The sequence below is a fragment of the Aquamicrobium sp. genome (assembly GCF_023954335.1).
Classification (GTDB): Bacteria; Pseudomonadota; Alphaproteobacteria; order Rhizobiales; family Rhizobiaceae; genus Aerobium.
Window position 1 is genome coordinate 612,134 of the sequence record NZ_JAMLIE010000001.1, and the last position, 54,756, is coordinate 666,889.

The following is a 54,756-nucleotide window of genomic DNA, read 5'->3' on the forward strand; positions in this document are numbered from 1 at the left end:
CGCCGGATGCGCGCCGGCGAGATCACCAGCGTCGTCGAGGACGGCGAGGGCGAGGATCGCGGCCGCCGCCGCCTAAGCGTCCGCTGCGGCGACACGGTCTGGCGCGCCGTGCTCGACGGGGCGAACACCATCCTCAGCGAGGAGACCTTCGACCTGCGCTTCCGGCGCTGGCGCGCGCCGAAGCCGCACGCGTCCTGACGAGCGGCGGGCTCAGCCCTCGCGTTCGTCGCGCAGCAGGATGCGCTCGCCCGCGCCGTCGAGATCGTCGTACTGGCCGGTGCGCAGCGACCACAGGAACGAGGTCAGCGCGACGACGCCGAACAGGAGGGCGATGGGGATGAGGAAGACGAGACTGTTCATCGGTTTGCCTTTCTGGTTGCCCTGCCGGATTTTCCCCTAGCCGCCCGCCTCGGCCCGGTCGCCCTGCCGGATGGCCCCCCGGATGGCCTTGTAGCTGTGCCATGTTCCGTGCCCGAGCACGGGGAAGGCGACGATCAGGCCGATGAGCCCGGTGGCGATGCTCAAGGCGACGAGCGCGGTGACGATCGCGCCCCAGGCGAGCATGACGGAGAGGTTGTTCCAGGTCAGCGAGATCGAGGTGCCCATGGCGGTGAAGGCGTCGGTGCGCTCCGCCAGCAGCATCGGCACCGCGAAGGTCGAGACCGCGAAGGAGAAGGCGGCGAACAGCCCGCCGATGGCGGTGCCGACGACGAGCATGCCCCAGCCCTCGGGCGTGGTCAGCAGCATCTGCGCCACATGGTCGAGGCCGGGGAACGGCCTCAAGCCGAAGAACAGCGCGTAGACGATGACCGCCGCGCGCATCCACAGCAGCATCAGCAGGCACAGGATCGCGCCGGTGAACAGCACCTGAGGCCCCGACGCCGCCTTGACGAAGACCATGCGCGCCAGCGACGGCGTCCTGCCCTCGGCGAGGTCGCGGCTCTTGCCGTAGAGGCCGATGGCGACCAGCGGCCCGACCACCATGAACCCGGCCAGCGCCGGGAACAGGATGTAGTCGAGGCCGAGCGTGAACAGCGTCCACACGACGGTGACCGAGAGGGCGAAGACGGCGAGGCCGTAGGCGAGGCTCGGCAGCGGCGCGGTGATGAAATCGCGCCAGCCGGCGGCGAGCCAGCCGAGCGCGGCGGAAGCCGGCAGGCCACGCCGGCGGCGATGGTTGAGCGGCACCGGCCTTGTGTCTGCCTGCTGCGAGGGCGTGGTGGTCATGTCCGGGTTCCCTCCCTCAACAGGACGAGCGGGCGGCGCGATAGGCGACGCCGTCCATTGTCCGCGCCTGTTCCGGCGCCTTGATGTGTGCCACGCAATCCGGCTGCGAGGCGACGGCGACATAGACGAGATGCGCGTTGGCGACGACGAGGAGGACGAGCACTGCCCCGGCGATGACCGCCGCTACAAGGCGCCAGTTCAGCCGCCGCGTGGGGCCGGAGGGGAGGGCCGCGCTCATTCCTCTCCTCCCGCGCCGCCGGCGGCGAGGCTGCCGACATAGAGCGCCAGCACCTTGAGGTCGAGCGGCTTCAGCCGCCCTTCCCAATGCGGCATGTGGCCCTGCCGGCCGCCATGGATCGATGCCTGGACCGACTGCGCGTCGCCGCCATAGATCCAGACGTCGTCGGCGAGGTTCGGCGCGCCGAGCTCGACCATGCCGGTGGCGTCCTCGCCATGGCAGGAGGCGCAGTTCTCGGCGAAGATCTCCTCGCCCGCGCCGCGCCGCGCCGCCTCGGTCGCCGACAGGTCCTGCCCCGACAGCGAGCGCACATAGGCGGCGACCGCGCGCACCTCATCGCGCTCCAGCACGCCGTCGCGGCCGAACGCCATCATCTGCGACATGCGGGTCTCGTCATGGCCGGAATTGATGCCGACGCGGATCGTCTCGTGGATGGTCCCGGCGTCGCCGCCCCACAGCCACGCGCCGGCGGCCAGGTCGGGGAAGCCCGGCCCGCCGGTGCCGGCCGTGCCGTGGCAGACGGCGCAGTTGTCGCCGAAGAGGGCGTGGCCCGCCTCGTTGACGATCTCCATCAGCGCCGCGTCGGCGCGGATCTCGGCATAGTCGAGCGCCATCACGCGCTCGACCCAGTTGGCGCGGGCGGCGGCCGCCTCGTCGACCTGCCGCGTCACCACCTCGCGCTGGTCGAAGCCGAGCAGGCCGCGCGTGTAGGTGACGCCGAGCGGCCATGCCGGCATCAATATCCAGTAGCCGAGCGCGAACAGCGCCGTGGTGACGAGGAAGAACAGCGCAACGCGCGGGATCGGCGTGTCGAGCTCCTCGATGCCGTTCCACTCGTGCCCCGTCGTCATCTGCCCGGTGACGGGATCGTGCCTCTCACGCGCCATGGTCTATTTCTCCCCCGATCCGCCGTTCTTCGGCCGGTCGTCGTCTTCGAGAATGCTTTTCTTGGCGCGGTCGAAGCGTTTCCGGTTGGACGGCCAGAACGTGTAGACCAGCACCGCGATCGAGAAGGCGATCAGGTAGAACAGCCCCCAGCTCTTGGCGAAGCCGACGAGCGTGTCGTGGTCGATCCCCATCGCGCTCACTCCGTTTCCGCCGGCGCGGCATCGAGCGCGCCGGTCTCGACGGCGTCGGTCGCGTGCGCGGCGTCGGTCAGCCGGCCGAGGATCTGGAGATAGGCGACGAGCGCGTCCATCTCGGTCAGCCGGCCCGGCTCGCCGTCGAAGACGCGGACGTTGGTGGCCTCGCCGTAGCGCTCGGCGACGCCGGCGGCGTAGCCGGAATCGGGCGCGGCCTGGCCCATCGCGTCGGCGGTGGCGTTCTCGATCATCTCGTCGGTATAGGGCACGCCGAGGCGCTGCATCGCCTTGAGATGCCGGCCGAGATCGTCGATGCGCAGATTGTCGCGCTGGAGCCAGCCATAGCGCGGCATCACCGATTCCGGCACCACGTCGCGCGGGTTGACGAGATGCGCCACATGCCAGGCGTCGGAATATTTGCCGCCGAGGCGGGCGAGGTCCGGCCCGGTGCGCTTCGAGCCCCACAGCATCGGCCGGTCGTAGCTCGATTCGACGGCCAGCGAATACGGCCCGTAGCGCTCGACCTCGTCGCGCAGGGTGCGGATCATCTGGCTGTGGCAGGCATAGCAGCCCTCGCGCACATAGATGTTGCGCCCGGCGAGCTCGAGCGGCGTGTAGACGCGCATGTCGGGCGCCTGCTCGACCGTCTCGTCGATGGTGAACAGCGGCGCGATCTCGACCATGCCGCCGATGGCCGAAACGCCGACGATGGCGAGCACGAAGCCGATGGCGCTACGCTCCAGCTTGCGGTGGAAGAATTCGGCCATTGGTTATTCTCCCGGCTGGACGGCGGCGGTTGCGGGGACATCGGCCGCGCTGCCCTGCACCGTCTCTTGCCGCGCCGCGCGGATGGTCATGGCGACGTTGAACGCGCCGACGCTCGCCCCGGCGAGGAAGAACAGCCCGCCCACGGTGCGCGCGATGTAGTAGGGGTGCATGGCGACGAGGCTGTCGATGAAGGAATAGGCCAGCGTGCCGCTCTCGGCATAGGTGCGCCACATCAGGCCCTGGATGATGCCCGAGTTCCACATCGCGAAGACGTAGACGATGGTCCCGGTCAGCGCGAGCCAGAAATGCGCCTCGACGAGGCGCGGCGAATACATGGTCTTGCGCTTCCACATCCACGGCACCAGCGCGTAGATCGAGCCGAAGGTGATCATCGCCACCCAGCCGAGCGCGCCGGCATGGACGTGGCCGACGGTCCAGTCGGTGTAGTGGCTGAGCGAGTTGACCGAGCGGATGGCCATGAACGAGCCCTCGAAGGTCGAGATGCCGTAGAACACGGCCGCGACCATCATGAAGCGCAGCGTCGCGTCGTCGCGCACTTTATGCCAGGCGCCGTTGAGTGTTGCGAGAGCGTTGCCGGCCGAGGACCACGACGGCACCAGCAGCATGATCGAGAAGGTCATGCCCAGCGTCTGCACCCATTGCGGCAGCGCCGTGTAGTGCAGGTGGTGCGAGCCGGCCCACATGTAGAAGAAGGTGATGCCCCAGAAGCTGATGATGGAGAGCCGGTAGGAGAAGATCGGCCGGTCGGCGCGCTTGGGCATGTAGTAGTACATCATGCCGAGGAAGCCGGCGGTGAGGAAGAAAGCGACCGCGTTGTGGCCGTACCACCACTGCACCATCGCGTCCTGGACGCCCGAATAGATCGGGTAGCTGCGCGCGGCCGAAAGCGAGATCGGCAGCGCCAGGTTGTTGACGATGTGCAGCACCGCCACGACCAGGATGAAGGCCATGTAGTACCAGTTGGCGACGTAGATATGCGGCTCCTGCCGCCGCTGCAGCGTGCGGATGTAGATCAGGAAATAAACGACCCAGACCACGACCAGCCAGATGTCGGCATACCATTCCGGCTCGGCATATTCCTTCGACTGGGTGACGCCCATGAAATAGCCGGTGACGGCGAGCACGCAGAACAGATTGTAGCCGATAAGCACGAACCATGGGGAAAGCTGGTCCGGCAGGCGCGCCCGCGAGGTGCGCTGAAGGACGTGGAGGGAGGTGGCGATCAACGCGTTGCCGCCGAAGCCGAAGATGACGCCGGTGGTGTGCACCGGGCGCATGCGGCCGAAGCTCGCCCATGCCTGGTCGACGAAGGTCAGCTCCGGCCAGGCCAGCAGCGCCGACACCCACACGCCGAAGAACATGCCGAACACGGCCCAGCCCATGGTCAGGACGATGCCGGCCTTGGTCGGGTCGTCGTAATAGCGCGCCAGCCGCTCCTCGCCCGGCTCGGGCGCGTAGAAGCCCGCCATCAGCACCCAGGCGACGGCGCCGGCGAAGACGAGCACGACGAAGCCGTGCGCGCCCATCAGGTCGCCGCGCCCGGCCGCCGCCATGGCGAGGCCGGCAAGGCCGAGGAGAGTGAGAATGACCAGCGCGAGCTGGCGTTCGGACCGTGTCAGTCCCGCTACCATGATGCGATCCCTCTGCCGCCGCCCGCCCGGAGGCGAAGCGACTGCCGGCTAAAACAGGTATTTTTAATACCTCTTTTAACAGCAAGGGGTTGCAATCCCAAGAGGAAAGTGCGCTTCGAAATCTACTTTTTGTCGCATCCCGGACGATCGGCCGATCGGGAAAGCGGGACGGTGCTTCGCAGGCGGGAAAGGCCGTGCTTTCCTGTCGCCGTTCGAGGAAGGAAGGTGCGCGATGGCGGTGGCGTGGAGCGATCTGGACGAGGAGGAGAGGACGGCGCTGAAGCGGATGAACCGCGGCCCTTATCCGGCGCTGCCGGAGGAGATCGGTGAAAGGCTGATCGCGCGCGGGCTCGCCGTGCGCCGTGACGGCGGCGTCGGCATCAGCCGGGAAGGACGCGAACTCGTCATCGCCGTCCTCCTCGAAGGCCGCGGCAGCGCCGGCTGACGCTGCCCGCCTTATCCGCTCCGGAGCGGCATGATGTCTGACCGTTGGCGCTGCCCCTCATCCGGCTGCCGCCACCTTCTCCCCGTGAACGGGGAGAAGAGGACTTCCCTCTCTAGCTTTCGCCAATCGCGAGCGTGGCAAAGGGGATGAGACGATGCGGCCGGCATCGCTTCTCCCCGTTCACGGGGAGAAGGTGCCCGAAGGGCGGATGAGGGGCGGCGCAGGCGGTTCGTGATCGCGCGCCCGCGGGGCGCATAGGACGCGGTCGTCGCTTCAGTGCCCCGCCGCCTCCCGCTTCTTCTCGACCAGCAGGCGGCCCGCCGTCTCGAAGGCATCGTTGACGGCCAGGTTGATGTCCGCGGCCGCCGTTCCCTTGCCGCTCTCGCGGGTGACGTTGATGTCGGGCCCGGGAATGCCGACCCGCAGATGCACCTTGAACGGCCGGCCCGACACCTGCCGCTTCTGCGGCGCCTCGATGGTGACGTCGCCGTCGACGATCCGGGGATGAAGCCGGCCGAGATCCTCGAAACGCCGCCGGACATGGGTCTCGATGGCCTGCGACGGTTCTATGTTGCGGAAGGTGACGGTGAGCGGCGTCTGCATGTCGATACTCCGTATAAGCGCAACGGTCCTGCCGTTGCATAAAGGGACGTAGGGATGGCGCTCCACCGTTTCCATAGCCGCGCGACCTTTTGCGCGCGCCGGCCACGCGGCCGGGACTTGAACCTGCCGGCCCCGGCAGGCACAACCATGCCGGCTGGCGCGGGGCGGGAGAGCGGATGATGACGGCGGAGCGGCGAAGAGGCACGGGGACGGCGGGTATCCGCCGTCGCGCCGCGGCCTTTGCGGGCGCGGGTCCCGCCTGCGCGGCCCTCGCCGGCGTGGCGCTGTTTCCGGCCCAGGCGCTGGCCCACGCATCCGACCGCGGCCACATCCTCCTCCTGCCGACCGGGCATTATCTCGCCGGCGGCGCGGCCGCGGTGGCGCTCACCTTCCTCGTGCTGGCGCTGGTGCCGCAGCGGGCGCTCGAGCGCCCGTTCGGCTGGCGGCTGGCGGCTGGCGCGGTGCCGGAGGGGCTGCGGCTCGTCTCGAGCGCTCTCTCCTTCGCCTTCCTCGTCTTCCTGGTCGCGGCCGGCTTCCTCGGCAGCCCCGACCCGTTGACCAACCCGCTGCCGCTGATGGTGTGGGCGATGTTCTGGGTCGGGATGACGCTGGCGCAGGGCGCCTTCGGCGACATCTGGCGCTGGCTCGATCCGTGGTACGCGCCGTGGCGGGCGCTGGCGGCGCTGACCAGGCGGGACATCCCGCGCGCGAACCTGCCCGGCCGGCTCGGCTACTGGCCGGCCCTCGTCCAGTTCTTCGCCTTCGCCTGGTTCGAGCTGGTCTATCCCGCGCCCGACGATCCGACGATCCTCGCCCGCGCCGTCGGCGTCTATTTCCTCGTCAACCTCGCCGCCGCATTTCTCTTCGGCCATGAGGCATGGTCACGGCAGGGCGAGTGCCTGTCCGCCTTCCTGCGCATGGTGGCGAAGCTCGGCATCGTCGAGGGCCGGCAGGAGGATGGCGGCGGGATGCGGCTTTTCCTGTGCCTGCCCGGCGCGAAGCTCGCCAGCGCACCGCCGCTGCCGGCGAGCGGCGCGCTGTTCCTGCTCCTGGCGCTGTCTTCCGTCTCCTTCGACGGGCTGATGCGCACCTTCTTCTGGCTCGGCCTGATCGGGGTCAATCCGCTGGAGTTTCCCGGCCGCAGCGCGGTGACGGCGAGTTCGACAATCGGGCTGGCGGGTGCCTTCGCGCTGCTGGCGGCGGCGTTCTTCCTCGCGGTCGCGCTCGGCGAAAGGCTGGCCGGCGGCAAGGAGGACGCGGGAGCGGACATCCGGACGGCTGCCGGCGCGCTGGTGTGGTCGATCGTGCCGATCGCCGCCGCCTATCACGCCGCGCACTACCTGCCGTCGCTGGTCGTCGACGCCCAGTACACGCTGGCGGCGCTCGCCGACCCTTCCGGTTCCAGCCATCTTCAGGTCCAGGCCGGAGCGCTGATGGGCGCGGAGCGGGTCTGGCTCTTATGGAACCTGCAAGCGGGCGCGATCGTCGCCGGGCACCTGCTCGCCATTCTCGTCGCCCATCTCGTCGCCTTCCGCCTGCACGGCACGGCGGCGCGCACCGTCCGCTCGCAGCTGCCGCTGGCGGCGCTGATGGTCGGCTATACCGTGCTCGGCCTGTGGCTGCTCGCCGCGCCGACCGCCGGGTAAGGCTGCCCTCAGTGGGCGAAGATGTCTTCCTCGTCCCAGCCCATCAGGTCGAGCTTCGCCCGGGTCGGCAGGAAGCGGAACGCGGCCTCGGCTTCCCTTGCCCGGCCGTCGCGTGCCAGCCGTCCAGCCAGCACGTCGCGCAGCCGGTGGAGGTAGAGGACGTCGGACGCGGCGTATTCGAGCTGCTCGGGGCTGAGCGTCCCGGCCGCCCAGTCCGACGATTGCTGCGCCTTGGAGAGGCTGACGCCGAGGAGCTCGTTGCAGATGTCCTTCAGCCCGTGCCGGTCGGTGTAGGTGCGCGTCAGCTTCGAGGCGATCTTGGTGCAGAACACCGGCTCCGGCATCACCCCGAAGGCGTGGTAGAGCACCGCGAGGTCGAAGCGGCCGTAATGGAACAGCTTCGTTACCTTCCGGTTCTTCAGGAGCGCGACGAGGTTCGGCGCGCGCCTCTGGCCGGCCGCGATCTGCACCACGTCGGCGGTGCCGTCGCCCGGCGAGAGCTGGACGACACACAGCCGGTCGCGATGCGGGTTCAGCCCCAGCGTCTCGGTGTCGATGGCGACGGAATCGACGTCGTAATGCGACAGGTCGGCGAGGTCGCCCTTGTGGAAGCGGATCGTCATGGCCGGTCCTTTCCTCACCCTTGGCTCAGCGCGGCGAGGATGCGCGCCCAGCTGCGCTGGCCCTTGTGGAACGAGGACAGGTCGTATTTCTCGTTCGGGGAGTGGATGCGGTCGTCGTCAAGGCCGAATCCGACCAGCAGCGATTCCATGCCGAGCAGCCGCTGGAAGTCGCCGACGATGGGGATCGAGCCGCCCATGGCGATGGTCAGCGCCGGCTTGTTCCATTCGTCCGACAGCGCGACCTTCGCCTTGGTGACGATGGGCGAATCGTAGGCAAGCTGGATCGCCGGCGAGCCGCCATGCTCCTTGAAGCTGGCGCGGCAGTCGGCCGGCAGCCGTTCCTCGACGAATGCGCGGAAGGCGGCGCGGATCTTCTGCGGATCCTGCTTGTGGACGAGGCGGAAGGACACCTTCGCCGAGGCCTGCGCGGCGATGACGGTCTTGAAGCCCTCGCCCTCGTAGCCACCTGAAATGCCGTTGAACTCGGCGGTGGGGCGCGCCCACGTCAATTCGAGCACCGAGCGGCCCTTCTCGCCCGAAGGCACGGAGAGCCCGACCTCGCCGAGGAATTTTTCCGCCGTCAGGCCGAGCGCGTCCCACGACGCCTTGACCTGGCTCGGCGTCTCCTCGACTCCGTCGTAGAAGCCGGGAATGGTGACGCGGCCGGTCTCGTCGTGCATGTCGGCGAGGATGCGGGCGAGGATGCGGAGCGGGTTGGCGGCCGCGCCGCCGAAATGGCCCGAATGGAGGTCCCGGTCGGCGGCGTGGATGGTCACCTCCTCGCCGACCAGCCCGCGCAGGCCGACGCTGATCGCCGGCGTGTCGCGGTCCCACATGCCGGTGTCGCACACCATGGCGAAATCGGCGGTGAGCTCTTCGGCATTGGCCTGCAGGAAGGGTTTCAGCGAGGGCGAGCCGGACTCCTCCTCGCCCTCGAACAGCAGCGTGATGCGGCATGGCAGGGAGCCGTGCACCGCCTTCCACGCCCGGCAGGCCTCGACGAACAGCATCAGCTGCCCCTTGTCGTCGGACGAGCCGCGCCCGGTGATCACCTTGCGCCCCGGCTCGATCTCGCGCACCGCCGGCTCGAACGGGTCGTGCTCCCATAGCGACAGCGGGTCGACCGGCTGCACGTCGTAATGGCCGTAGAACAGGACGTGCGGACTGCCCGCCGGCCCCTCGTGATGGGCGACGACCATCGGGTGGCCGGTCGTGTCGCGCACGGAGGCCTCGAAGCCGATGGTCGTAAGGTCCTCGACCAGCCATTCGGCGGCGCGGCGGCATTCGCCGGCATAGGCCGGATCGGTCGAGATCGACGGAATGCGCACGAGGGCGAACAGCCGCTCGAGGCTGTCGGGCAGGGCGGCGTCGATGCGATCCAAAACAGGGGTGAGGGCAGGCGAGGCGGACATGGGTAGACCTTTCGATTCTTCGGCCGCGACCCTATCGCTGCTCGGCGTGCGCGAAAAGCCCTTGGCACTTGTGCCAGCCATGCGGAGAAGGAAAGGGAAGGCCAAAAAAATGCCGCCGTGGCGGAGGGGGGAGCCACGGCGGCACTGCACAAACCATGCGGGAGCCCGGAGAGGGGGATGAGGCTCCCGCATTGTCCGGTTGAGGCGGGGGACGGGCCTGTTGCCGGACTCGGCAAAAACTGCCGATGCACACCATTTGGGTCACGGAAAGTGGCGATTCAAGGGCGTCAAGATTACACTTTCGTAACATGGGCGTGATGGGGGCCGTGATGGGAAAGCGCCCCGGTTCGCGGCCGTGGCGGTTTCGGCGGCGCGGGCGTGTTTGCCATGGACAGTGCCGCCCGCCCGCGCTACCCGTTGCCCCATGAAACAGGGCGATCACCTCTTCCTCGTCGATGGCTCCGGCTACATCTTCCGGGCCTATCACGCGCTTCCGCCGCTCACCCGCAAGTCGGACGGCTTGCCGACCAACGCGGTGCTGGGCTTCTGCAACATGGTGTGGAAGCTGATGCGCGACGCGCGCAACACCGATCTCGGGGTCACGCCCAGCCATTTCGCGGTGATCTTCGACTATTCGTCGAAGACGTTCCGCAACGCGCTCTATCCCGAATACAAGGCCAACCGCTCGGCCCCGCCGGAAGACCTCGTGCCCCAGTTCGGGCTGATCCGCAAGGCGACCGCCGCCTTCGGCCTGCCCTGCCTCGAAATGGACGGCTACGAGGCCGACGATCTGATCGCCACCTATGCGCGGCTGGCCAACGAGGCGGGCGGCTCCACCACCATCATCTCCTCCGACAAGGACCTGATGCAGCTCGTCGGCCCCACCGTCTCGCTCTACGACCCGATGAAGGACCGCGAGATCAACGTGCCGGAGGTGATCGAGAAGTGGGGCGTGCCGCCGGAGAAGATGGTCGACCTGCAGGCGCTGATGGGCGACTCGATCGACAACATCCCCGGCGTGCCCGGCATCGGCCAGAAGACGGCGGCGCAGCTTCTCGAGGAGTATGGCGACCTCGACACGCTGCTCGCCCGCGCCTCCGAGATCAAGCAGGTCAAGCGCCGCGAGACGCTGATCGAGAACCGCGACAAGGCGCTGATGTCGCGCGAGCTGGTGCGGCTGAAGACCGACGTGCCGGGCGTCGAGCCGCTGGAGTCGCTGACGCTCGATGCGCCGGACGCGCCGAAGCTGATCGCGTTCCTCAAGGCGATGGAGTTCACCACGCTGACGCGGCGCGTCGCCGAGGCGTCCGGCGCCGACGCCGCCGAGATCGAGCCGGCCCATGTCGAGGTCGAGCGCGGCGCGGAGGCGCACGGTCCCGACCTCGACGCGCCGACGGAGCCGGGCGCGGACGCGCCGGCCGAAGCCGGAACCGGGGAAATCGCGCAGGACGCGCCGGCCGCCAACACACCAGCGGCGCTCGTGGCCGCCCGCCTCGGCGAGGCCGCGGCGGAGACGATCGACACCACGGCCTATGCCTGCATCCGCGACCTCGCCGAGCTGAAGGCGTGGGTCGCCGAGGCGCGAGAGGCCGGCATCGTCGCCTTCGACACCGAGACCACCTCGCTCGACCCGATGCAGGCCGAGCTGTGCGGCTTCTCGATCGCCGTCCGGCCGGGCCGCGCCGCCTATGTGCCGCTCAGCCACAAGGCGGGCGCGGGCGATCTCCTCGGCGGCGGCCCGGTCGAGGGGCAGATTCCCGTCCGGGAGGTGCTGGCGGCGCTGAAGGCGCTGCTGGAGGACGCGGCCACCCTCAAGATCGGCCAGAACCTCAAATACGACCTCGTCGTGATGCGCCGCCACGGCATCGACATCGCGCCTTACGACGACACGATGCTGATCTCCTACGTGCTCGACGCCGGGCTGAACGGCGGCCACGGCATGGACGCGCTGTCGGAACGCTGGCTCGGCCACAAGCCGATCGCATTCAAGGATGTCTGCGGCTCGGGCAAAAGCCTGATCACCTTCGATTTCGTCGATCTCGAGAAAGCCACCTGCTACGCGGCGGAGGACGCCGACGTGACGCTGCGCCTGTGGCGGGTGCTGAAGCCCCGGCTGGCGGCGGAAGGGCTCGTCTCCGTCTACGAGCGGCTGGAGCGGCCGCTGGCGCCGGTGCTGGCGCGGATGGAGGAGCGCGGCATCTCGGTCGACCGCCAGATCCTGTCGCGGCTTTCCGGCGAGCTGGCGCAGGGCGCGGCGGCTCTGGAGGACGAGATATACCGGCTTGCCGGCGAGCGCTTCACCATCGGCTCGCCCAAGCAGCTCGGCGACATCCTGTTCGGCAAGATGGGCCTGCCGGGCGGCTCCAAGACCAAGACAGGCCAGTGGTCGACCTCCGCGCAGGTGCTGGAGGACCTCGCTGCCGAGGGCCACGAGCTGCCGCGCAAGATCGTCGACTGGCGCCAGCTCACCAAGCTGAAATCGACCTATACCGACGCGCTGCCCGGCTTCATCCATCCCGAGACGAAGCGGGTCCACACCTCCTACGCGCTGGCGGCGACGACGACGGGGCGGCTGTCCTCGTCCGATCCCAACCTCCAGAACATCCCGGTGCGCACCGCCGAGGGGCGCAAGATCAGGACCGCCTTCATCGCCGAGCCGGGAAACCTGCTGATCTCGGCCGACTATAGCCAGATCGAGCTGCGCGTGCTCGCCCACGTCGCCGACATCCCGCAGCTCCGGCAGGCCTTCGCCGACGGCATCGACATTCACGCCATGACCGCCTCCGAAATGTTCGGCGTGCCGGTCGAGGGCATGCCGGGCGAGGTGCGCCGCCGCGCCAAGGCGATCAATTTCGGCATCATCTACGGCATCTCGGCCTTCGGGCTGGCCAACCAGCTTTCCATTCCGCGCGAGGAGGCGGGAAGCTACATCAGGAAGTATTTCGAGCGCTTCCCCGGCATCCGCGACTATATGGAGGCGACCAAGGCCACTGCCCGCGACAAGGGCTATGTCGAGACCATCTTCGGCCGGCGCGCCCATTACCCGGAAATCCGCTCGCCCAACCCCTCGGTGCGCGCCTTCAACGAGCGCGCCGCGATCAACGCGCCGATCCAGGGGTCCGCCGCCGACATCATCCGCCGCGCCATGGTGCGAATGGAGGAGGCGCTGGTCGAGGCGGGGCTGAACGACACGAGGATGCTGCTTCAGGTGCATGACGAGCTGATCTTCGAGGCGCCGGAGGCCGAGGTCGCTGCCGCGATCCCGGTGATCCGCGCGACCATGGAGAACGCGACGATGCCCGCGCTGTCGATGAAGGTCCCGCTCGCCGTCGATGCCCGCGCCGCCCACAACTGGGACGAGGCGCATTAATTCACGGGGTTAACGTCAACGTAACGCGAAGTGACCAGAATCCGCCCGCGAATACTTGCGGGAGGGTAAGGTATGAGCCTGGCTCAGCTTGACGTTGCTGTCGCGGACGGCGGCGCGTTTCATCAGGACGCCGACATCGCGGCCATCGGCGAGCGGGCGAGCCGGCTCGGCGTCGAGATCGCCGACATCGTCGGCATCATCGACGACATGGGCAGGCTCGGCCATCGCCAGCTCGAGACGCTGATGGGCGTGGTGCGCGAGGCCGAGGCCACGGGCAGGACCAACGCCCGCCTCGCGGCGTCGATGGAGGAGACGCGCGCCTCGGCCGCCGGGACGCGCGCGACGCTCTCGGCCAGCGCCGACACCGTCGCCCGCACGCTCGACGGCGCGGTCGCGAATTTGCAGACGCTGAGCGAGGACGTCATCGGCTTCGGCGCGTCGCTGGAGAAGGTCACGGAGACGATCAAGCTGGTGCGCGAGGCCAGCGCCTCGATCAACGAGATCGCCCGCGAGACCCAGCTCGTCGCGCTGAACGCCTCGATCGAGGCCGCGCGCCTCGGCGACGCCGGCAAGGGCTTCGCCGTCATCGGCAAGGCGGTCAAGGCGCTGGCCGACCAGATCGGCAGCGCCGCCAAGCAGAACGAGGCGAGCCTCGCCGCGCTTCAGGGCACGCTGGCCGAATTGAACCAGACCTCGAAAGGAAGCGCCGCGACGGCGGAAGCGGCGATCGCAGCGTCGGGTGAGGCCAGCGAGGCGACCCGCACCATCCAGTCGCTGGTCGCCTCCGTCGAGGAGCTCGCCGACAGCATCGAGTCCATGGCCGACCCGGTGCAGCAGAACATCGCCGCCACCGACGAGGTGCGCGCGCAACTGAGCGAACTGGCGACGATGGCGCGCGACGGCGACGTCAAGCTGACCGCCGCCGGCCGCCGCTCGCAGGCCATCCTCGACATTTCCGAGGATTTCATCCTCTACATCGCCGGCACCGGCATCGAGACGCCCGACACGCCGCTGATCGAGATTTGCCGCCACAAGGCCGGCGAAATAGCGGCCCTGTTCGAGGAGGCCGTGGACCACGGCCGCATCAGCATGGCCGAGCTGTTCGACGAGGAGTATCGCCCGATCCCCGGCACCGACCCGGCGCAGGTCATGGCCCGCTTCACTGCCTTCACCGACCGGGTTCTGCCGCAGGTGCAGGAGCCGGTGCTTGGCATGGACCCGCGCATCGTCTTCTGCGCCGCGCTCGACCGCAACGGCTACCTGCCGACGCACAATCTGGTCTATTCCAGGCCGCAGGGCGACGACCCGGTGTGGAACGCCGCCAACTGCCGCAACCGGCGCATCTTCTCCGACCGCACCGGGCTGGGCGCCGGCCGCAACACGCGGCCGTTCCTGCTCCAGACCTATCGCCGCGACATGGGCGGCGGCAATTTCGCGCTGATGAAGGATCTCTCCGCGCCGATCGCCGTCAAGGGCCGCCACTGGGGCGGGTTGAGGATCGGCTACAAGGTCTGACGCTTCACGCTTCTGGAACGACCGTCCATCGCCTCTGGCAGGGCTGAAAGCCGGGGCGGCGATGTCTATACTGGCGTCAGCCGCCTTCCGTCGCGTTTCAGGATTCAACCCGCCATGCCCGTCAAGCTCACCGCCGCCACCGACCCCGCCCGCCCCGTCCACCTCGTCACCCGCGCCGGCCTTGCCGGGCTCGCGCTCGACGATGCCGCGCGCGGCTGGGTCGCGGGCAACGGCTTTTCCGGCGAGGAAGGCAAGCTCCTCCTTTTGCCCGGTGCGGGCGGCGACATTGCCGGGGCGCTGTTCGGCGTCGCGGAACAGCGCGGCGGCTTCTCGCCGCTCGGCCTCGGCGCGCTGGCGCGGCAGCTGCCCGAAGGCGCGTGGCGCTTCGCCGAGACGCCGGCCGAGCCGGAGTTGGCGCTGCTCGGCCTCGCGCTCGGCGGCTATGCCTTCTCCCGCTATCGCAAGCATCAGGGCCGCGACGTCGCCTTCGCCGTGCCGGAGGGGGTCGACGGCGAGCCGGTGCGGCGGCGCGCGGAAGCAATCTTCCTCGTGCGCGACCTCATCAACACGCCGGCCAGCGACATGGGGCCGGAGGCACTGGAGCGGGCGGCGCACGACCTCGCCGCCGCCCATGGCGCGGAGGTTGCGGTGATCGCCGGCGACGAACTCCTCGCCCAAAACTTCCCGATGATCCACGCGGTCGGCCGCGCCGCGGCGCAGGCGCCGCGGCTGATCGACCTGACATGGGGCCGTCCCGACGCGCCGAAGCTGGCGCTGGTCGGCAAGGGCGTGTGCTTCGATACCGGCGGCCTCGACATCAAGCCCGCCTCCGGCATGCTGCTGATGAAGAAGGACATGGGCGGCGCGGCCAATGTGCTCGGCCTCGCCGCCCTCGTCATGGGCGGCCGGCTCGATGTCAGGCTGCGCGTCCTCATCCCGGCGGTCGAGAACGCGATTTCCGGCAACGCCTTCCGCCCCGGCGATGTGCTGCGAAGCCGCAAAGGGCCGACGGTCGAGATCGGCAACACCGACGCGGAAGGCCGCCTCGTGCTGGCCGACGCGCTGGCGCTGGCCGACGAGGAGGAGCCGGACCTCCTGATCGACATGGCCACCCTGACCGGGGCAGCGCGCGTCGCGCTCGGGCCGGACCTGCCGCCCTTCTTCACCGACGACGAGGCGCTCGCCGCCGCGCTTGTCGCGGCCTCGGCGGCCGTCGCCGATCCCTTGTGGCGCATGCCGCTGTGGTCGCCTTACGATAAAAAGCTCGCCTCAAAGGTGGCGGACTTGAATAACGTCACCACCGACGGCTTCGCCGGTGCGGTGACGGCGGCGCTGTTCCTGCGCCGCTTCGTCGACAGGGCGAGGAGCTGGGCGCATCTCGACGTCTTCGGCTGGTGCCCGGTCGAGAAGCCGCATTGCCCGGTCGGCGGCGAGGCGCAGGGGATTCGCGCCATCGAGACCGTGCTGGCCGAGCGCTACCGCCGATAATCCCGGGAGAAAAGAAACGGAACCGAAACGGTTTTCGGCGATGCTGGCGCGATGGCGATTTCGATGCGTCCCAGCCAGTCGTTGCGGCTCTGGCAACAGGTCACCCTTGCCGAGGTGCGCGCCGCCTCGCATGATCTGACCATGCGCCAGATGGCGATCCTGCTCACCGTCTATCTCGACCCGCCGCCGCACACGGTGCGCGCGCTGGCCGCGAAGCTTGACGTGACCAAGCCGGTGATAACCCGCGCGCTCGACACGATGGGCGCGATGGGCCTCGTCTCGCGCCACCGCGACGAGAGGGACAGGCGCAACGTCCTGGTGCGGCGCACGGTGGAGGGCGCGCTGTTCGTCGAGCGGTTCGGCGACGTCGTCATCGAGAAGGCGGCGGAGCTTCCGCTGTGACCGACGCGCTGCTCGACCGCAGGCTGAACGCCTTCCGCCCCGACCTCGCCGACGCGCGGCTGCAAGGCCGTGTCGAAGCCGCGCGCTTCGTCACCGGCGCCGAGGCGCGCGTCGCCGCACCCGTCCTCGACCTCCGCAGCGCGCCGCGCGCCGACGCCGGCCTCGACACCCAGCTCATCCTCGGCGACGAGGTGCGCGTGTTCGAGGAAGCGGACGGCTTCGCCTGGGTGCAGGCCGGCCGCGATTCCTATGTCGGCTATGTCGAGGCCGCCGGCCTCGTCGTGCCGGCCGTGCATGCCCCCACCCATGTCGTCTCCGTGCCGCGCACCTTTCTCTATGCTGAGGCCGACATGAAGAGGCGTGCCACCGCTGCGCTCTCGCTCGGCAGCCGGCTCACCATCGTCGGCGCCGCGACGACGCGCGGCACGGACTACGCGCTGACCGACACGGGCGAGGCGGTCGTCGCTGCCCATCTCCGCCCGGCTGGCGACGTCATTGCCGATTACGTCGCGGTCGCCGGGATGCTGGAGCGCACGCCCTATCTCTGGGGCGGCACCAGCGCCTTCGGCATCGACTGCTCGGGCCTCGTCCAGCTTTCCCTGCGCATGGCCGGGCGGCCCGTCCCGCGCGACACCGACATGCAGGCCGCCGCGCTCGGCGCGCTGCTGGCGGGCCGCGACGAGCTGCGGCGCGGCGACCTCGTGTTCTGGAAGGGCCATGTCGCGATCGTCGCCGACGGCGAGACCATCATCCACGCCAGCGGCCACGCCATGATGGTGGTGCGCGAGCCTCTCGATGAGGCGATCGAGCGCATCGCCCGGCTCTACGACCGGCCGACGGGCTTCAGAAGACCTTAGGAATCAGGCCGCGCTCTCCCGCGCGAGATAGGCGGGCAGGTCGACGATCGAATCGAGCACCACGTCGGCCAGCGGGGCGAGGCTCTCCAGCGTGCCGGTGCCGGACAGGACGGCGACGGCCAGCCCCGCGCCGCCGGCGCGCGCCATCTCGAGGTCGTGGCGGTTGTCGCCGACCATGGCGAGCTGCGCCGGCTTCAGCCCGGTCAGGTCGCAGAAGGCGTGGATGGTGTCGGGCGCGGGCTTGGGGTTGGCGACCGCGTCGTAGCCATAGGCCGCCTCGAACATCTGCGCGACGCCGAGCGACAGGAGCGTGCGCTCGGCGCCGCCGGTCGAATCGTTGGTGGCGACGCCCAGCCGGTAGCCCGCGCTGTGCAGCGCCGCCAGCGCCACCTGGCAGCCGGGCAGCGCCACCGGCTCGGCAAGGCCGCCCGAGGCGGTCATCCGGTCGAATTCGTCGAGCAGCGCCCGGCGCTCGGCCTCGGCGTGGCGCGGATACCACAGGGCCATCAGGTCGGCATTGGTGCCGGCGGCCAGCACCGAATCGGGCCGGAAGCGGCGGACGGAGAAATCGTAGCCGGCGACATCGAGCAGCTCGTCGGCAAGCGCGCGCTCCCCCGCGGCTGCGACCAGCGCCATCGCGTCGGCGGCGGCGAACCACGTCGCGTTGAAGTCGATCAGCGTGCCGTCCTTGTCGAACAGGATGCCTCGGATGTCGGTCATGGCTGCGATTCCCGATCGTTCGCGCGAAGCTTGCGCATATGCCGCACGAGCCCGGTTGTCGAGGCGTCGCGATCGCCGGCATCCTCGCGGCCTTCGACGACAGGAAGAAGACCCGTCGCCAGCTCCTTGCCGAGTTCGACGCCCCACTGGTCGAAGGCGTTGATGTCGAAGAGCTGCGCCTCGACGAAGACGCGATGCTCGTAGAGCGCGATCAGCCGGCCGAGCGCGAACGGGTCGAGCCGGCGGTGCATCAGCGTCAGCGACGGCCGGTTGCCGGAAAAGACGCGGTGCGGGGCGACGCGCTCGATCTCCGCCGCGTCCGTGCCCTTCTCCTCCATCTGCGCCCGCGCCTCGTCGAGCGTGCGCCCCTTCATCAAGGCCTCGGACTGGGCGAGGCAATTGGCCATGAGAAGGTCGTGATGGTGGGCGAGCTCCGGCTCGTGGCCTTCGGCGGCGACGATGAACTCGACCGGCACGATGTCGGTGCCCTGGTGCAGGAGCTGGAAGAAGGCGTGCTGGCCGTTGGTGCCGGGCTCGCCCCAGACCACGGGGCCGGTCGGCGTCGGCACCGGCGCGCCGTCCAGCGTCACGCTCTTGCCGTTCGATTCCATGTCGAGCTGCTGGAGATAGGCCGGCAGGCGGGCGAGCCGCTGGTCGTAGGGAATGATCGCGCGGGTGGGATAACCGCAGGCGACGCGGTGCCAGAAGCCGATCAGGCCGAGCATCGCCGGCATGTTCTGGTGCGTCGGCGCGGTCTCGAAGTGCCGGTCCATCGCTGTTGCGCCGGCGAGGAAGTCGCGGAACCGCTCCGGCCCGATGGCGAGCATCAGCGGCAGGCCGATCGCCGACCACAGCGAATAGCGCCCGCCGACCCAGTCCCAGAAGCCGAAGGTGCGCTCGGGCGAAATGCCGAACGCCTCCACCTTGGAAAGCGCGGTCGATACGGCGCAGAAATGCGCCCCGACCGCGTCCTCGCCCACCCTTGCCGCCAGCCAGTCCCGCGCCGTGCGCGCATTGGTCATCGTCTCGATCGTGGTGAAGGTCTTGGAGGCGACGACGAACAGCGTCGTCTCCGGGTCCAGCCCCTTCAGCGCATCAGTGATGTGCGCGCCGTCGACGTTGGAGACGAAATGCGCCGCCGGCCCGTCATGGTAGGGCGCGAGCGCCAGCGTCGCCATCGCCGGGCCGAGGTCCGAGCCGCCGATGCCGATATTGACGATGTCGGTGATCTTCCTGCCCGTCGCGCCTTGGATCGCGCCGGAGCGGACGCCCTCGGCGAAGGCCCCCATCGCGTCGAGGACCGCGCGCACCGCGCCCGACACGTCCTCGCCGTCGACCGTGAAGGCGCGGCCGGAAAGGTCACGCAGCGCGACATGCAGCACGGCGCGGCCCTCGGTGGCGTTGATCGGCTGGCCGGCGAACATCGCCGCGCGCCGCTCCCCGAGGCCGGCGGCCTCCGCGAGGTCTTCGAGCAGCGCGACCGTCGCGTCGGTGACGGCGCATTTCGAGAAATCGAAAAGCAGGTCGTCGAGTGTAAGCGAGAAGCGCCCGAACCGGCCGGGGTCGCCGGCGAAGGCGGCGCGCATGTCGAGGCCGCCGTTCTGGCGGCGGTGCGCCTCAAGCGCGGCAAGCACGGCGGAAAATCGCGTTCGGTCCATCGTCTTCTCCATCGGTGACGCGGCCGCCCCCGTCCAAGGATATAGGGCCCTGGGTCGGCGCGGAGACTAGCAGGCCGGCCGCGATTGAAAACCCCGCCGCATGGTCGCAGCCGGGGACAGGCCCCGGCCCGCGCCATCCATGGCCCAAAGCGTGAAGGATCAGTGGCATAAATTGGTGCGATCAATTTATTTCATTGGCTTAAAGTCTTGGACCAGTCTTGAATGGCGCTGGGCCAGAGCGAGTCAGCTAAAGGCCAGGGAGAGGTTTCATGGCGACGCGCACCGATCCGGCCATCTGGTCCGGCCTGTTCAGGATTTCGGCCGATTCCGGCCAGACGCTCCAGGCGCAGATCCGCCAGGCCATCGTCGCGGCCATCCTCGACCGGCAGATCGCCGTGTCGATGCCGCTGCCCTCCTGCCGCATCCTCGCGGAAAAGCTCGGCGTGGCGCGCGGCACCGTGGTGCTGGCCTTCCAGCAGCTCGTCGACCAGGGGTTCCTCATCGCCCGCGAGCGGCGCGGCCATTTCGTCAATCCCGACGTGCTGACCTCGCCCGGCCATGTGCGCGGCGAGGCCGGGCAGCCGGCCGGTGCCGCCATCGACTGGAAGGCGCGCCGCCGCATCGCCGCCTCCGAGATGCCGGAGCCGAGCAAGCAGGAAAACTGGATCAAGTCGTCCTATCCCTTCGTCTACGGCCAGTTCGACCCGGCGCTGTTCCCCACCGCCGAATGGCGCGAGTGCAACCGCATGGCGCTGGCGGTGCTGGAGATCCGCAACTGGGCGTCCGACATGGTCGACCGCGACGATCCGCTGCTGATCGAGCAGATCCAGGCACGGCTGCTGCCCCGGCGCGGCATCTTCGCCAATCCCGACGAGATCATCGTCACGCTCGGCGCGCAGAACGCGCTCTACATGCTGGCGACACTTCTGATGGGGCGCGGCACGCGCGTCGCCATGGAGGAGCCGGGCTATCCCGACGCCCGCTCGATCTTCCGCCTCGCCGGGGCCGAGGTCGTGCCGGTGCCGGTCGACAGCGACGGCATCCTGCCCGATGCCGTGCCGGCCGATTGCGGCTTCGTCTTCGTCACGCCGAGCCACCATTGCCCGACCATGGCCCCGCTGTCGGAGGATCGGCGCGCGCATCTCATCGCCGACGCCGAGAAGAACGACCGGATCATCATCGAGGACGGCTACGACGCCCAGCTCGTCGACGACGCGCCGCCGCAGGCGCTGCGCGGCATCGACCGCTCGGGCCGCGTCGTCTATGTCGGCTCGCTGTCGAAGACGCTGGCGCCGGGCCTGAGGCTCGGCTACATCGTCGCCCCGGCCGGGCTGATCGCGGAGCTGCGCGCGCTGCGCCGCTTCATGCTGCGCCATCCGCCGGCCAACAACCAGCGGGCCGTCGCGCTGTTCCTGTCGCTCGGCCACCACGAGGCGCTGGTGCGCAAGCTCTCCTCCGCCTTCACCGAGCGGCGCAAGCGGCTGTCGCAAGCCATCGACACCTTCCTGCCCGAATGGCGCTCGCCGGCCGTGCCCGGCGGCACCTCGGTCTGGCTCGAAGGCCCACCCGGCACCGATACCCACGCATTGGCCGAGGCGGCGCGGGCGCGCGGCGTGCTGATCGAGCCGGGCGCGCGCTTCTTCGACCGGCCGGAGCGCCATTCCCGCTTCCTGCGGCTCGGCATCTCCTCGATCTCGCTCCAGCACATCGAGCCGGGCATCCGCGAGCTGGCGACGGCGGCCGGCCGCCGGCCGGCCGCGGCTTGAGGGGCCCGGGCGGCAGGGGCAGCGAACCCGCGAACTGGATTAGAAGCGGCGAAAATTCTGGCTCAACCGGGCCCGCCGCCGCCGCGACATAGTGGCGGCGACCTGTCGCGGAGCCGAGGCCATGCCCCTTGCCGCCGATGAAGACCATGCGCCGGCCGGGCCTGCCGCCGGCCGCTACCGCGCGCTTTCCGAGGCCGGCATCCGCCGTGTTCACGAGACGGCGCTCGACCTTCTCGAAACGGTCGGCTTCGCCAACGCCCCGCCCTCCTGCGCGGCAGTGCTGGCGCAGGCCGGCGCGCTTGCCGGAGACGACGGGCGGCTGCGTTTTCCCCGCGCCCTCGTCCTCGACACCATCGCCCGCGCCGCGCGGCATTTCACCCTGCACGGACAGGACCCGCGCAACGACCTTGCCCTGCAAGGCGGGCGGCCTCACTTCGGCACCGCCGGCGCGGCCGTCCATCTCGTCGATCTCGAAGCGCGCGACTATCGCGAATCGCGGCTCGCCGACATCTACGACGCCGCCCGCCTCGTCGACGCGCTCGCCAACATCCATTTCTTCCAGCGGCCGATGGTGGCGCGCGACATGGTCGACCCCGCCGATCTCGACCTCAACACGCTCTATGCCTGTGTCGCCGGCACGACGAAGCATGTCGGCACCTCGTTCACCGTGCGCGAAAACGTCGCCCCGGCGCTCGACCTCCTTCACACGGTGGCGGGCGGCGAGAAGAAATTCCGCGCCCGGCCCTTCGTCTCCAACTCCAACCCGCTCATCGCCTCGCCGCTGAAATTCGCCGCCAACGCCTGCGGCGTCCTCGAGGCCTGCGTCACCGGCGGCCTGCCGGTCCTCGTCCTGTCGGCCGGGCAGGCCGGCACCAGCGCGCCGCCGGCGCTGGCCGGCGCGCTGGTCCAGGCCGTGGCCGAGACCTTGGCCGGCCTCGTCTACGTCAACGCGCTGAAGCCCGGCCATCCGTGCATCCTCGGCCTCTTCCCCTTCGCCTGCGACCCGCGCACCGGCGCGATGGCCGGCGGCTCGGCCGGGCAGGCGCTGCTCGCCGCCGCCTGCGGCCAGATGGCGGCGTTCTACGACCTGCCGGGCGGCTCGGTCGCCGGCATGGCTGACGCCAAGCTGCCCGACGTGCAGTCCGGCTACGAGAAGGGCATCACCGAGGCCATGGCCGCGCTTGCCGGCGTGTCGCTGGTCTACGAGGCGGCGGGCATGCACGCCGCGCTCGGCGGCTTCTGCCTCGAAAGCCTCGTCATCGACAACGACATGATTGGCGAATGCCTGCGCTGCGCGGAAGGCATCGAGGTCAGCGATGAGACCCTGTCCTTCGAGACGATCGCACGCACCTGCACGCGCGGCCCCGGCCACTATCTCGGCGAGGACCGCCCCGGCGCGGCGAACGACGCCGCGCGCCAACCCGCCTTCGCCGACCGCCTCGGCGTCAAGGACTGGCAGGAGGCCGGCCGGCCCGACATGCTCCAGCGCGCCATCGCGGAAAAGCGCCGCATCCTCGCCCACCGCTTCCCCCGCCACATCCCGCGCGCGCTTGACGAAACTTTACGCGCCCGCCACCCCAACATCCTCCTGCCGCGCGAGGCGATGGGCTGGTAGAGGATGGCCTTCGTCCCGGCGGGCTGGTTCTGGTCGGGATGTCGCTGCCCCTCATCCGCCCTTCGGGCACCTTCTTCCCGTGAACGGGGAGAAGGAAGAAGCGGCAAGGTCGCGGCAGCCTTTCCTCTCCCCTCTGGGGAGAGGTGGCCCGAAGGGCCGGTGAGGGGTAGCGCAGACTTTCCCGAACCGGCGCAGTGGGAACGAACGGCGGGGCAGCGAACTCACTCCTGCTCGATGGTAAGGCCGAACTTCTCCACCACCTTCGGGCTGACGAGGCGCGCGTGCAGCGCCAGCAGGATGAGGTCCGCATCCATGCCGTCGCCGGCTTCGAGCGCGGCGTCGATGCGGGCTTCCGCTTCCGCCGCGAGCGCCGGGCCGTTGCTCTGCGCGAACAAATCCGGCCCGACGAGGCAATAGGCGAACAGGCTCGCGACCGGCGCATACGCCTCGGCCGGCGGCTCCCTGTCCGGCCACGCGTCCTTCATCATGTTGACGATGGCGAGCTTGGCCCCGTCCGGCACCAGCGCCGGGTGGAGGTCGAAGTCCCGCAGCGCGGCGTCGAGCCGGCGCAGATCCTCCGAGCGGCCGAACCGCCCGAGAAAGCCGAGGGAGGAGTTGCGGCGGGTCATCGGTCGTTATCCTGTTCCGGCATGCCGCCGCTTATCGCATGCGCGGGCGCGCCGCGCCACCGCCGCTACGGCCGGCGAAGCTGCCGCGTTGGCTCGTCCGCCTGCTCGTGCTCGATCAGCGACGGCGGCGCGACGGCGGTAAGCCATTCGCGGTCGGGACGTTCTTCTTCAGCCTGTGCGGGAGAAGTCTCACGCCGGTCAGTCAGCCGCAACGCCATCCCCACGCCCAGCGCGAAGAAGCCCGCCGCAAAACGAGCGGCACCATCAGCCACAGCGCCTTGATGATGTCGGGCGATGCCCGGTAGCTCGCCAGAAGGTCGGCCCAGAAACTGTAGTCTTCCATCGGCATCTCCTCGAATGACCGAAGGAGATTCTCTTACAGGCAAGTAGAGCGGAAGAATATGTATTAGGATACATGGAATATACCCTGCCGAGACCGCTCCGTTGTCGTCATGGACGTCAAGCGGCGATTTGGTTCGGCGGTTCGGGCGCGGCGCGTGGCCCTCGGCATCTCGCAGGAGGAGCTTGCCCTGCGCATCGACGCAGATCAGGCCTATGTCAGCCGGATCGAGGCGGGCGCGATGAATGTCACGCTCGAAACCGCCCAGCAGGTGGCGGATGCGCTGGAGACCGACGTCGCCGCGCTGTTCCCTACCGCGCCCCGGTCATGAAAGCCGGTCCGTCCGCCATAGGCGCGTGATTTCGACCGCTTGCGCTGCCCCTCACCTTGCCTGCCGGCATCCTCTCCCCGTGAACGGGGAGAGGAGAGACTGTCGCAACGCTGCCGCTTCTTCCTTCTCCCCGTTCACGGGGAGAAGGTGCCCGAAGGGCGGATGAGGGGCGGCGCGACGGTTGAAGATCATGCTCCGTCGGAACGGACGATACGCTATGACCTCGGACGACGGGATGCGCTAATCGAACACGATCGCCGGCGTCGCCGCGTTCGCGGCCGCCTGCTCGGCCTCGATGCGCTGCTTCACCTTGGCGGCGATGGCGCGGTAGGCCCCCGCCTGCGCGCCGTCGGGGGCCGAGACGACGACGGGCGTGCCGGCATCCGAGGTCTCGCGGATGTCCATGGTCAGCGGCACCTCGCCGAGGAAGGGCACGCCGATGCGCTCTGCCTCCTTGCGTGCACCGCCGTGGCCGAAGATGTCGTAGCGGTTGCCCGTATCCGGCGCGATGAAATAGCTCATGTTCTCGACGAGACCGAGCACCGGCACCTCGACCTTGTTGAACATGTTGAGGCCCTTGCGCGCATCGATGAGGGCGAGGTCCTGCGGCGTGGAGACGATGACGGCACCGGCAAGCGGCACCTGCTGGGCCATGGTGAGCTGCGCATCCCCCGTGCCCGGCGGCATGTCGACGACGAGCACGTCGAGATCGCCCCAGGCGACCTCGCGCAGCATCTGCATCAGCGCCGACTGGATCATCGGGCCGCGCCAGATCATCGCCACCTCCTCGTCGACGAGGAAGCCCATGGACATGACCTTGATGCCGTAATTCTCCATCGGCTTCAGCACCTTGCCGTCCACCGTCTCGGGTTTCCCCTTGATGCCGAGCAGACGCGGCATCGACGGGCCGTAGATGTCGGCGTCGAGGATGCCGACCGTCAAACCCTCCGCCGCCAGCCCGAGCGCGAGGTTGACCGCCGTGGTCGACTTGCCGACGCCGCCCTTGCCCGAGGCGACGGCGATGATCGCCTCGATGCCCGGAACCCCGCGCCGCGCCTGCTGGCGCCCAGTGGGCGCGGCGGCCGGCGTCGGCCGCGTCGCGGCGGGGCGTGCCGGCGGGGCCGCCTCCATGCCGCCGCCCTTCTTCTCGGCGGTCAGCGACACCACCGTGCCCTCGACGCCCGGCATCGCCCTGACCGCGCGCTCGGCCGCCGCACGCAGCGGCTCCAGCGCCTCGGCGCGCTCGGCCGGCACGGTGATCGAGAAGAACACCTTGCCGTTGACGATGACGATGGTCGACACCAGCCCGAGCGAGACGATGTCGCCCTCGAAATCTGGTCCCTTGATCGTCCTCAGCGTTTCGAGGACGGCTTCCCTGGTGACGGACATGGCGGCGGCTCTATCGGTCTGTTTAGATAGATCGGGGATAGATCATTTCCTTGGCGAAACCAAGTCGGCCCTTCAGCCACCTTGCGCCCGCGAAGAATTTGCCCGACCTTCCGGCGATGATCGACAAGCTCGAATACTTCCTGGCGCTCGCCCGCGCCCGCCATTTCGGCAAGGCGGCGGAGGAGCTCGGCATCGCCCAGCCGACGCTGTCGGCCGGGATCAAGCAGCTCGAGGACATATTGGGCGTGATGCTGGTCAAGCGCGGCTCGCGCTTCCAGGGGCTGACGCCCGAGGGCGAGCAGGTGCTGGCGTGGGCGCGACGAATTGTCTCCGACACCAGCGCCATGAAGGACGAGATGCGCGCCGCGCGTCACGGCCTGTCCGGCCGGCTGCGAATCGCCGCCATCCCCACCGCGCTCGCCATGGTGCCGGCGCTGACCACGCCCTTCCGCGAAAAGCATCCCGGCGTCACCTTCACCGTCCTGTCGCGCACCTCGGTCGAGGTGCTGTCGATGCTGGGCAATTTCGACATCGACGCCGGCATCACCTATCTCGACAACGAGCCGCTCGGCCGCGTCGTTTCCGTGCCGCTCTATTCCGAGCGCTACCAGCTCATCACCGCCGCCGGAAACCCGCTGTCGGACCGGGCGCAGGTGACGTGGGAGGAGGTGGCCGGGCTGCCGCTGTGCCTCCTGACCCCGGACATGCAGAACCGCCGCATAATCGACCAGCATCTGGCCGCGGCCAACGTCTCGGCGCGGCCGACGCTGGAATCCAACTCGATGATCCTGCTCTACGCCCATATCCGCACCGGCAAATGGTCGTCGATCATGCCGCTGAACCTTGCCGAAACGCTCGGCCTCATCGAGCCGATCCGCGCCATCCCCATCGTCGGGCCCGACGCCAGCCACATCGTCGGGCTGGTCGCGGCCCAGCGCGAGCCGCGCACGCCGCTGGTGGCGGCGCTGCTGGACGAGGCGATGGCGCTCGCGGGCGCGTTCGCCGCTTCTCGATAGGCAATATCTATCAAGCAACGGAACGCGTGTATTGATTCGAACGCTTTCCTCCGCTTTTCTGGACACTTAGCCGGTTCTGTCGGGCCGGCTCCGGCCGGGAGCAGGAAAGGCCGGGCATTCAGGGAGGGCGCTGCATGGCTATGCAGCAGCACAGTACCGAAATCGCGGCGCGGGCCGCGCACATCGTCGAGGCGTTGCGCGATCTCGAAGGCCCGCTGCTGCCGATCCTGCACGAGCTTCAGGAAGAATTCGGCCATGTGCCGCCCGAGACGCTACCGGTCATCGCCGAGGCGCTGAACCTGTCGCGCGCCGAGGTACACGGCGTCGTCAGCTTCTATCACGATTTCCGCCGCGAGCCGGCCGGCCGCCATGTGCTGAAGCTGTGCCGGGCGGAAGCCTGCCAGTCGATGGGCGCGGACGCGATCGCCGCGCTGGTGCAGCGCGCGCTCGGCATCGGCTTTCACGAGACCAGCGCCGACGGCGCGGTGACGCTGGAACCGGTCTATTGCCTCGGCCTGTGCGCCTGCGCGCCGGCCGCCCTTCTGGACGGCGAGCCGCGCGGCCGGCTCGACGCGGCAGCGGTCGAGGAGATCGCCGGCGAGGTGCGGCGATGAGGCCGGTGATCTACATCTCCGCCGATTCCGGCGCGATGGCGCTGGGGGCCGGCCGGGTCGCGCGCGCCTTCGAGGAGGAGCTGTTCCGCCGCGGCATCGACGCGAAGATCGTGCGCAACGGCTCGCGCGGCCTCTATTTCCTCGAGCCGATGGTCGAGGTCGAGACAGCGTCCGGCCGCTTCGCCTATGGCTCGGTGCGCGCCCGCGATGCTGCGGAGTTGCTCGATGCCGGCCTGCTCGACGGTGGGGCCAGGCATCCGCTCTCCCTCGGGGAGACGGAAAAGATCCCCTTCCTCGCGCGCCAGACGCGGCTGACCTTCTCCCGCTGCGGCGTCATCGATCCGCTGTCGCTCGACGCCTATCGCGCCCATGGCGGGCTCGCGGGGCTGGAGAAGGCCGTGGCGATGGCGCCGGCCGACATCGTGCGGACGGTGACGGAGTCCGGCCTGCGCGGGCGCGGCGGCGCCGGCTTTCCGACCGGCATCAAGTGGAAGACGGTGCAGGACGCCGTCGCCGACAGGAAGTACATCGTCTGCAACGCCGACGAGGGCGATTCCGCCACCTTCGCCGACCGGATGATCATGGAGGGCGATCCCTTCGTGCTGATCGAGGGCATGGCCATCGCCGCGCTCGCCACCGGCGCGCAAAAGGGCTTCGTCTATATCCGCTCGGAATATCCGCACGCCGTCGCCATGATGCGCGAGGCGGTGCGCGTCGCCACCATGGCCGGCGTTCTCGGCCCCTCCGTGCTCGGCTCCGGGCACGGCTTCGACATCGAGATCAGGGTGGGGGCGGGCGCCTATGTCTGCGGCGAGGAGACCTCGCTGCTGAACAGCCTCGAAGGCAAGCGCGGCGTGGTGCGGGCGAAGCCCCCGCTGCCGGCGCTGGAAGGGCTGTTCGGCAAGCCGACCGTGGTCAACAACGTCATCTCGCTCGCCTCCGTGCCGATCATCCTCGACCGGGGCGCGGCGTTCTACAAGGATTTCGGCATCGGCCGCTCGCACGGCACGATCCCGATCCAGATCGCCGGCAACGTCCGGCGCGGCGGCCTCTTCGAGGTCGCCTTCGGCCTCTCGCTCGGCGAGATCGTCGAGGAGATCGGCGGCGGCACGGCCTCGGGGCGGCCGGTCAAGGCCGTGCAGGTCGGCGGGCCGCTCGGCGCCTATTTCCCGCCCGCGCTGTTCGACACGCCGTTCGACTACGAGGCGTTCGCCGCCAAGGACGGGCTGATCGGCCATGCCGGCATCACCGTGTTCGACGACACGGTGGACATGATGGCCATGGCGAAATTCGCCTTCTCCTTCTGCGCCGTCGAATCCTGCGGCAAGTGCACGCCCTGCCGCATCGGCTCGGTGCGCGGGGCCGAGACGCTGGACAAGGTCGCGGCCGGCATCGCCCATGCCGACAATCTCGCGCTGGTCACCGAGCTGTGCGAGACGATGAAGTTCGGCTCGCTCTGCGCGCTCGGCGGCTTCACCCCCTATCCGGTGATGAGCGCCATCACCCATTTCCCGGACGATTTCCGGCCCCGGAGATTCGAGGAGGCAGCCGAATGACCGACCCCGCGAAGGCAAAAGGCCCGGCATCCTATTTCCCCTCGATCGAGAAGACCTACGGAAAGCCGGTCGAGCACTGGAAGGCGCTGATCCGGGAGAAGACCGGCATGAAGCATATGGAGATCGTGAACTGGCTGAAGGCCGAACACGGTCTCGGGCATGGCCACGCCAATGCGCTCGTCGCGCACACGCTGGCCGGGAACAAGGGCGGCTAGGAGAACTCCGATGAGTCTCGTCCACGAAACCGACTACGGCACGCCGGCCTCGAAATCAGAGCGTAAGGTAACGCTTACGATAGACGGCGTGTCCGTCACCGTGCCCGAGGGCACCTCGGTGATGCGCGCGGCGATGGAAGCCGGCGTCGAGATCCCGAAGCTGTGCGCCACCGACATGCTCGACGCCTTCGGCTCGTGCCGCGTGTGCCTGGTCGAGATCGAGGGCCGCGGCGGCACGCCCGCCTCCTGCACCACGCCGGTGGCGGAAGGGATGGCGGTGACGACGCAGAGCGAGCGGCTGGGCCGTCTGCGGCGCTGCGTCATGGAGCTCTACCTCTCCGACCATCCGGCCGGGCGCGGCGAACAGGCCGGCACCGGCATGAGCGAGTTCGATCATGTGGCGGCGACGATCGGCCTCGTTGAAAACCGCTACGACCGCGACGGGCGCAACCATGTCGCGCCGGGCGAGGGCTCGCTCAATGTCGACTACCTCGTGCGCGACGCCTCCAACCCCTATTTCGAGTACGACCCGGCCCAGTGCATCGTCTGCTCGCGCTGCGTGCGCGCCTGCGAGGACGTGCAGGGCACCTTCGCGCTGACCATCGAGGGCCGCGGCTTCGAGAGCCGCATGGTCGCCTCGATGCACGAGGACTTCATCGAGTCCGAATGCGTGTCCTGCGGCGCCTGCGTGCAGGCCTGCCCGACCGACGCGCTGCGCGAGAAGTCGGTGCTCCAGATGGGCATGCCCGAATGGTCGGCCGTCACCACCTGCGCCTATTGCGGCGTCGGCTGCTCGTTCAAGGCCGAGATGCGCGGCGAGGAGCTGGTGCGCATGGTGCCGTTCAAGGACGGCAAGGCCAATCGCGGCCATTCCTGCGTCAAGGGCCGCTTCGCCTTCGGCTATGCCACCCACCGCGACCGTATCCTCAACCCGATGATCCGCGAGAAGGTGACGGACCCGTGGCGCGAGGTGACGTGGGAGGAGGCGCTGGCTTATACCGCCGCCGAGTTCCGCCGCATCCAGTACCAGTACGGGCGCGGGTCGGTCGGCGGCATCACCTCCTCGCGCTGCACCAACGAGGAGACCTATCTCGTCCAGAAGCTGGTGCGGCAGGGCTTCGGCAACAACAATGTCGACACCTGCGCCCGCGTCTGCCACTCGCCCACCGGCTACGGGCTGGGGCAGGCCTTCGGCACCTCGGCCGGCACGCAGGATTTCGACTCGATCGAGCATTCGGACGTCGTCCTTATCATCGGCGCCAACCCGGCCGCGGCCCACCCCGTTTTCGCCTCGCGGATGAAGAAGCGGCTCCGGCAGGGCGCCAAGCTGATCATCGTCGACCCGCGCCGCACCGAGCTGGTCAGGACCCCGCATGTCGAGGCCGCCTACCACCTGCCGTTGAAGCCCGGCACCAATGTCGCGGTCGTCACCGCGCTCGCCCATGTCATCGTCACCGAGGGACTCTACGACGAGGCCTTCATCCGCGAGCGCTGCGACTGGGACGAGTTCGCCGACTACGCCGGGTTCGCCGCCGATCCGACGAACAGCCCGGAGGAGGTGGAGAAGCTCTCCGGCGTGCCGGCGGAAGCGATCCGCGGCGCGGCTCGGCTCTACGCCACCGGCGGCAACGGCGCGATCTATTACGGCCTCGGCGTCACCGAGCACAGCCAGGGCTCGACCACGGTGATGGCCATCGCCAATCTCGCCATGCTGACCGGCAATATCGGTCGGCCCGGCGTCGGCGTGAACCCGCTGCGCGGCCAGAACAACGTGCAGGGCTCGTGCGACATGGGCTCGTTCCCGCACGAATTGCCCGGCTACCGCCACATCGCCGGCGACGCCGTGCGCGAGATCTACGAATCGCTGTGGGGCGTGAAGCTCGACCACGAGCCGGGCCTGCGCATCCCCAACATGCTGGATGCCGCGGTCGAGGGCTCGTTCAAGGGTCTCTACATCCAGGGCGAGGACATCCTGCAATCCGACCCCGACACGCGCCACGTCTCGGCCGGGCTGGAGGCGATGGAATGCGTCGTCGTCCACGACCTGTTCCTCAACGAGACCGCGCGCTTCGCCCATGTCTTCCTGCCCGGCTCGACCTTCCTCGAGAAGGACGGCACCTTCACCAATGCCGAGCGGCGCATCAACCGCGTGCGCAAGGTCATCGCGCCGAAGGCCCGCTATGCCGATTGGGAGGCGACGCAGGCGCTGGCGCGCGCGCTCGGCCTCGACTGGAACTACGCCCACCCCTCCGAGATCATGGACGAGATCGCCTTGACCACGCCCTCCTTCGCCGGCGTCACCTACGACCTCTTGGACCGCGAGGGCTCGGTGCAGTGGCCGTGCAACGAGAAGGCCCCGCTCGGCACGCCGGTCATGCATGTCGACGGCTTCGTGCGCGGCCGGGGCAAGTTCATCCGCACCGACTATGTCGCGACCGACGAGAAGACCGGCCCGCGCTTCCCGCTGCTGCTCACCACGGGGCGCATCCTGTCGCAATACAATGTCGGGGCGCAGACGCGGCGCACCGAAAACGTCGCCTGGCACGGTGAGGACGTGCTGGAGATCCACCCGCACGACGCCGAGCAGCGCGGCATCCGGCAGGGCGACTATGTGCGGCTGACGAGCCGCGCCGGCGAGACCAGCCTGCGCGCCACCATCACCGACCGGGTCGCGCCGGGCGTGGTCTACACCACCTTTCACCACCCCGACACGCAGGCCAACGTCATCACCACCGACTATTCCGACTGGGCGACCAACTGCCCCGAATACAAGGTGACGGCGGTGCAGGTCGCGCTTTCCAACGGGCCAAGCGACTGGCAGCGCGAATATGACGCGTTCTCGCGCCGCTCGCGCCGCATCGCCCGGCCGCAGGAGACGACGCCGACCGAGGCGGCGGAATAGGATGAGCCGCCCGCCCGTTACCGCCGCCCCGCGCATCGCCCGCCGCGTCCACGGCGCGGCGACGGCCGCGCGGATGGTGCCGGAGGAGGTGCCGGTCGCCTTCTCCTATGGCGGCACCACCCATGCGGTGATGATGGCGACACCGGCCGACCTTGAGGACTTCGCGCTCGGCTTCTCGCTGACCGAAGGCATCGTCGCCGCGCCGGACGAGATCGAGGCTGTCGCGGTCGAGGAGGCGGGCGAGGGCATCGACATCCAGATTACGCTTGGCGGGGAGCCGGGCGCGCGCTTTGCGGCGCGGCGCAGGCATCTCGCCGGGCCGGTGGGCTGCGGCCTGTGCGGCATCGAATCCATCGAGGAGGCGCTGCGTCGGGTGCGCGACGTCGGCGCGGCGGCGCTCACCCTCTCGGCCGGCGACATCACCCGCTCCGTCCGGCAACTGGCGGAATGGCAGACGCTGCATGCGCAGACCGGCGCGGTCCATGCCGCCGGCTTCTATGTGCCGGGAAGCGGCATCCTCGCTGCGCGCGAGGATGTCGGCCGCCACAACGCGCTCGACAAGCTGGCGGGGGGGCTGGCGCGTGCCGGCGTCGACGGGGAGACGGGCGCGGTCGTCGTCACCAGCCGCGTCTCGGTCGAGATGGTGCAGAAGGCGGCGGCCATTGGCGCGCCGGCGATTCTCGCGGTGTCGGCCCCGACCGCGCTCGCCATCCGCACGGCCGAGGAGGCCGGCATGATGCTGGTGGCGCTGGTGCGCGGCGACGAGTTCGACGTCTTCACCCATGCGCGGCGGCTCGTCGAGGGGGAGGCGCGCAATGTCGCATGAGGATACGCCGACCCCGCACCCCGATGGCCCGCACGCCAAGATCGTGCGCATGGCCAACCAGATCGGCACCTTCTTCCTGTCGAAGCCGCACGCCGAGGGCGTTGCCGGCGTCGCCGAGCACATCAACAAGTTCTGGGAGCCGCGCATGCGCCGCCAGTTCTTCGCAGCGCTCGATGAGGGCGAGGCGTTCCTGCCCATCGTGCGCGAGGCGGCCGCCGGCGTCAGGAAGCCGGAGTAGGTCGTTCCTTATCCGCTACCGATGGAATGCGATCTCCGGCCGCCGCGCCGGCGCAGTTCGTCAGCCGCCATATTCGATGATCGAAAGGCCGCCATTGTTGTCGGTGACGTAGAGCAGGCCCGCGGCGTCGACGAAGATGTCGGCCGACTGCACGACCTGCGGCCGGCCGGCCCGCCTGTCGGTCATCACGCGCGGCGCCGGCGGCACCAGTGCGCCGGTCTCGACCGGGCGGTAGGGGTCGGAAATGTCGAAGGCGCGCACGCCGGCATTCTGCCATGTGGCGAAGATCAGCGTGTCGGAGACGAAGCTGCCCGGCCGGTTCTCGTGCAGATTGTGCGGCCCGAAATGGCCGTCCTTGGCGACGTAGTCGATTTCCGACGGCACCGGGAAGGTCGAGATCGAGACCGGGTTGGCCTTGTCGCGGATGTCGAACACCCAGGTCAGCTTGCGTCCGTCCTCCTCATTGTCGAGCACCGCCTCGTCGGCGACGACGAGCAGGTCGCGAGACGGCAGCGGCAGCGGCGAATGCGTGCCGCCGCCGAAGGGGGGCGACCAGTTGCGGTGGGCGATCAGCCTGGGGTTGGCCCGGTCGGCAACGTCGAGGATGGTCAGCCCGCCGTCGCGCCACGCGGCATAGGCAGTATCGCCCTCGACGAGCGCGTGATGCAGCGCGAAGCGCCGGCCTGCCGCCCATGTCGGCGTCTCGCCGGCGGCCGCGTTCATGCCCGGCAGCCACCAGCGCCCGGCGATCCGCGGCTTGGTCGGGTCGGCCATGTCGATGGTGATGAAGACATAGTCGGTGAAGCCGTCGATCAGCGCCGAGGCGTATGCCCAGCGGCCGCCGACATACCAGATGCGGTGGATGCCGACGCCGTCGACGGGCAGGAAGCCGATCCTGCGCGGCGCGTCCGGCGTCGAGATGTCGTAGACCGTCATGCCCGCCGTCCACGGCCGCGCCTTCATGCTCCCGCCCTCCGCCGTGCCCACGGTCTCGCCGATGGAGCGCGTATAGTAGGATTTCTCGTCCGGGAACTTCGAGGTATCGGCGAAAAGGTCGAGCGCGTTGACGACGAGCAGGAGGTCGTCATGCGTCTGGAGATGGATGGTCCATGTATTCTCCGGCGCGGGCACGAAGATCGTCTCGCCCGGCCGCTTCGGGTCGCGCACGTCGACGATGGAGAACCCTTGCGACCACGGATGCGCGACATAGGCGAAGCCGCGATGCACCATCACCTGCAACCCGTCGCCGCGGCCGCCGATGCCGGAATGGCCGATCAGCTTCATGTTGCGGGCGTAGTCGGGGCGGGGCAGGTCGTCGCTCATGGTGGTTCTCCGTTTTTTCCTTCGCTGCCGTCGCTACCCCTCACCGGCCCTTCGGGCCACCTCTCCCCAGAGGGGAGAGGAAAGCCGGCCGCGACGTCTCATTTCCTTCCTCTCCCCTCTGGGGAGAGGTGGCGAGCGCAGCGAGCCGGTGAGGGGTGCGCCGGTGCACGCAAACGGGATCGTCTCCGTCAGTTCGCCTGCGGTATCCACTCCGCCGTCGCGGCGTCGCTTTCGAGGAAGGCCGGGAACTTCTCCTGCAGGTCCTCGATGGTCTTGATGTCGTTGGCGATCAGGTCGTCGCGGGTGACGAGCGTCGGCTGGAGCAGCACCGAACGGCCCGGGAAGGCGCCGGCGATGTCGAGCGCCAGCGCGCGGATCGAGACCTCGCCGACCACGGCGGCGTTGGTCGCGGCCGTCGCCACCCAGGCGCTGTTCTCCTCGCGCATCAGCTCGATGTCCGGCGTCGAGATGTCGATGCCGTAGATCTTCGTCTTGTCGGAAACGCCGAGCTCGTCGATGGCGAGCTTGACACCCTTGGCGAACTCGTCCCACGGCGTGAAGACGACGCTGATGTCGGGATTGGCGGTCAAGACCGCCTTGGTCTGGTCGGCGACCGAGGCCGGCACCGTGTCGTTGACCACGCCCCAGACGGCCTTCTCGGTCACGTCGTTGGCCTTGGCGATCTCCTGCCAGACGGCGTAGCGCCGGTCGAGCGGGGCGAAGCCGGCGACATAGACCGCGCCGCCGGTGAAGCCCTTGCCTTCCTTCTCGACCGCGTGCTCGAGCACGAGACGGGCCATGTCGGCGTCCGACTGCTCGATCTGGGCAACCGCCGGGTTGTCGAGGTCGACGTCGTAGGCCACGACCTTGATGCCGGCGTCGAGCGCCTTCTGGGCCACGTCCTGCAAGGTCTCGGGGCGGCCGTTATTGATGACGATGCCGTCGACGCCGAGATTGATCGCCTGCTCGACGAGGCTGCGCTGGGTGTCGTGGTCGTTGCGCGCCTGCGAGATGGTGAGCTCGACGCCGAGCGCGTCGCCCTGGCGCTTGACGCCAGATTCGAACGCCTGGAGCCAGTCGCCCGAGCCGAGGAAGGAGACGACGGCGATCCTGACGCCGCCCTTGTCGAACGGCGCCGGCGCGCCGTCGATGCCCTGCGAGAACGCCTGTCCGGCGAGGAGGAGCGACGCGACCGCGCCGCCGAGAAGTGTTCTGGTGATGTGCCTCATGTCCCTGCTGCCTTTTTGTTAGCGGGTTGAAAATCAGGCCGTCCTGCGGCCGAGGCCGTAGGTGAGCGCGAGCGCGCCGACGAGGACCGCGCCCTTGACGAAATCCTGCGTGTAATAGGGGATGTTGAGCATGGTCAGCCCGTTGAGCAGCACGCCGACGAAGATCGCGCCGACGACGGTGCCGAACACGTTGGGCCGGCGCGCGCCGAGCACGGCGAAGCCGATCAGCGCGGCGGCCACCGAATCCATCATCAGCGACGAGCCGGAGGAGACGTCGCCGCGCCCGACGCGGGCGGCGATGATGATGCCACCGAGCGAGGCGAGCGTGCCGGACATGACATAGGCGAGCGTCTTCAGCCGCGCCGTGTTGGCCCCCGCCAGCCGCGCCGCCACCTCGTTGCCGCCGGTGGCGAAGAACAGCCGACCGATGCGCGTGCGCTCGGTAAGGACGAACATCGCGACGGCGACGGTGAGCATGACGATCACCGGCAGCGGCACCCCGCCGACGCCGGAGCGGCCGATGAGCAGGAAGGCCGGATCGTAGGCCCCGGTGGCCTTGGAGCCGTCCGGCAGGATCAGGCCCGACGAGATCGAGCGGCCGGCGGTCGGGATCAGCTGGAGGCCCGACAGCAGGAACATCATCGACAGCGTGGCGAGGAGGTCCGGCACCTTCAGCCTGACGATGAGCAGGCTGTTGACGAGCCCGACGCTCGCGCCGAGCGCCAGCACGAACAGCACGGTCGCCGGCGCGGAGAGGCCCCAGACCACCATGGCGTAGCTCGCCGCCATCACCGAGGAGGCGGCGACCGCGCCGACCGACAGGTCGAAGCCGCCGACCGACAGCGTGACCGTGACGCCGACGCCGAGGATGGCGACGACCGAGACGGCCTGGAGGATCGACAGGAGATTGTTCAGGTTGAGGAAGGCCGGCTGCACCACGCTGTAGAAGACGATCAGCCCTCCGAGCAGGAACAGCACCGCCCCGGCGCGCAGGATGTCGGCGAAGGACGCGCCACGTCCGGCTCCGCCGGCGGCGGAACGGGAGGAAATCTCGGTGTCGGCGTCGTTCATCCTGCCCCTGTCCGCTCTGTTCTTGCCCGTTCTGCGAGTGCGTGCTCTTGCGCTGCCGCCGCCTGCCACGGCGTCAGCGCGTGATCCTGCATCAGGAAGATGCGGTCGGCCACCTCCACTGCCTCCTCGGGGTCGGAGGTCGCGATCAGCGTCGCGCCGCCGCCCTGCCGGATCGCGGCGATGATGTCGGCGCGCGCGCCGACGTCGACGCCCTGGAACGGCTCGTCGAGCAGGAGCAGCCGCGTCGGCTCGGCCTGCCAGCGGGCGAGGATCGCCTTCTGCTGGTTGCCGCCCGACAGCGTCTCGATCGGTGCGAACGGGCCGGAGGCCTTGATGCCGAGGCGCGCGATCGCCTTTTCCGCCTCCGCGCGCTCGCGCCCGCCGAGGGTGAAGCCGCTGGGGAACCATGTCTTCAGGTGGGGCAACGAGATGGTGGCGGCGAGCGAGCTTCCCGGCCAGCCGGCCGGCATCAGCGACGAGCGGTGGCGGTCCTCGGCCGCGAGCGCGACGCCGCGGGCGATGGCCTCGGCAGGTCCCGCCGGCGCATAGGGCGCGCCGTCGAGCGCGATCGCGCCGCCATGGGCGGGCTCCAGCCCGAACAGGAGGTTGAGCAGCCGGCTTTTGCCGGAGCCGAGCGGGCCGTTGACCGCCACCACCTCGCCCGGATGCACGGCAAGGTCGATCAGCGCGGCATGCGGCAGGAGGCGCACGCCGCTGACGGCGAGCACCGGCGCGCCCTCCGTCGGGCGATGGGCGGGGCGGGCGCTTTCCAGCGGTCGGCCGATCATCGCCGAGACGGCTGCCGTGAAATCGACGGGCCGGGAGAACGTCTCGACCACGCGCCCGCCGCGCATCACCGCCACGCGGTCGGCCAGCGCCTGGAGGTCGGCGATGCGGTGGGAGATGTAGAGGATGGCGAGCCCTTCGCCGCGCAGCCGCTTCAGGACGTCGTAGAGGCGCGCCGCCTCCCGGCCCGACAGGCTCGCCGTCGGCTCGTCGAGGATGAGGAGGCGCGCGTCCGCCGCGACGGCGCGGGCGATGCCGAGAAGCTGGCGGTCGGCGGCGCGCAGGTCGGCGAAATCTGCGTCGAGCGGCAGGTCGAACCCGGCCTTGTCGAGCAGCGCCCGCGCCCGCGCCTTCACCGCCCGGCGCGACAGGAAGAACGGCGCGGTCCCCTCGGCATAGTCGTTGAGGAGGAGGATGTCGGCGACGCTGAGCCCGGCCGCGCCGACCCGGTCGGTCGACTGGTGGACGGTGACGACGCCGGCCCGCGCCGCGTCGGTGGGCGAGGACGGGTCGTAAGGAACGCCGGCCAGCGCCATCCTGCCCGACTGGCGCGGAATGACGCCGGAGACGATGTTGACGAGGGTCGACTTGCCCGCCCCGTTCGCGCCCATCAGCGCGACGATCTCGCCGGACTCCACGGCAAGGTCGGCGCCCGTCAGGGCGCGCGTCGCGCCGAAGTGGCGCGTCAGTCCCTCTACGTGAAGAAGCGGCATGGTGCGACCCGGAAGCTGCCGCTCCGGCGGCGGAGCGGCTGAACGCGGCGCAGATTAGGAAGGGAACGAGGAACTGGCAAAAAAGACAAACCCAAATTTCGAGCGAAACCGGGTGATTCCTAGTTCAAAACCCTGCCTTTTTGAAACTGTTTTCCGCGAGGTGCCGCAAGGGGTCGCAGGGGCGTCGCAGGGCGCGCGGCGGGCCGCTCCGGCCGCGCCTCGCGCCGTCAGTTGCCGAAGACGCCCTGCTGCGAGACCTGGATGCCGGCCGGGCCGAGGATGACGGCGAACAGCACCGGCAGGAAGAACAGGATCATCGGCACGGTCAGCTTGGGCGGCAGCGCGGCGGCCTTCTTCTCGGCCTCGTTCATGCGCATGTCGCGGCTCTCGGCCGAGAGGACGCGCAGCGCGTGCGCGACCGGCGTGCCGTAGCGCTCGGCCTGGATCAGCGCCTGGGTGACGCTCTTGACCGAGTCGAGCCCCGTGCGGTTGGCGAGGTTCTCATAGGCCTGCCGCCGTTCCTGCAGGAAGGACAGTTCGGCGTTGGTCAGCACGAATTCCTCGGCGAGCTCGACCGACTGCGCGCCGATCTCGTCGGCCACACGCCGGAACGCCGCCTCGACGGAGATGCCGGACTCGACGCAGATCAGCATAAGGTCGAGCGCGTCGGGCCATGCCCGTTGGATCGACGCCTTGCGCTTGGTGGCGCGGTTGGAGATGTAGAGCACCGGCGCGTAGAACCCGGCATAGGCGAGCAGGACGCAGACGAACGCCTTGATGAACAGCGGCTGGTCGGGCAGCAGGCCGAAGACGAAGATGTAGAAGATGCCGAGGGCGAGGCCGACGGCGGGCAGGACGAGGCGGAAGAACAGGAACTTCGTCAGCGGGTTCTGGCCGCGGAAGCCCGCCATCTTGAGCTTGCTCAGCGTGGCCTCGTCGGCCAGCGCGCGCTTGAGGTCGAGCCGCTCGACGATGCGCCTCATGCCGTGGGACTGTTCCTCGCGCAGGCCCTTGCGCCTGCGGTCGGCTTCGGCGGCGAGGCGCATGCGCTGCTTGGCGCGCAGCTCCTCGCGCTCCAGCGCCACCGATTTCATGCGCGCCTTCAGCGGGTTGCCGCCCATCGCCGGCAGCGCCGTGAACACGGTGACGAACACCGCCACGGCGACAACGAGGGCGACCATGAAGGTCGGATCGATGACGGACTTCATCACCTGGTCGATCATCGCCGGTCCCTCAAATGTCGAAGTTGATCATCTTGCGCATGACGAAAATGCCCATCGACATCCACACGCCGGCGATGACGAGGATCAGGTGGCCGGTCGACGTCGTGAACAGCGGCATGATGTAGTTCGGGCTGGACAGGTAGACGAGGAAGGCGACGATGAAGGGCAGGGCGCCGATGATCGCCGCCGACGCCTTGGCTTCCATCGACAGCGCCTGGACCTTGGCCTTCATCTTCTTGCGGTCGCGCAGCACCTTGGACAGGTTGCCGAGCGCTTCCGACAGGTTGCCGCCGGCCTGGCTCTGGATCTGGATGACGATGCCGAAGAAGCTGGCTTCCGGGCAGGGCATGGTCTCGGGCATGCGCAGCATGGCTTCCGGCAGCGACAGGCCGAGCTGCTGCGATTCGATCACCCGGCGGAACTCGCCTTTCACCGGCTCGGGCGATTCGGAGGCGATGAGGCGCACCGCGTCGTTGAGCGGCAGGCCGGACCGCACCGCGCGCACGATGACGTCGAGCGAGTTCGGCAGCTCCTCGAGGAACGCCTTGATCCGCCGCTGGCGCTTGAACGAGACGAACCAGCGCGGCAGGCCGAAGGCGCCGGCGATGAAGCCGCCGGCGAGGATCAGGAGCGAGGCCCCGGCGATGAACAGGACGAAGGCGACGACGATGCCCGAGACGACGGAATAGAGGTAGAACCGCTCGACGGTCAGGTTGAGGCCCGCCTGCCGCAGCATGATCTTGAGCGGCGGCTTGGTCGTGTTGGCGCTGCGCGACTTCTGCTTGTTCTCCAGGTCCTTCAGCGAATCCTGCACGGATTTGCGCCGCTTGGCCGCCTCGGCCACGCGGTCGCGCGAGGCCTTGACCGCGAGGCGGTCCGTCTCGGCGCTCTTGACCGATTTCAGCCGCTTGCCGGTGTTGCGCTCGTTCTCGATCGAGGGGAACAGCACCGCATAGGCGAGGGCCGCCGCGCTCATCGCCGCCAGGCCGACGAAGGCGAGGACCGTCATATCCATCCCGAACATGCGCGCCTCCGCCTGTCTGCCGCGGACGCGCCCTGCGCCGGCTGCGTCACGTCGCCTTCTCCATCGTCTCGAGCGCGTTCGCCAGCCGGGCTTCCTCGCCGTAGTAGCGGGCGCGGTCCCAGAAGGCGGGGCGGGCGATGCCGGTCGAGGTGTGCTCGCCGATGATGCGCCCCTGCGCGTCCTCGCCCTTGATGTCGTAGAGGACGAGGTCCTGCGTGATGATGACGTCGCCTTCCATGCCGATCACCTCGGTGATGTGGGTGATGCGGCGCGAGCCGTCGCGCAGGCGCGCGGCCTGGATGATGACGTCGACCGAGCCGACGATGATCTCGCGCACGGTCTTCTGCGGCAGGGCGAAGCCGCCCATGGCGATCATCGATTCCATGCGCGAGAGGCATTCGCGCGGGCTGTTGGCGTGGATCGTGCCCATCGAGCCGTCATGGCCGGTGTTCATCGCCTGCAACAGGTCGAACACCTCGGGGCCGCGCACCTCGCCGACGATGATGCGCTCGGGGCGCATGCGCAGGCAGTTCTTGACCAGGTCGCGCATCGTCACCTCGCCCTCGCCCTCGAGATTGGGCGGGCGCGTCTCGAGGCGCACCACGTGCGGCTGCTGGAGCTGGAGCTCGGCCGAGTCCTCGCAGGTGATGACGCGCTCGTCGCGGTCGATGTAGTTGGTCAGGCAGTTGAGCAGCGTCGTCTTGCCGGAGCCGGTGCCGCCGGAAATCACGACGTTGCAGCGCACCCGGCCGATGACCTTCAGCACCTCCGCGCCCTCGGGCGTGATCGCGCCGAAGCGCACGAGCTGGTCGAGGGTGAGCTTGTCCTTCTTGAACTTGCGGATCGTCAGCGCCGTGCCGTCGATGGCGAGCGGCGGGGCGATGACGTTGACGCGCGAGCCGTCGGGCAGGCGCGCGTCGCAGATCGGCGAGGATTCGTCGACCCGGCGGCCGACCTGGCTGACGATGCGCTGGCAGATGTTGAGGAGCTGCTGGTTGTCGCGGAAGCGGATGCCGGTCTTCTCGACCTTGCCGCCGACCTCGATATAGACGTCGCGCGAGCCGTTGACCATGATGTCGGCGATGTCGTCGCGCGCCAGGAGCGGCTCCAGCGGGCCGTAGCCGAGCACGTCGTTGCAGATGTCCTCGAGCAGGTCTTCCTGCTCGGAGATCGACATCGCGAAATTCTTGATCGCGATGATGTCGTTGACGATGTCGCGGATCTCCTCGCGCGCCGCGTCCGGCTCCAGCCGGGCGAGCTGCGACAGGTCGATCGTGTCGATGAGCGCGGAGAAGACCTGGCTCTTGGTGTCGTAATAGCTGTCGCTGCGCTCGCGCGGCGCGCGCCTTTGCGGCTCCGCCGCCAGCGGCGGGGCCTCGATGGCGCGCTTGGGCGCCGCGGGGGCGGGCGGCGCGGCCTCCATCACCTCGCCGCGCGGCTCGGGCGCGCGCTCCTGCCCCCGATCCTGTCCGAGCGCCTGCTGCGGCGTGGCCTGGGACATGGGGGCCGCCGGCGGCCTGAAGGCCGGCGTCTCGCGTGTGCCCGAGTCGGAGCCTCTCTTGCCGAACATGCCGCCTACTTCCTCAGCTTGAGCCGGGCGATGAGATCACTGATTCCCGGCTTCTTCCTGGATTTGATCTCGGCGCGGCCGGTTAGCACATGGGCGATCTCCTCGACCATCCGGACCACGGCGTGGCCGGCGTCGGTCTCGCCCAGCATGCGGCCGTTGTTGGCGGCGTTGCCGAACAGCGCCGCGTCGAACGGAATGACCGCCACCGGCTCGATGCCGAGCGGCTCGGAGAAATCCTCGGCCGAGATTTCCGGGCGCTTGGGCACGCCGGCCTGGTTGATGATCAGCCGCGGCGGGCCGTCGTTCGGCCTCAGCTTCTTCAGCGTGTCGATCAGGTTCTTGGTGTTGCGCAGGTTGGCGAGCTCGGGCGTCGCGGTGATGACGACGTCGTCTGCCTGCATCAGCACCGATTTCGACCATCCGCTCCACACATGCGGCACGTCGAGGACGAGGAACGGCGCCGAGCGCTGGGCGATGTCGATGATCTGCGCGAAGGCGTCGGCGTCGAAATCGTAGGTCCGGTCGAGCATCGACGGCGCGGCGAGCAGCGACAGCCGCTCCGCGCACTGGGTCAGCAGGCGGTCGAGATAGACCTCGTCGATGCGCTCGGGCGAGAACACGGCCTCGGCGATGCCCTGCGCCGGATCCTGGTCGAAATTGATGTTCGCCGTGCCGAAGGCGAGGTCGAGATCGGCGACGACCACCTCGGAGGAGAACAGGCTCGACACCGCCCAGCCGACATTGTGCGCCAGCGTCGAGGAGCCGACGCCGCCCTTGGCGCCGATGAAGGCGACCGAGCGCCCCAGGGGTTCCGCCGCCGGATCGACGAAGATCGAGGAGATGACCGAAAGCACGTCCGCCATCGAGATCGGGGCGACGACATATTCGGAGATGCCGAAGCGGATCAGCTCGCGATAGAGCCAGACGTCGTTGTAGTGGCCGATGACCACCACCTTGGAGGAGGGATCGCAGACCTCGGCCAGCTGCGCCAGCGTCGCGATGAGCTGCTTGGGCTCCTCGCGCGACTCGACGATGATGAGGTTCGGCGTCTGCGCCGACTGGTAGAACTCGACCGCGGTGGCGATTCCGCCCAGATGCAGCTTCAGATGCGCCTTGGCCATGCGCCGGTCGTTGCCGGCGCGCTCGATGGAGGCGGCCACCGCCTCCGTTTCGCAGAAGGCCTGTATCGAGATGCGCGGCACCGGCCGCAGCTCGGCCATGGCGGCGACTTCGGTTTCGCTTGCCGGATCGCCCGGCCCGTGGCCCGTCGATGCGGCGTCGTAGGCGAGATTGCTCATGTCATGCGCCCCCGGAGCTCATCAGTAGTTGACTTCGCGATTGCCGCGGACATCGGCGGCAATGGCGCGGTCGCGATACTGGTCGATCGCGTGCGACCTGTTCTGCGCGTCGATGTCGCCGGGCTGGCGCGGGCCGAGAAGGTCGGCGGGATTGGCGATCTGGGCGGCGAGGTTGTTCTGGTAGGAACAGCCGAAATTGGCCCAGTGCTTGTTCTCGCTGTTTTCCAGCATGTCGGCCGGCCAGCGGCCGCACGGTCCGGTCGAGGCCCGCATCTCGGCGTAGGAAACGCGGATCGGGGCCGAATCGCCGTACTGCGCCGCGTCGTAGGGCTCGTGCAGGATGCGCCCCTCCGGGACGCCGGCCTTGCGCAGGCGCTTGACGAGATCGGCGGCGACGGCGGAGGCCGCCGCCTGGTTGCCCGAGCCGTAGGGCACCATGATGCCGACCACCGGCGCGGCGCGGCGGTCGTAGTCGGCGATGAAGCCGTCCAGCGCGACCTTCTGCATGCGCGACATGCCGCGGTCGTCGATGCCGACGGGGATGTCGACCGTCTTCTCCCGCTCGCCGATCACGATCGGATGGTTGGTGCGGTAGTCGTCGGGTATGGAGCCGACCGTCACCGAGTCGCGGGCAGCGCAGCCGGCGAGCAGCGCGGCGGCGAGGGCCGTGGCGGCGAGGGCGGCGATGCGCCGGCCGCGCCGCGGCGGAACGGAGTGGATGGATGCGTCGAACATGGGTCCGTCCCCGATCACTTGTAGATGAAGCCGACGACGCCGTGATAGCGCCCGGCAGGCTTGTCGGTTTTCATGGTCCCGTAGACGCGGTTGACGCGGTTGAGGAACATGCCCGCGCCGTCGCTCGTCGGGTTGAGATTGTCGTCGGGCTTGGCGAGCGCGGTACGCGCCACCGGCTTCGAGAGGTAGGGCGTGACGATGATGACCAGCTCGGTCTCGTTGCGCACGAAGTCGCGGCTGCGGAACAGCGTGCCGAGCACCGGCACCTTGGACAGGCCTGGCAGGCCGGAGGCGACCTGGCGCACGTCGTCGCGCACGAGGCCGGCGATCATCATCGAGCCGCCGGAGGGCAGCTCGACCGTGGTGTCGGCGAGGCGCTTGCGGATCGAGATGAAGTTGGAGCCGATCAGGCCGCCCCGGCCGCCGCGCGAGACGCCGCCTTCCAGCATAGCCGAGCCCTCGTTGGTCGGCTCGGAAACCTGGGTCCTGATCTTCAGGCTGATGCGGCCGGGCGACAGCACCACGGGCAGGAATTCGAGGCCGATGCCGTAGTCGATCTGCTGGATGTCGTAGGTGGTCTGGCCGGTCTCGGGGTCGGTGTTGCGGCCGCGCACGATGTTGAACTCGCCGCCGACCCTGAAGGTCGCCTTCTCACCGGAAACCGCCGTCAGCGCCGGCTCGGCCAGCGTCTTCATCACGCCGGCCTGCTCCATGGCGTTGAGATAGGCGTCGATCATCGACCCGCCGATGGCGAGCGAGGAAGCGGAGAGCGGCTTGCCGAGGCCGAAGGAGTTCTCGCTGATCGCGCCCCACGAAATGCCGTCGAAATTGCCGGAGCCGATCATGTTGACGCCGAGCTGCTTCATCACGTTGCGCGACACCTCGGCGACCGTGACCTTCAGCGTCACCTGGTCCTCGCCGATGATCTTCAGCATGTTGACGATGCGGCTGGAGCGGCGCTGCTGGTCGGGGTTGTCGATCGCGACGCCGCCGGCCGCGTCGCCGCCGGCCGCCGTCTGCGAATACTGCCCGGTGGTCGCCTCGCCGCCGGTGACGAAGATCGTCGCCAGCTCCTCGGCGCGCTTGGCGTCGAGCGGCGTCTCTACCGTGCCGGTCAGAACGACGTTGTCGTTGATCAGCTCGGCCTTGATGTCGGATTCGGGCAGGAAGCGCTTGAGATAGCCTTCCAGCCCCGACACGTCGCGCTCGACGCGCAGGTCGATGGAGGCGATCTGCTCGCCGTTGGGGCCGAAGACGAAGATGTTGGTCTCGCCCACCGACTTGCCGAACAGGTAGATGCGCCGCGCCGTGCGCGTGACGGCGTCGGCCACGGCCGGGTTGGCGACGAGGATGTCGTAGGCGTCGCGCGGCAGGTCGATGACGATCGACTTGTTGAGGCCGAGATCGACCGTCTGGGCGCTGCGTTTGCCGCCGACCGCGGTGACGCCCTGCGCCAGCGCCTCGCCGGAGAACACGCCCGATGGTGTCGCATCGACGCCGATGGCGAGCGCCAGCGCGATCAGCGAGATGCCGACGCGGCGTCCTGTACGGTTGGGCAACCTGTTGCGGCTCGTTCCAGCGGTCATTTGCGCGCCCCCACTTCGCTGACTTCGCCCGACTTGATGAGGCGGACCGTGCCGCGCCTGCCATTGCCGGAAACGAGGTAGTCGGCTTCCTCTTCGATCACTTCCTGGGTGTCGACCACCGCCCGCAGCGCCAGCGTCAGCCGGTCTGCCATCTGCTGGGCGACGGTGATGATCTCGGCCTGCTGCGGGGTGAGCTCCAGCGTCGCCGTGTCGCCGACGCGCACCCTGCGGCCCTCCTCGTCCTCCTGGATCGCCTGGTCGATGGCCAGCACCCGGATGTTCTTCAGGATGGTCTCGGTGATGTAGCCCTCGCCGCCAGCGCTGCCGTTGCGACGCGTCATGATGACGTCGACGAAGTCGTTGGGCAGGATGAAGCCGCCGGCCGAGGTGTCGGCCGCGATCTGCGTCGCCACCGCGCGCTTGCCCGAGGGCAGGATCGACGACATGAAGCTCTGGCCCTCGCCGATCAGCTTGGAGCGGCGCATCGGCTCGCCCGCATACATCGGCACGCGGGCGATGGCGCCCTTCAGCTCCTCGAGCGCGTTGGGTTCCTTGTCGCGGGTGATGAAGGCATCGGTGACGCCGCTGGACGGCCACGACTGCCATTCGAGCCGGTCGCCGACGGGCGCGCCCATGGCGACGTCGCCGTCGAGCGCCAGCACCTCGGTCAGGCGGATCGCCGGTTCGCGCGGCGCGGAGTCGACGATGATCTCCGGCGGCGGAGGGGTCGCCATCTTCTTGGCGACGTAGCCTGCGCCGACCGCCGTCGCTACGGCGACGCCCAGAATAATCACGCGGGATGGTGCCATCTTTGGGGACCTCGTACTCGGCAATCTTTTGAGCCGAGCCGGACTTTGCGGTCCCAATCGTCAAATTAAGGTTAATGGATGGCTTACGATCGTGATTAATTTAGTGTTTACGCGGGAAAGGGGGCCGGGGAAGGGCGCCGGGGTAAGGGCGCTTGTGAATGATTGCCTCAGCCCGCCGCGAGCCGCGACAGTGCCCATTGCATCAGGGGCGTCGAGGGATAGACCATCAGGCCGGCCGCGCCGAGAGCGACGCCGTAGGGGATGCCGACCTTCTCGTTGGCGAAATGGCGCAGGAACATGTTGCCGCCGGTGAAGGCCGAAAGCGGCGACTTGCGGTAGATGAGGAGAACGAGGGTCAGGGCTCCGCCGAGCACCGACGCGTGAACGAGATACTGCATGAGCTGCGGCGAGAACCCCATCCACAACGCGGTGGCGGCCATGAGCTTGGCATCGCCGCCGCCCATGCCGCCGATGGCGAACAGGCCGAAGGTGACGGCGAGCACCGAGGCGCCGGCGGCGAAATGCCAGCCATAATCCGCCCATGCCATGCCGGTCAGCGGCGCGACGAGGGCGAAGGTGGCGAGAAGGATGATCGAGACCCGGTTGGCGATGGTCATCGACACCATGTCGGAGACGATGGCGAACGCCATGCAGAAGGGGAAGACGACGAAGATCAGTGCTTCAAGCATGACGAGGAACCCGGACTGGTCGACGGTGTGGAAGCCTACCCGCGCTCGGCTTAAGCTTTGGTGAAGCGTCGGGCGCCGGGCAATGCGCCGCAGAAAAGAAAACGGCCGCCCGGAGGCGGCCGTTTCGCATGGATGCGGCGTGACGCTTAGCCGCCGATACGGCTGTTGGCGTCCGTCAGCGAGTCGCCGATGCCTTCGAAGGTCTTCTCGAGCTCGTCGCCGATCAGGCCGGCGCCGGTGATGACCGCGAGGGCGATCAGGGCGGCGATCAGGCCGTATTCGATGGCGGTGGCGCCGGACTCGTCCTTGGCGAAGCGAGCGAAAATCTTGGTCATGGGAGAACTCCTTGCTCCGTGTGTTACAGCACTTCCGTCAACGTTTCTTCTGTGTCGATCGGATGAGTGGAAACTAATACGAAGCTGTTGCAATCGGCTTAAGAAACAGCCTTACCGAATTCTTGCCGGCCGGAGTGGCGTTTCTTGGTTAACCGGGAGATGCCGGATTTGGTAAAATGAAGGCAAATCGCACCGCGCGGGGCGACCCCTATTATTATTAAGAGTGTCGTACGGCAGCGCGTGGGCTTCGCCTTAACCCTTGGTTCACCAATGTCCTTCATCTTTCCGCAACATGGCTTGGTATCCGAGGAGGCCCGCATGGCGCGGCGTGTGATGAAACTGACGGGCGCAGCCGTTCTGGCCGCCTGCGCGGCGCTCTATGCCGCCGCACCCGCGAGCGCGGAGACGATCCGCGTGTTCGTCGACCAGGCCCGCGTGGTCAAGCTCGCGCGTCCGGCCGACACGATCATCGTCGGCAATCCGCAGATCGCCGACGCCGCCGTCCAGGACGCCTCGACCGTGGTGCTGACCGGCAAGGGCTTCGGCGTCACCAACCTCGTCATCCTCGACCGGGACGGCGCGGCCATCGTCGACGAGCAGGTCGTGGTCTCGCGCGCGTCGGCCAATGCGGTCAACGTCTATCGCCGCTCCAGCCTCGAGGCGCTGTCCTGCTCTCCCTATTGCGAGGCGCAGCTCCGCAGCGGCGAGTAGCGGCCCGGCCCGGCCGCGCGGAAAAGGGTTAACGCGGCCCTGACGCGACGGCGACATTTCTATCTTCCGTCAAAACCGGGCTTCAACCCGTGTTGTGTATTGTGCCGTCATGACATTTCAGGTCGCGGGGCGCGTGATGGTGGACATGGCCGCAAGGGACACGAGCGTGGAAGGACGCAAGGCGCAGGACGGCCGGCGGCCGCGGGGCCGCTTCGCCGGCAACGCCGACGGCGCCGTGGCGATCGAGTTCGCCGCGCTGATCATTCCGTTCTGCCTGCTCGTCTTCGCCATTCTCGAAAGCTGCATCTCCTTCGCCGCGCAGCAGGTCCTGTCGAACGCCACCGATGACGTGGCGCGCCAGTTCCGCACCGGCCAGATCAGGCAGGCGGATCTCGAATCGGACCCGTTCCTCGTCCGCAACCAGATCTGCGGCAAGCTGGAGATGCTGGTCGCCTCCGGCTGCCCGGAGCTCGAGGTCGACCTCAAGAGCTACGTCACCTTCAAGGAAGCGGCCGACAAGCGCATCGCCTTCAAGAACAACGACATCGACACCGAAGGCTTCGACATCGTGCCGGGGCCGTCGGGCTCGAAGAACCAGCTCCGCGTCTTCTACCGCTGGCCGGTGATGACCGACTTCATGCGCAAGTCGATGTCGAACCTTCGGGACGGCAAGACGCTGCTCTACGCCACGGTGACGTGGCAGAACGAACCTTTCGACGACTGACGGGGCGGCCATGCGCGACACGGGGCGGGGAACCGGAACCATGAACGACAACGGGAACAACGTGGCGAAGCCAAGCGGAGGCGGAGACGTGGCGAAGCCACGCGGAACGATGATGCGGCTGGCCGCATTCCTGCGCGACAGGAAGGGCGTCGCGGCCATCGAGTTCGCCTTCATCGCGCCGCTGCTGCTGACGCTCTATTTCGTCACCATGGAGGTGGCGCAGGCCATCGAGACCAACAAGAAGGTCAGCCGCATCGGCTCCATGGTCGCCGATCTGGTGACGCAGCAGCACAGCGAGACGACGAAGGACGTGATCGAGCCGATCATGGAGATCGGCGAGGCGATCCTCCAGCCCTATGGCCGCACCCGGCCGACCATCGAGATCACCGGCATCGAGATCACCAAGGACGCGACGCCGCGCGCCATCGTCAAATGGTCGCGCAAGATGGTCAACGGCGCCTTCTCCCTCGGGCCGGCCAAGGAAACCGAGACCGACGTGCCCGTCGAGCTGAAGATCGCCGACACCTTCCTCGTCCGCGTCTCGGCCCAGCTCGACTATCGCCCGGTCGTCGCCTGGACGGCCGAGCAGCGGACAAGCATGGGCCTGCTCGGCGCGTTCGACAACATCAGCATGGACGAGATCTATTACCTGCGTCCGCGCATGAGCAACAAGATCCTCTGCACCGACTGCTGAGCCGGGAAGCCCGCTCGCCGGGCCGGAGCAGCGGACGCACGGGCTGCCGCTCCATCTGTTCGTCGATGATTCCCCGAGAAGGCGATCGCTCTAGCGCGTGCCGAGCGCGGCGACCGCATCGAGGACGGCGCGGTAGTCGGCCGGCGAGACCGCGGCGAAGCGATCGTGCCCGCGCATGATCTGCCGGCCGGGGCCGGCCTCGCCCGGGGCGACGCTCTCCAGCAATCCCGCCAGCTTCTCCACCCGCCCCGGCGCGATGTCGCTGCGCACGGCGTGCGGGCCGTAGCGCAGCGTGTCCGAGCGCCAGGCGATCCGCCACGCCGAGGGATCGAGGCCGGAAGCGGCGAGCCGCGCCGGCGTGCCGCCGGGTGGCGGCTCCGTCGCGTTCTCCGCGCGCGCTGGCGTCCAGCCGAAGAAGCCGTCGACCTTGCCGGAGAGGAACAGGGCCTCGGCTTCCGCCGCGCTTGCCGTCTCGACCAGCCGGCCGGATGCCGCGGCGGCGCGCGCCTCGTCCGAGGCGGCGAGGGGGGCGAGCCGGGTCGCAAGGCTATCGGCCGGGCCGACGGCGAGCCTGCCACTTCCTTCCTCGAAACCGGGCCTGACGATCAGCACCGAGCGCAGGCCGACGCTGCCGTCGGCGTCGACGGGCGCCGCCACCGGCACGACGCAGCCGCAGCGCAGCGAGGCGGCGGCGAAGGCCGGCGCGCTGTAGGCGGCGTAGTCGATCCGGCCGGCGATCTGCGCCTCGGCGAGCGCGGCATAGTCGCGCGCGACCATGACCTCGACCGGCATGCCGAGCGCGGCCGAATAGGCCGCCTTTATCCCGGCCAACCCCTCGACGCTTGCGTCCTCGCCCGGCAGCGCGACGAGGCCGATGCGGAACGCCTCCTGCGCCAGCGCGCCCGGGCCGCACGACAGGGCGGCCAGCGAAACCGCCGTCGCCGTCATTGCTCCGCGCATCGCCCGATATGCCTTCAACCCAAGTCTCTCCCGTGCCGTCCAGCCGCGCATTTTCGCCGGGTTTGGTTTCCGAATTGCCAAGAAGGGTGGGCGCGCCTATCTGTTTGCGACAGTTTCACCGACCAAGGACCGCCGATGGCGCGCGCCTTCCTCTTCGTACTCGATTCCTTCGGCATCGGCGGCGCGCCCGACGCGGCCCGCTTCGGCGACGAGGGGGCCGACACGTTCGGCCATATCGAGGCGGAATGCGCGGCCGGCCGCGCCGATGTCGCTTCCTTGCGCGCCGGGCCGCTTCACGTGCCGAACATGCGCGGCCTCGGCCTTGCCCATGCCGCCGCGCTCGCCAACGGCCGGGCCCTGCCGGGCGGCCCGGTTTCCGGCTTCTTCGGCGCGGCGACGGAAGTTTCGGGCGGCAAGGACACGCCGTCTGGCCATTGGGAGATCGCCGGCCTGCCGGCGCTGTTCGACTGGGGCTATTTCCCCGACGCCGACCCCGCGCTGCCCGCCGCGTTCACCGAGGCGCTGATCCGCGAGGGCGCGCTGCCCGGCACCTTGTGCAACCGCCACGCCTCCGGCACGGCGGTGATCGAGGAGCTGGGCGAGGAACATGTCAGGACAGGCAAGCCGATCCTGTACACCTCGGTCGATTCCGTCATCCAGATCGCCGCGCACGAGGCGCATTTCGGGCTGGAGCGGCTCTACGAAGTGTGCCGCATCGCCCGCCGGCTGGCCGACCCGCTGAACGTCTGCCGCATCGTCGCCCGCCCCTTTCTCGGCGAGACGGCGGCGACCTTCGCCCGCACGCCCAACCGCAAGGACTTCGCCACGCCGCCGCCCGAGGCGACGCTGCTCGACCGGCTGGAGGCGGAAGGGCGCAGGGTGCTGGCCGTCGGCAAGATCGGCGACATCTTCTCCCATCGCGGCATTTCGAGCCTGCGCAAGGCGAAGAACAACATGGCGATGTTCGACGCCGCGCTCGCCGCCATCGACGAGGCCGGCGACGGCGACCTCGTCTTCGCCAATTTCGTCGATTTCGACACCGAGTTCGGCCACCGCCGCGATGTCGCCGGCTACGCCGCCGCGCTCGAGGCCTTCGACGCGCGCCTGCCCGAGGCGCTGGCGCGGCTGGGCAAGGGCGACATGCTGGTGCTGACCGCCGACCATGGCTGCGACCCGACCTGGCGTGGCACCGACCACACCCGCGAGCGCGTGCCGGTCATCGGCGCGGGGCCGGGGCTAAGGCACGGCCTGGTCGGCCTGCGCGACACCTATGCCGACATCGGCGAGACCGTCGCCGAGCATCTCGGCATCGCCCCCGGTCGCCACGGCGTCTCGTTCAGGAAGGATCTCGCCCCCAATGCCTGAGCTGCCCGAGGTCGAGACGGTCCGCCGCGGCCTGCAACCCGTCTTCGAGGGCGCGCGCATTATCGAGGTCGAGCAGCGGCGGCCGAACCTTCGCTATCCGTTCCCCGTGGATTTCGCCGCGCGCCTGCGCGGGCGCGCCGTCGTCTCGCTCGGCCGGCGGGCGAAATACCTGGTCATGCATCTCGACGCCGATCCCGTGCTGATCTGCCATCTCGGCATGTCCGGCTCCTTCCGCATTCATTCCGGGGAGGGCGAGAGCCTGCCCGGCGACTTCCACTACGCCCGCTCCAAGGACGAGGCGCACGACCACGCGGTTTTTCATCTCGAGGGGGCGGATGGCGGCCGCCACCGCGTCGTCTTCAACGATCCGCGCCGCTTCGGCTTCATGCTGTTCGCAGAGACGGCCGCGCTCGACGCCCATCCCTCGCTCGCCGGCCTCGGCGTCGAGCCGACCGGCAACGCGCTCGACGGGAAGCTGCTTTCAGGGCTGCTGTCCGGCCGGAAGACGCCGATCAAGGCGGCGCTGCTCGACCAGAGGCTGATCGCCGGCCTCGGCAACATCTATGTCTGCGAGGCCCTGTGGCGCGCGCGCATCTCGCCGCTGGCGCAGGCGGGCGCCGTCGCCGCCGATCCGGTCGCCTGCGCGGTGCTGGCGCAGGCGATCCGCGAGGTGATCGCCGAGGCCATCGAAGCGGGCGGCTCCTCGCTGCGCGACCATATCCGCACCGACGGCTCGCTCGGCTATTTCCAGCATTCCTTCAGCGTCTACGACCGCGAGGGCGAGCCGTGCCTGCGGCCAGGCTGCGGCGGCACCGTCGCCCGCATCGTCCAGTCCGGGCGCTCGACATTCTATTGCCCCTCCTGCCAGCCTTGAGGTATCTGCCGGGGTGAAGGACGGCGCCCCCAACCCCACCCCGGGGACGCGCCGCCGGCAAAGAGAGGGAGAAGCACCATGGCCTACGAGACGATCCTTGTCGAAACCCGCGGCAAGGTCGGGCTGATCACGCTCAACCGCCCGCAGGCGCTCAACGCGCTGAACTCCGCCATCGAGCGCGACGTCGTCGCGGCGCTCCAGGCCTTCGAGGCGGACGAGGGCGTCGGCGCCATCGTCATCACCGGCTCGGAAAAGGCCTTCGCCGCCGGCGCCGACATCAAGGAGATGAGCGAAAAGTCCTATATCGACATGTATGCGGCAGATTTCTTCGCCGGATGGGACGCGCTCCTGCGCATCAGGAAGCCGATCGTCGCCGCCGTCTCCGGCTATGCGCTCGGCGGCGGCTGCGAGCTCGCCATGATGTGCGACTTCATCATCGCCGGCGACAACGCGAAGTTCGGCCAGCCCGAGATCACCCTCGGCGTCATGCCCGGCATGGGCGGCTCGCAGCGCCTGACCCGCTTCGTCGGCAAGGCCAAAGCCATGGACATGTGCCTGACGGGCCGCATGATGGACGCGGCCGAGGCCGAGCGCTCGGGCCTCGTCTCGCGGGTGGTGCCGGCGGCCGAGCTCATCGACGAGGCGCTGAAGGCGGCCGAGAAGATCGCCGGCTTCTCGCTGCCGGCGGTGATGATGATCAAGGAGGCGGTCAACCGCTCCTACGAGACGACGCTGACGGAAGGGCTGCGCTTCGAGCGGCGCGTGTTCCATTCCATGTTCGCGCTCGACGACCAGAAGGAGGGCATGGCGGCCTTCTCGGAGAAGCGGAAGCCGAATTTCCGCAACCGCTGAAACCGGGCCGCCGGAACGGCCTCAAAGAGTCGGGCACGAGGCGTTGACGGGCGCCGAAACCTTCTCTATAAGCCGGCCGCAACGAAGGTGGCCGTTCTGGCTGCCCCTTACGCGCTGCCCCCGGCCGGGCCTGCCCATGGCGGAAACGGCCGAAACGGCGCGACCACGCTGACATTTTTGAGAGAGAGGCATCATGGCCAATACGTCTTCGGCCAAAAAGGCAACGCGCAAGATCGCCCGCCGCACCGCGGTCAACAAGAACCGTCGTTCGCGCGTGCGCACTTTCGTGCGCAAGGTCGAGGAAGCCCTGGCCGCTGGCGATAAGGCTGCGGCCGAGGCCGCCTTCGCCGTTGCCCAGCCGGAGCTGGCGCGCGCCGCCTCCAGGGGTGTGCTGCACCGCAACACGGCCTCGCGCAAGGTGTCGCGGCTGGCCCAGCGGGTGAAGGCGCTCAACGCCTGATTTCGGCGCTTTCGCGCAAACCGTTTCCGTTCCGAAAACCCGGCGTGAAAACGCCGGGTTTTTATTTTGCCGGTCATTGGAATCTTTCTCGTTCCGGCTATGTCGTTGTTTCGTCGGCGAAGCTGGCCCGCGCGGCTTCTCCTGCCTCAGCCGGGTGAAATCGGTGCGGCAGGCGGACAATAAAAATCATTCTGTATCAATGACTTGGCGATGGTCGTTCCCGGGAGCGCCTTTGCGCGCCGTGGCGCCGGAGGCTGGCGCCATGTCAAGGGAATTTTGTCGCGGGCGGTCGTTTTTATTCGCGGTTGCTGAAACGGTTTGAATCAAAACGACTTATCGGCAGGCGGCTTTGCGACGGCCGCGAGTCAAGCTGATTCTTGTGCCCCAAACATGAAAAATTCCTTACCGCTCTATTGCCCAGCCGACAGCCAATTTTGTAGTGTCCATCCATCGAACGGGGCGGGCGTAAAGCCGGTCCGATCCAGCCAGACAGCGGCATCAGCGCGACGCGGGCAAAGCCTGCGGGGTAGCCGGATTGCGTACGTTCGACGAGAGGGACACGGCTCTACGGCTTGGCATTGC

54 protein-coding genes (1 of these 54 running past the window's edge) are annotated in these 54,756 nt (G+C 68.9%); 25 read left to right on the forward strand and 29 right to left on the reverse strand.

Annotated features, from left to right (window positions below; translation table 11 throughout):
* Positions 1 to 198: the 3' portion of a DUF6522 family protein gene (locus M9945_RS03035; protein WP_367931633.1), read on the forward strand. Its footprint begins 90 nt before the window's first position; the window shows 198 of its 288 coding nt (coding positions 91-288); its start codon lies beyond the left edge, outside the window; the stop codon is at positions 196 to 198.
* A 12-nt stretch (positions 199 to 210) separates the two neighbouring features.
* Here M9945_RS03035 and ccoS read toward each other — a convergent pair whose 3' ends face one another.
* Genes ccoS through ccoN form a run of 7 tightly spaced genes read right to left on the reverse strand, consistent with a single transcriptional unit; the run spans position 211 to position 4,967 of the window.
* Positions 211 to 360, reverse strand: a complete 150-nt coding sequence (gene ccoS, locus M9945_RS03040; RefSeq protein ID WP_367931632.1) for a cbb3-type cytochrome oxidase assembly protein CcoS — start codon at positions 358 to 360, stop codon at positions 211 to 213.
* 36 nt (positions 361 to 396) lie between these two features.
* Positions 397 to 1,227, reverse strand: coding sequence for a DUF2189 domain-containing protein (locus tag M9945_RS03045; RefSeq protein ID WP_367943353.1), 831 nt, complete (start codon positions 1,225 to 1,227; stop codon positions 397 to 399).
* A gap of 16 nt (positions 1,228 to 1,243) precedes the next feature.
* Positions 1,244 to 1,465 carry a hypothetical protein gene (locus M9945_RS03050; protein WP_367943354.1) on the reverse strand — a complete coding sequence of 74 codons (222 nt, stop codon included), beginning with the start codon at positions 1,463 to 1,465 and terminating at the stop codon, positions 1,244 to 1,246.
* Positions 1,462 to 2,352, reverse strand: coding sequence for a cytochrome-c oxidase, cbb3-type subunit III (ccoP, locus tag M9945_RS03055; RefSeq protein WP_367943355.1), 891 nt, complete (start codon positions 2,350 to 2,352; stop codon positions 1,462 to 1,464). The genes M9945_RS03050 and ccoP overlap by 4 nt, the downstream gene beginning before the upstream one ends.
* A 3-nt stretch (positions 2,353 to 2,355) precedes the next feature.
* Positions 2,356 to 2,544 (reverse strand): cbb3-type cytochrome c oxidase subunit 3, encoded by a 189-nt coding sequence (locus tag M9945_RS03060; RefSeq protein ID WP_367944752.1) that lies wholly within the window; start codon positions 2,542 to 2,544, stop codon positions 2,356 to 2,358.
* A 5-nt stretch (positions 2,545 to 2,549) separates the two neighbouring features.
* Positions 2,550 to 3,314 carry a cytochrome-c oxidase, cbb3-type subunit II gene (ccoO, locus tag M9945_RS03065; protein ID WP_367943356.1) on the reverse strand — a complete coding sequence of 255 codons (765 nt, stop codon included), beginning with the start codon at positions 3,312 to 3,314 and terminating at the stop codon, positions 2,550 to 2,552.
* Between the two features lie 3 nt (positions 3,315 to 3,317).
* Positions 3,318 to 4,967 carry a cytochrome-c oxidase, cbb3-type subunit I gene (gene ccoN, locus M9945_RS03070; protein ID WP_367943357.1) on the reverse strand — a complete coding sequence of 550 codons (1,650 nt, stop codon included), beginning with the start codon at positions 4,965 to 4,967 and terminating at the stop codon, positions 3,318 to 3,320.
* A 232-nt stretch (positions 4,968 to 5,199) separates the two neighbouring features.
* Between ccoN and M9945_RS03075 the strand changes: the two genes are divergently transcribed.
* Positions 5,200 to 5,412 (forward strand): hypothetical protein, encoded by a 213-nt coding sequence (locus M9945_RS03075; protein WP_367931626.1) that lies wholly within the window; start codon positions 5,200 to 5,202, stop codon positions 5,410 to 5,412.
* Positions 5,413 to 5,685: 273 nt separating this feature from the next.
* Here M9945_RS03075 and M9945_RS03080 read toward each other — a convergent pair whose 3' ends face one another.
* Entirely contained in the window at positions 5,686 to 6,015 is a 330-nt protein-coding gene (locus M9945_RS03080) for an HPF/RaiA family ribosome-associated protein (RefSeq protein ID WP_367931625.1), read from the reverse strand.
* A gap of 176 nt (positions 6,016 to 6,191) precedes the next feature.
* On the opposite strand from M9945_RS03080, the gene M9945_RS03085 reads away from it, so the two are divergent.
* Positions 6,192 to 7,661: a hypothetical protein gene (locus M9945_RS03085; protein ID WP_367943358.1), complete on the forward strand. Its 1,470-nt coding sequence runs from the start codon at positions 6,192 to 6,194 to the stop codon at positions 7,659 to 7,661.
* Positions 7,662 to 7,669: 8 nt separating this feature from the next.
* Here M9945_RS03085 and M9945_RS03090 read toward each other — a convergent pair whose 3' ends face one another.
* Both M9945_RS03090 and M9945_RS03095 read right to left on the reverse strand, forming a co-directional pair.
* Positions 7,670 to 8,284, reverse strand: a complete 615-nt coding sequence (locus M9945_RS03090; protein WP_367943359.1) for a ribonuclease D — start codon at positions 8,282 to 8,284, stop codon at positions 7,670 to 7,672.
* A gap of 14 nt (positions 8,285 to 8,298) precedes the next feature.
* Entirely contained in the window at positions 8,299 to 9,696 is a 1,398-nt protein-coding gene (locus M9945_RS03095; RefSeq protein ID WP_367943360.1) for a dipeptidase, read from the reverse strand.
* Between the two features lie 424 nt (positions 9,697 to 10,120).
* Between M9945_RS03095 and polA the strand changes: the two genes are divergently transcribed.
* The 5 genes from polA to M9945_RS03120 all read left to right on the forward strand — a co-directional run bounded on the left by polA (position 10,121) and on the right by M9945_RS03120 (position 17,328).
* Positions 10,121 to 13,066 carry a DNA polymerase I gene (gene polA, locus M9945_RS03100; protein ID WP_367943361.1) on the forward strand — a complete coding sequence of 982 codons (2,946 nt, stop codon included), beginning with the start codon at positions 10,121 to 10,123 and terminating at the stop codon, positions 13,064 to 13,066.
* A gap of 72 nt (positions 13,067 to 13,138) precedes the next feature.
* Positions 13,139 to 14,581 (forward strand): methyl-accepting chemotaxis protein, encoded by a 1,443-nt coding sequence (locus M9945_RS03105; protein WP_367943362.1) that lies wholly within the window; start codon positions 13,139 to 13,141, stop codon positions 14,579 to 14,581.
* A gap of 114 nt (positions 14,582 to 14,695) precedes the next feature.
* Positions 14,696 to 16,069: a M17 family metallopeptidase gene (locus tag M9945_RS03110; protein WP_367943363.1), complete on the forward strand. Its 1,374-nt coding sequence runs from the start codon at positions 14,696 to 14,698 to the stop codon at positions 16,067 to 16,069.
* Between the two features lie 51 nt (positions 16,070 to 16,120).
* Complete coding sequence (locus M9945_RS03115) at positions 16,121 to 16,471, forward strand: MarR family transcriptional regulator (protein ID WP_367943364.1); 351 nt, start codon at positions 16,121 to 16,123, stop codon at positions 16,469 to 16,471.
* Positions 16,468 to 17,328 (forward strand): NlpC/P60 family protein, encoded by an 861-nt coding sequence (locus M9945_RS03120; protein ID WP_367943365.1) that lies wholly within the window; start codon positions 16,468 to 16,470, stop codon positions 17,326 to 17,328. The genes M9945_RS03115 and M9945_RS03120 overlap by 4 nt, the downstream gene beginning before the upstream one ends.
* 3 nt (positions 17,329 to 17,331) lie before the next feature.
* On the opposite strand, the gene M9945_RS03125 is transcribed toward M9945_RS03120, so the two are convergent.
* Positions 17,332 to 18,048: an HAD family hydrolase gene (locus M9945_RS03125; protein WP_367943366.1), complete on the reverse strand. Its 717-nt coding sequence runs from the start codon at positions 18,046 to 18,048 to the stop codon at positions 17,332 to 17,334.
* Positions 18,045 to 19,706 (reverse strand): glucose-6-phosphate isomerase, encoded by a 1,662-nt coding sequence (gene pgi / locus M9945_RS03130; RefSeq protein ID WP_367943367.1) that lies wholly within the window; start codon positions 19,704 to 19,706, stop codon positions 18,045 to 18,047. The genes M9945_RS03125 and pgi overlap by 4 nt, the downstream gene beginning before the upstream one ends.
* A gap of 269 nt (positions 19,707 to 19,975) precedes the next feature.
* Between pgi and M9945_RS03135 the strand changes: the two genes are divergently transcribed.
* Both M9945_RS03135 and M9945_RS03140 read left to right on the forward strand, forming a co-directional pair.
* Positions 19,976 to 21,472: a PLP-dependent aminotransferase family protein gene (locus tag M9945_RS03135; protein ID WP_367943368.1), complete on the forward strand. Its 1,497-nt coding sequence runs from the start codon at positions 19,976 to 19,978 to the stop codon at positions 21,470 to 21,472.
* A 121-nt stretch (positions 21,473 to 21,593) separates the two neighbouring features.
* Positions 21,594 to 23,087, forward strand: coding sequence for a trimethylamine methyltransferase family protein (locus M9945_RS03140; RefSeq protein WP_367943369.1), 1,494 nt, complete (start codon positions 21,594 to 21,596; stop codon positions 23,085 to 23,087).
* A 221-nt stretch (positions 23,088 to 23,308) separates the two neighbouring features.
* Here M9945_RS03140 and M9945_RS03145 read toward each other — a convergent pair whose 3' ends face one another.
* Together M9945_RS03145 and M9945_RS03150 are read right to left on the reverse strand one after the other, a co-directional pair.
* The gene (locus M9945_RS03145; protein WP_367943370.1) at positions 23,309 to 23,716 is read right to left on the reverse strand and encodes a hypothetical protein; all 408 of its coding nucleotides are present in this window, start codon (positions 23,714 to 23,716) and stop codon (positions 23,309 to 23,311) included.
* 202 nt (positions 23,717 to 23,918) lie between these two features.
* Positions 23,919 to 24,059 carry a hypothetical protein gene (locus M9945_RS03150; protein ID WP_367943371.1) on the reverse strand — a complete coding sequence of 47 codons (141 nt, stop codon included), beginning with the start codon at positions 24,057 to 24,059 and terminating at the stop codon, positions 23,919 to 23,921.
* 109 nt (positions 24,060 to 24,168) lie between these two features.
* Between M9945_RS03150 and M9945_RS03155 the strand changes: the two genes are divergently transcribed.
* Positions 24,169 to 24,387 (forward strand): helix-turn-helix transcriptional regulator, encoded by a 219-nt coding sequence (locus M9945_RS03155; protein WP_367943372.1) that lies wholly within the window; start codon positions 24,169 to 24,171, stop codon positions 24,385 to 24,387.
* Positions 24,388 to 24,627: 240 nt separating this feature from the next.
* On the opposite strand, the gene apbC is transcribed toward M9945_RS03155, so the two are convergent.
* A complete protein-coding gene (gene apbC, locus M9945_RS03160; protein ID WP_367943373.1) occupies positions 24,628 to 25,776 on the reverse strand; it encodes an iron-sulfur cluster carrier protein ApbC in 1,149 nt (382 codons plus the stop codon).
* Positions 25,777 to 25,892: 116 nt separating this feature from the next.
* On the opposite strand from apbC, the gene M9945_RS03165 reads away from it, so the two are divergent.
* From M9945_RS03165 to M9945_RS03195, 7 genes are all read left to right on the forward strand, one after another.
* A complete protein-coding gene (locus tag M9945_RS03165; RefSeq protein ID WP_367944753.1) occupies positions 25,893 to 26,792 on the forward strand; it encodes a LysR family transcriptional regulator in 900 nt (299 codons plus the stop codon).
* A 134-nt stretch (positions 26,793 to 26,926) separates the two neighbouring features.
* Entirely contained in the window at positions 26,927 to 27,406 is a 480-nt protein-coding gene (locus M9945_RS03170; RefSeq protein ID WP_367929733.1) for a formate dehydrogenase subunit gamma, read from the forward strand.
* Positions 27,403 to 28,962 (forward strand): formate dehydrogenase beta subunit, encoded by a 1,560-nt coding sequence (locus M9945_RS03175; protein WP_367943374.1) that lies wholly within the window; start codon positions 27,403 to 27,405, stop codon positions 28,960 to 28,962. Before M9945_RS03170 ends, M9945_RS03175 begins: the two co-directional genes overlap by 4 nt.
* On the forward strand, positions 28,959 to 29,177 hold the full coding sequence (locus M9945_RS03180; protein ID WP_367943375.1) for a DUF4287 domain-containing protein: 219 nt from the start codon (positions 28,959 to 28,961) through the stop codon (positions 29,175 to 29,177). Before M9945_RS03175 ends, M9945_RS03180 begins: the two co-directional genes overlap by 4 nt.
* A gap of 10 nt (positions 29,178 to 29,187) precedes the next feature.
* The gene (gene fdhF / locus M9945_RS03185; protein ID WP_367943376.1) at positions 29,188 to 32,079 is read left to right on the forward strand and encodes a formate dehydrogenase subunit alpha; all 2,892 of its coding nucleotides are present in this window, start codon (positions 29,188 to 29,190) and stop codon (positions 32,077 to 32,079) included.
* A gap of 1 nt (position 32,080) precedes the next feature.
* Entirely contained in the window at positions 32,081 to 32,905 is an 825-nt protein-coding gene (fdhD, locus tag M9945_RS03190; RefSeq protein WP_367943377.1) for a formate dehydrogenase accessory sulfurtransferase FdhD, read from the forward strand.
* A complete protein-coding gene (locus tag M9945_RS03195) occupies positions 32,895 to 33,143 on the forward strand; it encodes a formate dehydrogenase subunit delta (RefSeq protein ID WP_367943378.1) in 249 nt (82 codons plus the stop codon). The genes fdhD and M9945_RS03195 overlap by 11 nt, the downstream gene beginning before the upstream one ends.
* A 60-nt stretch (positions 33,144 to 33,203) precedes the next feature.
* Here M9945_RS03195 and M9945_RS03200 read toward each other — a convergent pair whose 3' ends face one another.
* The 13 genes from M9945_RS03200 to M9945_RS03260 form a co-directional block, all read right to left on the reverse strand.
* On the reverse strand, positions 33,204 to 34,466 hold the full coding sequence (locus tag M9945_RS03200) for an LVIVD repeat-containing protein (protein ID WP_367943379.1): 1,263 nt from the start codon (positions 34,464 to 34,466) through the stop codon (positions 33,204 to 33,206).
* A gap of 188 nt (positions 34,467 to 34,654) precedes the next feature.
* Positions 34,655 to 35,686: a substrate-binding domain-containing protein gene (locus M9945_RS03205; protein ID WP_367944754.1), complete on the reverse strand. Its 1,032-nt coding sequence runs from the start codon at positions 35,684 to 35,686 to the stop codon at positions 34,655 to 34,657.
* Positions 35,687 to 35,728: 42 nt separating this feature from the next.
* A complete protein-coding gene (locus tag M9945_RS03210; protein WP_367943380.1) occupies positions 35,729 to 36,766 on the reverse strand; it encodes an ABC transporter permease in 1,038 nt (345 codons plus the stop codon).
* A complete protein-coding gene (locus M9945_RS03215; protein ID WP_367943381.1) occupies positions 36,763 to 38,265 on the reverse strand; it encodes a sugar ABC transporter ATP-binding protein in 1,503 nt (500 codons plus the stop codon). The genes M9945_RS03210 and M9945_RS03215 overlap by 4 nt, the downstream gene beginning before the upstream one ends.
* 227 nt (positions 38,266 to 38,492) lie before the next feature.
* A complete protein-coding gene (locus M9945_RS03220) occupies positions 38,493 to 39,488 on the reverse strand; it encodes a type II secretion system F family protein (RefSeq protein ID WP_367929743.1) in 996 nt (331 codons plus the stop codon).
* A gap of 10 nt (positions 39,489 to 39,498) precedes the next feature.
* Entirely contained in the window at positions 39,499 to 40,512 is a 1,014-nt protein-coding gene (locus tag M9945_RS03225; protein ID WP_367929744.1) for a type II secretion system F family protein, read from the reverse strand.
* 46 nt (positions 40,513 to 40,558) lie between these two features.
* Positions 40,559 to 42,082: a CpaF family protein gene (locus M9945_RS03230; RefSeq protein WP_367943382.1), complete on the reverse strand. Its 1,524-nt coding sequence runs from the start codon at positions 42,080 to 42,082 to the stop codon at positions 40,559 to 40,561.
* Between the two features lie 5 nt (positions 42,083 to 42,087).
* Entirely contained in the window at positions 42,088 to 43,380 is a 1,293-nt protein-coding gene (locus M9945_RS03235) for a CpaE family protein (RefSeq protein WP_367929746.1), read from the reverse strand.
* A gap of 21 nt (positions 43,381 to 43,401) precedes the next feature.
* A complete protein-coding gene (locus M9945_RS03240; RefSeq protein ID WP_367929747.1) occupies positions 43,402 to 44,115 on the reverse strand; it encodes a CpaD family pilus assembly protein in 714 nt (237 codons plus the stop codon).
* 14 nt (positions 44,116 to 44,129) lie between these two features.
* Positions 44,130 to 45,701 (reverse strand): type II and III secretion system protein family protein, encoded by a 1,572-nt coding sequence (locus M9945_RS03245; RefSeq protein ID WP_367943383.1) that lies wholly within the window; start codon positions 45,699 to 45,701, stop codon positions 44,130 to 44,132.
* Positions 45,698 to 46,510 carry a Flp pilus assembly protein CpaB gene (cpaB, locus tag M9945_RS03250; protein WP_367943384.1) on the reverse strand — a complete coding sequence of 271 codons (813 nt, stop codon included), beginning with the start codon at positions 46,508 to 46,510 and terminating at the stop codon, positions 45,698 to 45,700. Before cpaB ends, M9945_RS03245 begins: the two co-directional genes overlap by 4 nt.
* A gap of 167 nt (positions 46,511 to 46,677) precedes the next feature.
* Positions 46,678 to 47,199 carry a prepilin peptidase gene (locus M9945_RS03255; protein WP_367943385.1) on the reverse strand — a complete coding sequence of 174 codons (522 nt, stop codon included), beginning with the start codon at positions 47,197 to 47,199 and terminating at the stop codon, positions 46,678 to 46,680.
* A 146-nt stretch (positions 47,200 to 47,345) separates the two neighbouring features.
* Entirely contained in the window at positions 47,346 to 47,534 is a 189-nt protein-coding gene (locus M9945_RS03260; protein WP_367929751.1) for a Flp family type IVb pilin, read from the reverse strand.
* A 318-nt stretch (positions 47,535 to 47,852) separates the two neighbouring features.
* Between M9945_RS03260 and M9945_RS03265 the strand changes: the two genes are divergently transcribed.
* The 3 genes from M9945_RS03265 to M9945_RS03275 all read left to right on the forward strand — a co-directional run bounded on the left by M9945_RS03265 (position 47,853) and on the right by M9945_RS03275 (position 49,663).
* Positions 47,853 to 48,245 (forward strand): pilus assembly protein N-terminal domain-containing protein, encoded by a 393-nt coding sequence (locus M9945_RS03265; RefSeq protein ID WP_367929752.1) that lies wholly within the window; start codon positions 47,853 to 47,855, stop codon positions 48,243 to 48,245.
* Positions 48,246 to 48,354: 109 nt separating this feature from the next.
* Complete coding sequence (locus M9945_RS03270; RefSeq protein ID WP_367943386.1) at positions 48,355 to 48,969, forward strand: TadE/TadG family type IV pilus assembly protein; 615 nt, start codon at positions 48,355 to 48,357, stop codon at positions 48,967 to 48,969.
* Between the two features lie 88 nt (positions 48,970 to 49,057).
* Positions 49,058 to 49,663 carry a TadE/TadG family type IV pilus assembly protein gene (locus M9945_RS03275; protein ID WP_367943387.1) on the forward strand — a complete coding sequence of 202 codons (606 nt, stop codon included), beginning with the start codon at positions 49,058 to 49,060 and terminating at the stop codon, positions 49,661 to 49,663.
* A gap of 90 nt (positions 49,664 to 49,753) precedes the next feature.
* Here the strand turns inward: M9945_RS03275 and M9945_RS03280 are convergent, their stop codons facing one another.
* Complete coding sequence (locus M9945_RS03280) at positions 49,754 to 50,611, reverse strand: phosphate/phosphite/phosphonate ABC transporter substrate-binding protein (RefSeq protein ID WP_367943388.1); 858 nt, start codon at positions 50,609 to 50,611, stop codon at positions 49,754 to 49,756.
* Between the two features lie 147 nt (positions 50,612 to 50,758).
* On the opposite strand from M9945_RS03280, the gene M9945_RS03285 reads away from it, so the two are divergent.
* The 4 genes from M9945_RS03285 to rpsT all read left to right on the forward strand — a co-directional run bounded on the left by M9945_RS03285 (position 50,759) and on the right by rpsT (position 54,174).
* Positions 50,759 to 51,988 carry a phosphopentomutase gene (locus M9945_RS03285; RefSeq protein WP_367943389.1) on the forward strand — a complete coding sequence of 410 codons (1,230 nt, stop codon included), beginning with the start codon at positions 50,759 to 50,761 and terminating at the stop codon, positions 51,986 to 51,988.
* Positions 51,981 to 52,862, forward strand: coding sequence for a bifunctional DNA-formamidopyrimidine glycosylase/DNA-(apurinic or apyrimidinic site) lyase (mutM, locus tag M9945_RS03290; protein ID WP_367943390.1), 882 nt, complete (start codon positions 51,981 to 51,983; stop codon positions 52,860 to 52,862). The genes M9945_RS03285 and mutM overlap by 8 nt, the downstream gene beginning before the upstream one ends.
* A gap of 78 nt (positions 52,863 to 52,940) precedes the next feature.
* Entirely contained in the window at positions 52,941 to 53,714 is a 774-nt protein-coding gene (locus M9945_RS03295) for an enoyl-CoA hydratase (RefSeq protein ID WP_367943391.1), read from the forward strand.
* A 193-nt stretch (positions 53,715 to 53,907) separates the two neighbouring features.
* A complete protein-coding gene (gene rpsT / locus M9945_RS03300) occupies positions 53,908 to 54,174 on the forward strand; it encodes a 30S ribosomal protein S20 (RefSeq protein ID WP_367929759.1) in 267 nt (88 codons plus the stop codon).
* The last annotated feature ends 582 nt before the right edge of the window (positions 54,175 to 54,756 follow it).

What these genes read in the sequence shown, in the direction of transcription:
- ccoS (WP_367931632.1), bottom strand. Translation starts at nt 360, where the DNA reads ATGAACAGTCTCGTCTTCCTCATCCCCATCGCCCTCCTGTTCGGCGTC.
- M9945_RS03045 (WP_367943353.1), bottom strand. Translation starts at nt 1,227, where the DNA reads ATGACCACCACGCCCTCGCAGCAGGCAGACACAAGGCCGGTGCCGCTC.
- M9945_RS03050 (WP_367943354.1), bottom strand. Translation starts at nt 1,465, where the DNA reads ATGAGCGCGGCCCTCCCCTCCGGCCCCACGCGGCGGCTGAACTGGCGC.
- ccoP (WP_367943355.1), bottom strand. Translation starts at nt 2,352, where the DNA reads ATGGCGCGTGAGAGGCACGATCCCGTCACCGGGCAGATGACGACGGGG.
- M9945_RS03060 (WP_367944752.1), bottom strand. Translation starts at nt 2,544, where the DNA reads ATGGGGATCGACCACGACACGCTCGTCGGCTTCGCCAAGAGCTGGGGG.
- ccoO (WP_367943356.1), bottom strand. Translation starts at nt 3,314, where the DNA reads ATGGCCGAATTCTTCCACCGCAAGCTGGAGCGTAGCGCCATCGGCTTC.
- ccoN (WP_367943357.1), bottom strand. Translation starts at nt 4,967, where the DNA reads ATGGTAGCGGGACTGACACGGTCCGAACGCCAGCTCGCGCTGGTCATT.
- M9945_RS03075 (WP_367931626.1), top strand. Translation starts at nt 5,200, where the DNA reads ATGGCGGTGGCGTGGAGCGATCTGGACGAGGAGGAGAGGACGGCGCTG.
- M9945_RS03080 (WP_367931625.1), bottom strand. Translation starts at nt 6,015, where the DNA reads ATGCAGACGCCGCTCACCGTCACCTTCCGCAACATAGAACCGTCGCAG.
- M9945_RS03085 (WP_367943358.1), top strand. Translation starts at nt 6,192, where the DNA reads ATGATGACGGCGGAGCGGCGAAGAGGCACGGGGACGGCGGGTATCCGC.
- M9945_RS03090 (WP_367943359.1), bottom strand. Translation starts at nt 8,284, where the DNA reads ATGACGATCCGCTTCCACAAGGGCGACCTCGCCGACCTGTCGCATTAC.
- M9945_RS03095 (WP_367943360.1), bottom strand. Translation starts at nt 9,696, where the DNA reads ATGTCCGCCTCGCCTGCCCTCACCCCTGTTTTGGATCGCATCGACGCC.
- polA (WP_367943361.1), top strand. Translation starts at nt 10,121, where the DNA reads ATGAAACAGGGCGATCACCTCTTCCTCGTCGATGGCTCCGGCTACATC.
- M9945_RS03105 (WP_367943362.1), top strand. Translation starts at nt 13,139, where the DNA reads ATGAGCCTGGCTCAGCTTGACGTTGCTGTCGCGGACGGCGGCGCGTTT.
- M9945_RS03110 (WP_367943363.1), top strand. Translation starts at nt 14,696, where the DNA reads ATGCCCGTCAAGCTCACCGCCGCCACCGACCCCGCCCGCCCCGTCCAC.
- M9945_RS03115 (WP_367943364.1), top strand. Translation starts at nt 16,121, where the DNA reads ATGGCGATTTCGATGCGTCCCAGCCAGTCGTTGCGGCTCTGGCAACAG.
- M9945_RS03125 (WP_367943366.1), bottom strand. Translation starts at nt 18,048, where the DNA reads ATGACCGACATCCGAGGCATCCTGTTCGACAAGGACGGCACGCTGATC.
- pgi (WP_367943367.1), bottom strand. Translation starts at nt 19,706, where the DNA reads ATGGACCGAACGCGATTTTCCGCCGTGCTTGCCGCGCTTGAGGCGCAC.
- M9945_RS03135 (WP_367943368.1), top strand. Translation starts at nt 19,976, where the DNA reads ATGGCGACGCGCACCGATCCGGCCATCTGGTCCGGCCTGTTCAGGATT.
- M9945_RS03140 (WP_367943369.1), top strand. Translation starts at nt 21,594, where the DNA reads ATGCCCCTTGCCGCCGATGAAGACCATGCGCCGGCCGGGCCTGCCGCC.
- M9945_RS03145 (WP_367943370.1), bottom strand. Translation starts at nt 23,716, where the DNA reads ATGACCCGCCGCAACTCCTCCCTCGGCTTTCTCGGGCGGTTCGGCCGC.
- M9945_RS03150 (WP_367943371.1), bottom strand. Translation starts at nt 24,059, where the DNA reads ATGGAAGACTACAGTTTCTGGGCCGACCTTCTGGCGAGCTACCGGGCA.
- M9945_RS03155 (WP_367943372.1), top strand. Translation starts at nt 24,169, where the DNA reads ATGGACGTCAAGCGGCGATTTGGTTCGGCGGTTCGGGCGCGGCGCGTG.
- apbC (WP_367943373.1), bottom strand. Translation starts at nt 25,776, where the DNA reads ATGTCCGTCACCAGGGAAGCCGTCCTCGAAACGCTGAGGACGATCAAG.
- M9945_RS03165 (WP_367944753.1), top strand. Translation starts at nt 25,893, where the DNA reads ATGATCGACAAGCTCGAATACTTCCTGGCGCTCGCCCGCGCCCGCCAT.
- M9945_RS03170 (WP_367929733.1), top strand. Translation starts at nt 26,927, where the DNA reads ATGGCTATGCAGCAGCACAGTACCGAAATCGCGGCGCGGGCCGCGCAC.
- M9945_RS03175 (WP_367943374.1), top strand. Translation starts at nt 27,403, where the DNA reads ATGAGGCCGGTGATCTACATCTCCGCCGATTCCGGCGCGATGGCGCTG.
- M9945_RS03180 (WP_367943375.1), top strand. Translation starts at nt 28,959, where the DNA reads ATGACCGACCCCGCGAAGGCAAAAGGCCCGGCATCCTATTTCCCCTCG.
- fdhF (WP_367943376.1), top strand. Translation starts at nt 29,188, where the DNA reads ATGAGTCTCGTCCACGAAACCGACTACGGCACGCCGGCCTCGAAATCA.
- fdhD (WP_367943377.1), top strand. Translation starts at nt 32,081, where the DNA reads ATGAGCCGCCCGCCCGTTACCGCCGCCCCGCGCATCGCCCGCCGCGTC.
- M9945_RS03195 (WP_367943378.1), top strand. Translation starts at nt 32,895, where the DNA reads ATGTCGCATGAGGATACGCCGACCCCGCACCCCGATGGCCCGCACGCC.
- M9945_RS03200 (WP_367943379.1), bottom strand. Translation starts at nt 34,466, where the DNA reads ATGAGCGACGACCTGCCCCGCCCCGACTACGCCCGCAACATGAAGCTG.
- M9945_RS03210 (WP_367943380.1), bottom strand. Translation starts at nt 36,766, where the DNA reads ATGAACGACGCCGACACCGAGATTTCCTCCCGTTCCGCCGCCGGCGGA.
- M9945_RS03215 (WP_367943381.1), bottom strand. Translation starts at nt 38,265, where the DNA reads ATGCCGCTTCTTCACGTAGAGGGACTGACGCGCCACTTCGGCGCGACG.
- M9945_RS03220 (WP_367929743.1), bottom strand. Translation starts at nt 39,488, where the DNA reads ATGATCGACCAGGTGATGAAGTCCGTCATCGATCCGACCTTCATGGTC.
- M9945_RS03225 (WP_367929744.1), bottom strand. Translation starts at nt 40,512, where the DNA reads ATGTTCGGGATGGATATGACGGTCCTCGCCTTCGTCGGCCTGGCGGCG.
- M9945_RS03230 (WP_367943382.1), bottom strand. Translation starts at nt 42,082, where the DNA reads ATGTTCGGCAAGAGAGGCTCCGACTCGGGCACACGCGAGACGCCGGCC.
- M9945_RS03235 (WP_367929746.1), bottom strand. Translation starts at nt 43,380, where the DNA reads ATGAGCAATCTCGCCTACGACGCCGCATCGACGGGCCACGGGCCGGGC.
- M9945_RS03240 (WP_367929747.1), bottom strand. Translation starts at nt 44,115, where the DNA reads ATGTTCGACGCATCCATCCACTCCGTTCCGCCGCGGCGCGGCCGGCGC.
- M9945_RS03245 (WP_367943383.1), bottom strand. Translation starts at nt 45,701, where the DNA reads ATGACCGCTGGAACGAGCCGCAACAGGTTGCCCAACCGTACAGGACGC.
- cpaB (WP_367943384.1), bottom strand. Translation starts at nt 46,510, where the DNA reads ATGGCACCATCCCGCGTGATTATTCTGGGCGTCGCCGTAGCGACGGCG.
- M9945_RS03255 (WP_367943385.1), bottom strand. Translation starts at nt 47,199, where the DNA reads ATGCTTGAAGCACTGATCTTCGTCGTCTTCCCCTTCTGCATGGCGTTC.
- M9945_RS03260 (WP_367929751.1), bottom strand. Translation starts at nt 47,534, where the DNA reads ATGACCAAGATTTTCGCTCGCTTCGCCAAGGACGAGTCCGGCGCCACC.
- M9945_RS03265 (WP_367929752.1), top strand. Translation starts at nt 47,853, where the DNA reads ATGGCGCGGCGTGTGATGAAACTGACGGGCGCAGCCGTTCTGGCCGCC.
- M9945_RS03270 (WP_367943386.1), top strand. Translation starts at nt 48,355, where the DNA reads ATGACATTTCAGGTCGCGGGGCGCGTGATGGTGGACATGGCCGCAAGG.
- M9945_RS03280 (WP_367943388.1), bottom strand. Translation starts at nt 50,611, where the DNA reads ATGACGGCGACGGCGGTTTCGCTGGCCGCCCTGTCGTGCGGCCCGGGC.
- M9945_RS03285 (WP_367943389.1), top strand. Translation starts at nt 50,759, where the DNA reads ATGGCGCGCGCCTTCCTCTTCGTACTCGATTCCTTCGGCATCGGCGGC.
- mutM (WP_367943390.1), top strand. Translation starts at nt 51,981, where the DNA reads ATGCCTGAGCTGCCCGAGGTCGAGACGGTCCGCCGCGGCCTGCAACCC.
- M9945_RS03295 (WP_367943391.1), top strand. Translation starts at nt 52,941, where the DNA reads ATGGCCTACGAGACGATCCTTGTCGAAACCCGCGGCAAGGTCGGGCTG.
- rpsT (WP_367929759.1), top strand. Translation starts at nt 53,908, where the DNA reads ATGGCCAATACGTCTTCGGCCAAAAAGGCAACGCGCAAGATCGCCCGC.